Genomic DNA, 57,671 nt, shown 5'->3' with positions numbered 1-57,671 from the left:
CATATTCCCTTTGCAAAATCAAGAGTATTTTTAAATTCAAGTGTTCCGATCTTATACCTTTGTAATACTTCAATACTTATTGGTATTTTCTTATAGGATAAAAGAGGAATTTCAAAAATTTGATCTTCATATTCACCTATTGCATTACCCCAAATTCCGTCTCTATTATAATCTTTTAGTAATTTTGTATAGCTTTGTCCGTCAATATTCACGCTAAGATAATAATCTACAGGTTCAATATATAATTTTTCATTTTTTGGAGCATATGGAGTAATTCCATAAATTTTATCAATTTTTAGCCATAATCTATGGTCTTTTTCTGCATAAATTTTTTTGTTTATAATTTTATTGAACATTGCAGAGCTTGGAATTCTTAATCCATCAAAACTATAAAACTCTATCTCAAATTTTTTTGAGCCTATTAGATAATCAATTTCTCCCCATACATATAAATTTCCTGATAGAAGTGTCATATCATTTGTCCCATTAACAGAAAACAAAAAATATGAGTAGTTTTCTGCTTTTGATGATTGCATAAACTTTAATTCAGCACTTAAATCTAAGATATCCCTAATGAGAATAATTTCTCCGCCGATACCAGCTGAAACTATTTCATAACTTGCTCCCAATTCTCCGTATGTTTTTAGTTCAACAAATGGAGTGATTCCAATTTTAGTCTCTGGTGGGCTCAAATTAAGAAGACCATAAGCATCAATCTTTGCTATTCCTTTAAAACCTATTTCTCCTTTTATGTTAATGGGACCAACTGGAAATTCAAACTCTGTATTCCATCCAATATTTCTCTTAAAAAGTTCTTTTTCATAAAACTGATTTAAATTGTATTCTACATTTTTCCATTCTGGAAAAGGTGTTAAAGTTAAATAGGTTACTTTAATTTTGGTTCTATCTATTTTATCAATTTTTAAAATATCTTCAATTTTTTCACCAAAAAGCATTATATTAGCACGGAAAAAAGGATTAATATTTAAATCATTTTGTTGTCCCGAAATATTTAAGAATGAAACAAGTTTCACCCCAAAGTCTTCATTACCAAAGGATTCATCACATTTCCATTCCCAGTTAAAGGGTACAGAGTCCTTTGGTCTACCAGATAATTCTGATTTACCCTCTGAATAACCCTCACAAGTAACCTGAGAAGGTAAGGGAATTGTAACTTTCTTTAAAAAATCCTTTGATATCATTTCCTTTTGCAGTTTAAAATGTTCTCTTGGATATATATATTTGATTTTTATAGGTTTGTTATCTCTCAGACTGTAACCTAATTTGTTCAGACCCTCTTCTATCTCATTTACTTCCTTCAAAAATTTTTGAAAATCTACTGTTTTAGTTTTTCTTGTAATTAAAGGCTTGTCATTAAACCATATTGTCTTTTCCTTTAAAATAATCACTTCTTTACCATCTTTATCTTTTGTGACAAATCTGGCGAATTCATCAGGCTGAAAACCAATAAATTTTATCGGAGGAAGTTTTTCCATTAAAAATTTTTCTTGAGGTATTCGCAGAACCCTACCCTTTTTTAATATACCTTCAGGAATCTTCGATACTTCAAGGCATTTAGGATGAAAACTCTTTTTGAAATCAGGATGTGGATGACATTCATTCTGTTGTTTATAGTGTTGATTATTGTAGATAGAAAAAGATGCATAAATTGCAGAATCCCTACACTGTAGAGGCTCTTTTGAAACCCATCCCCACACATCAATATATCCTTTTTGTAAATCTTTTTCAGTTACTACAAATCCAATAACTGGAAATCCACTATAATGATAGACAGGAAAAGCTGGGGTTGGTCCGTAATACTCTAAAAGATTAGTCTCATTTTCAGAATATTTGATTCCAATAAGCCTCAAAGACATAGTTTTTGACCATGATTTGACAGCCAAGCCTGATGGTCCTTCAAATGCACAATCATATATTTTTTGGTATTGAATTCCGGGAATTGTTTTTTTCTGTGTAAATCTGATCCTGACTCCAACAGATAATTTTTGTCCCTGATCAGGTTCTTTAGAAAATAAAATATCTTCTATCTCAGCACACCAATATGTTTTTCCTATATCTACCGATTTTATTGTCGGAGGTGTTGTTGTTTTCATCTGGGCATCTAAAAAAGAAGGAAAAACTAAAATAAACATTAGAAATAAATATAAAAATTTTGTTCTCATTGCCTTACTCTCCGTATATATCAATTTTTAAAACATCTTCGACATTAAAAATTTTTCCAATTTTATCAAAATTTTATTGACTTTTCAACAGTAATTTCAATTAGTATGAAAATCCTTAAACTTTAAAATCAAAAATATTTGACTTGATATATAAATTTTTTATATACTTTTTTGGCTGGATTCAAGGGAAGTGAGGTGAGAATCCTCCGCTGCCCCGCAGCCGTGTTGGGAACGAAAGCCCATTAAGCCACTGTCATGGGTAATACCATGATGGGAAGGCGGGCAAGTAGGTGCATTAGCCCTAAGCCGGAAGACCTGTCCAGCTGGAGGCTCTTTGAGCTTCCAATTTCCTCGCGGGAGGGTGAACTTTATGTTTATAGTTTTACTATCTTTAATTTTTTTATTTTCCTTTCAATCAGTTTATGCATCAGAAAATCAGTTCGAAGATATTATAGTTACAGCAACGAGATATGATGAAGAAATTTCCAAAATTCCCTCATTCATCACAGTAATATCAGAAGAAGATATTAAAAATTCAACTGCCCAAACAATCCCTGATATCTTAAAAAAATTTGGTATCCATGTAAGTGATATTACAGGAAATAAAAGATCTTACAATATAGATATTCGAGGCTTTGGAGAAACCTCTCCTTCCAACTTACTCGTTCTTATTGATGGAATGAAAATTAATCAACCAGACCTTAGTGGAACGGACTGGTTATTAATTCCTTTAGAGCGAGTAGAAAAAATAGAGATAATAAGAAGTTCAGCGGGAAGTGTTTTATACGGAGATAATGCAACTGGTGGAGTTATAAACATTATAACAAAAAAAACAGAAAAACTTAATGCAGGAATAACAATTTCAGCTGGTGGTTACGAGACATTCAAGCAGTATGCATACGCAACTGCGGAGTTAAATGCCTTTTCTCTTTATCTTTCAGGTAGTTATTTAAATTCCAATGGATACCGAAGAAACAGCGATATAGAATCTAAAGATTTCGGCTTAAAATTAAATTACTCTATTAACGGTAATATCAATATAAAATTTAATAGTGGATATCACAAGGATAACACAGGTCTTCCAGGTGCATTAAAGGAAAGTGATATTTCTGCTGGTATTTCAAGGAAAGAGTCAACTCATCCAAATGATTTTTCAGAAACAGAAGATTACTATTTAAAGTTAACTCCAGAGATTTATTTTCTGGGAGACAATATATTTAAAATTGACCTTTCTTACAGAAAAAGAGCATGGATATCTTTTGCTTCAGGTGATTGGGGAGATTTTTTAGGTGATAGTGAGATGAAAACTTTTGGAATTCTTCCTCAGTTTATTTTTAAACAAAAGTTTTACTGGGGGAAAAACTCTTTAACAGCAGGCTTTGATTATCAAAAGACAACTAATAAAATCATTAATAATGGAGTATTTTTTGGTTTTCTATTTACCAGTGAATATAAGCTAAGAAAGAAAAATTATGGTTACTATATATATGATGAATTAAATGTTTTAGATAATATATCTATTTCTGCGGGATATAGACATGATAGAGCAGATTTTTACTTTTATCCTTCAAATACTGAAACTGTATCTATGCAAGAAGATATCTATACTGTAGGTGTAAACTATAAATTTTATAAAGAATCTTACGCCTATATCAGCTTTACAAAAAGCTTTAGGTATCCTCTTTTAGATGAACTTTACAGTTTCTATACCAATACTGTCAATACAAAATTAAACCCTCAAAAATCTTATGACTACGAAATGGGCTTGAGATATTACTTTAATGACAATATATACTCTAATATTAACTTCTTCAGAATTTACACCTATGATGAAATATTCTTAAATCCTGTCACTTATAACAATGAAAATCTTGATGGAAAAACAAAAAGAGATGGTATAGAGATTTCTTTAAATGCAAAAATTTTTAGCTGGCTCACAGTATTTACTAACTACTCTTATATTAATGCAAAAATAAAAGGTGGACAATATGAAGGTAAAAATATCCCAAATGTTCCAAAACATAAAGCATCTTTTGGATTAAAATCTGATATTACTAAAGAATTCAGCTTCTATCTTGATTGCATCTATATTGGCAGTCGTCCTTTCATCAGTGATTTTTCAAACAGTTTTGATAAGCAGAAAGGTTATTTAGTTTTTAATACAAAAATAACATATAAAAATAAAAATATAAGAGCATTTTTAGACATAAACAACTTATTTAATAAAAGATATTCAGAATATGGCGTTTTGGGAGGCTTTCCAATTGAAAAAACATATTATCCATCTCCAGGGAGAAACTTTCTTATAGGATTATCGGTTAATTTGTAAAATGTTTGTTTTACAACTTATCTTTCTGTTTATTTTTTTTACAAACTCTGTCTTGGCTGAAGAGCCTCAGCGAATAGTTTCTTTAGCGCCTAATGTGACAGAAACTTTGTATTATCTTGAAGCTAATGATAAACTTATTGGTGTTACAAACTATTGTAACTGGCCTGAGGAAGTTAAAAATAAACCTAAAATAGGAGGGATGATAAATCCCTCCTTTGAAAAAATTTTATCTTTAAAACCTGACCTTGTAATAATTTCAAGAGATGGTACCCCAAAAGAAGTTTATAAAAGACTTATAGATTTAGGACTTAATGTTTATGTTTTTGCACCGAAAAATCTAAAAGAACTCCCACAGGAAATAATCAAACTTGGCAATATAATCGGCAGGACAAAAAAAGCTAAAGAGGTTGCTCAGAATTTTCAAAGAGAAATCAATAAAATAAAAAAGGTTTTTCATGGAGAAAAAGCTCTTTTTATTATATGGCATGAACCAATTATAGTTGCGGGAGAGTCATCCCATATTGATGAAATCATGAAAATTTTAGGATTAAATAATATTGCAAAATTTTCTTCGATGAATGTTGAAGAAATAATTAAAAAGAATCCTGAGGTAATATTTTTAGGTACAGGACATGAAGTAACTGTAAAACATTTACTTTTTCAACTTAAAGATACAACTGCTTTAAAAAAGGGAAATATTTTTTATGTTAGTGATAAGGTATATCGTTTAAGTCCTCGAATCATAGAAGGAATAAAGGAAATGGTAGATATAAAAATTAAGAAGTAAGCTTTGCTCCTAATTTTATCATCTTTTCTTTTATTTTAAATATTTTATCCCTTATTGTAGCTGCTTTTTCAAATTCAAGATTTTCTGCTGCATGTCTCATCTCAGATTCAAGTTTTTTAATAGTTTCTTCATTTAGCTCATATTCTTGAACTTCTTCTTCTACAACATCAACAGTAAAGTAATCTCTTTCATAAATTGACGAAAGTATATCTTTAATCTTACTTTTTACTGTTTCAGGGACAATTCCCATTTTTTTGTTGTATTCAAGCTGAATTTTTCTACGTCTTTCAGTCTCTTCAATTGCTTTTTTCATTGACTCTGTAACGGTATCTGCATAAAGAATTACAGTGCCATTTACATTTCTTGATGCTCTTCCTGCTGTCTGTATAAGAGACCTTTCTGAGCGAAGAAATCCTTCTTTGTCTGCATCAAATATTGCAACAAGGGAGACTTCAGGAAGGTCAAGCCCTTCTCTTAAGAGATTTACGCCTATCAAGACATCAAACTTTCCGAGTCTGAGATCTCTTAAAATTTCAATTCTTTCAAGGGTGTCAATATCTGAATGTAAATATTTTGCTTTAATTCCTAAGCTTGTATAATAATCAGTTAAATCCTCTGCCATTTTTTTTGTAAGGGTTGTTACAAGAACTCTTTCTCCCTTTTCAACTCTTTTCTGGATTTCATCAAGAAGGTCTTCAACTTGATTTTTTGCTGGATGCACTTCCATTTTTGGGTCAACAAGACCTGTTGGCCTTATAATTTGCTCAATTATTCTTCCATTTGATTTTTCAATTTCATAATCCCCTGGCGTTGCAGAAACATAAATTACATAATTCATTCTATGTTCAAACTCTTCAAATTTCAATGGTCGGTTATCAAGTGCCGATGGAAGTCTAAATCCATAATCAACAAGAGTTTGTTTTCTTGAACGGTCACCCTCATACATTCCGCCAATCTGAGGCACCGTTACATGACTTTCATCAATAACTGTTAAAAAATCTCCCTTTGATGGTCCTGCATATATGTAATCAATCAAAGTGAATGGAGGCTCACCAGGAAGTCTTCCACTAAGATGTCTTGAGTAGTTTTCTATTCCATGACAGTGTCCAAACTGGCTTAAAAGTTCCATATCAAAACGGGTTCTTTTTTCGATTCGCTCTGCAAATTGATCTTCTCCTCGCTCTTTGAAATATCTTATTCTTTCCTCCAATTCTTCCTCAATTGTTTTTAATGCTTCTATGAGTCTCGGCTCTGGAGTTACCCAATGACTACCTGGTGGAATAAAAATTCTATGAATTCTTCTAATCCTTGTTCCTGAAAGGGGGTCTATTTCATAGATTGCATCAATTTCATTATCAAAAAATTCTACCCTGTATGCTTTATCTAAACAATGGGATGCGTAAATATCCACCACATCTCCACGAACACGAAAGGTTCCTCTTCTGAACTCATCTTCTGCTCTTGTATAAAGAATTTCAACGAGTTTTCTCAGTAAAGCCTCCCTTTCAGTAATCATTCCTTCTTCAAGATTAATATGCATTGCCATGTAGTCATCAGGAGAGCCAATTCCATAGATGCAGGATACAGAGGCTACAACAATAACATCTCTTCTGGTAAGAACACTTAAAGTAGCAGAGTGTCTCATTCTGTCAATGTCATCGTTTATTAAAGCATCCTTTTCAATGTAAGTGTCTGACTCAGGTATATATGCCTCAGGTTGATAATAATCGTAATAGCTTACATAGTATTCAACAGCATTATATGGGAAAAGTTCCTTTAATTCACCGTAAAGTTGTGCTGCAAGGGTTTTATTATGGGCAATAACCAATGTGGGTTTGTTAATTTTTGCAATTACATTTGCAATTGTAAAAGTTTTTCCAGAACCTGTAACACCAAGTAAAACTTGATGCTTGTATCCCCTTCTTATGCCTAAGGCAAGCTCTTTTATTGCCTTTGGCTGGTCTCCCTTTGGTTTAAAGGATGTGGATAATATAAATTTATCCATTAATTATTTTTGAAGAAGTTTTGCAGCTTTCTTGGCAAAGTATGTAAGAATTATGTCTGCTCCTGCTCTTTTTATTGCTGTAAGTATTTCTATCATTACAGCTTCTTCATTAAGCCAGCCAAGCTGGGTTGCTGCCTTTACCATTGAATACTCTCCACTTACATTGTAAGCTGCAACAGGAACATGGAATTTTTGCTTTACATCTGAAATTATATCAAGATAGGCAAGTGCTGGCTTAACCATTACTATATCTGCACCTTCTTCAACATCAAGGGCTACTTCTTTAATAGCTTCTCTTCTATTTGCTGGATCCATCTGATAACTGCGTCTATCACCAAAGGCTGGTGCACTCTGTGCAGCTTCTCTAAAAGGTCCGTAAAAGGCAGAGGCATATTTTACTGCATAGGATAGTATTGCTACATCTGTAAATCCTTCATCATCAAGTACTTTCCGAATCCTTCCAACTCTTCCATCCATCATATCTGAAGGAGCAACAATATCTGCACCTGCACGGGCGTGTGATAGTGCTTCAAGAGCCAACACTTCAAGTGTAGAGTCATTGTCAACTTTACCATTTTTTATAATTCCACAATGTCCGTGCGATGTATATTCGCAAAGGCAAACATCAGTTATAACTATTAAATCTGGTAAAGCATCTTTTATTGCTTTTACTGCTTGCTGAATCACACCTTTTTCATCATAGGCAGAGGTTGCTTTTTCATCTTTATGTTCCGGAATTCCAAAAAGAATAATTGCAGGAATACCAAGAGAGAATACTTCTCGGGCTGTTTTTACTGCTTCATCAACACTTTCCTGAAAACATTCAGGCATTGAGGAAATGGGGTTTTTAATGCCCTTCCCAGAAACAACAAACATTGGATAAATAAAATCCTGAGGAGTGAGAGTTGTCTCTCTCACCATTTTCCTCAGGATATCTGTTTTCCTTAGTCTTCTTGGGCGATGGATTGGAAACATCGCTTATACGCCGCAGCTACCTCCGCTACTTCCGCAACCCGGTCCACAGGAAGGCATTGGACCTTTAAGAATAAATCCTTCCTGTTCTTCATCCTCGTAGTAATCAAGTTCAATTTCACTTAATAGATCAAAGGTCTGTTTATCCATAAAGACCCTTAATCCGTCTTTTTCTACTACTTCATCTCCTTCTTGAGGATTTTCATCAATATCAAGACCAAATGATGGACTACAATATCCTTCTGCTGAGAATATTCTCAAACCCCAACCTTCTTTACCCTCGTTTTTGAGGATCAATTTTGCCTTTTCGGCTGCCTTTGAACTGATACTAAACACATCTACCTCCTAAAAATTTTTTCTAACTTCAGAATAGCAGTTTTTGACTATAATTTGCAAGAAAAAAATTATAAAGTTTAAAATAACATATGAATCCATTAGAAATTAAAAAAATCATCATTTTTAAATCAGATTCAAAACAACAAATTGATGATTTTTTAGCTATTGAGAAAAAAATAAAAATTTTTATCAATGATCAAGAAATAGTTTCTCTATCCGCTTCTCCAATATACATAAAAGAATTAATAACTGGTTTTTTACAAACCGAAGAAATATTAAAAGGAGATTGGTGTCCTGAAAAAATATCTATATATGACAATGGAAAAGAAATAGAAGTTAAAGTTTTGCTTGAAGGATTTGTATCCCTTGAGAATAGAACAATTACATCTGGTTGCATGGCGTCTGTTAGTTTTATAACAGATTTAAAAAACAAAATAGAAGATGATTTAAAAATAAATCCGGAAAAATTATTTACACTCTTCAAAGATTTTCAGACCAATTCATTACTATTTAAAAAGACTGGATGTATTCATGCTGCGGGGTTAGCAGATGAAAATAATATTTTATTTATTGCTGAGGATGTTGGAAGGCATAATGCAGTCGATAAAGTTATAGGATGGGCTTTGTTGAACAAGATATCCTTTAAAAGAAAAATTATGCTTGTAAGTGGTAGAATATCTTCAGAAATGGTTTTAAAAACTGCTAAATGGAAAATACCTATGATTGTAAGTAGAACTGCTCCAACATCTCTTGCAGTTGAATTGGCTGATAAAGTAAATTTGACTATAATAGGATTTTTGAGAGGAAATAGATTTAATATATATACAAGTCCAGAAAGGATAAAAATGTGAAAATAAGTAAAAGTGAAATTTTATTTTTAATTCAAAACACAGCAGATTTATCTGGCAAAGATTTAACAGGCATTAAACTTTCAGAAATAGACCTCATAGGAGTTAATTTTAGCAAATGTATTTTAAAAAATGCAGATTTAAGCAAATCAAACTTATCTCTCTGTAATTTTGAAGAAGCTGACTTAACAAATTGTAAAATTGACAGTTCTAATGTATCAGGTGCATCCTTTAAAAATGCCATTCTTAATGAGGCAGACTTTAATTTTTCATTTCTACCAGGAGCAAACTTTTTTAATGCCCAGATGAATAAAGTCAATTTTTTGAATGCAAAAATAACTCTTTGTAATTTTGAAAATGCAAATCTTCAGGAAGCAATTCTTCAAATGGCAGAGGCTTTTCTTGCTAATTTTAAGAATGCAAATTTAAAATCAGCCAATCTAAAACAGGGATCTTTTACAGGAGCAGATTTTTCCAATGCCCAGATGAATAATGTAGAATTTTTTATGTCTGATCTTTCAGGTGCTAAATTTATCGGAACAAATCTTGAAAAAGCTGAATTTATAAGATGTTTTCTGATAGCAACAAACTTTTCAAAGGCTAATCTAAAAGATACACTCTTTGAAAATAACAACGAATCAAGAGTACAAAGATAAGGTAAAAATTTTTAAAGCCACATTAATTTGTCAAATTCAGGATTTGGGACATGTATTTTAATAAATCCCACAGAAGGAGCTCTTTCAATCGTATGATTATTCATAAGAATTTCAACAAATAAATATATATTTTCTTCCTCTTTTATTCCGATTGTTTCTAAAGGAATTTCTATTTCGAATATAGAATCTAATGCAACATTTTCAATTTCATAATTTTTTATCCATTCTTCATTTTCTTGTTTTATAATTTGAGCAAACTCTTCAGGATATCTCCATAATATTTTCATTCTTACTGGCTCGATGATTTGAATTTGAATGCTGAAATCCTTAAAATCTTCTATTGGACATGAAGGATCGAGTCTGATATAAAGAAACTTTTTGTTAAATCCATAATAAAGCTCTGAAAGTAATCCTTCTGATTTATGCATACTTCCACCAAACCTCTTAAGTACATACTTTCCAGCCTCAAGCCATTCAAAATATCCTGTAACTTTTCCATCAATTTTAGGATAAATAAAGCCTTTAGGCTCAATATCAGGTTTTATCTCTCTCATTTTCTTACTTATTGGAGCATACAAGTATGAGGGAGGTTCTTTCCCTATTTCACGATAAACATTGATTAAGTGGTGTCTGTATATTTCATCGAAAACATCCTTAGTTTCTGTATAATGTTCATCTCCGTACCACCAGTTCCAGTCACTTCCTTCAGCAATATATATTTCCTCCCAGGCATTTGATAAATCTTTAGAAGGATTCTCATTTTGATATTTAATTAGATCCTGTCTTGTCTGATATAAATAATCCCAAGATAAATTATCCTCCTCATGTCCAATCCAGATAGAAAAATTTGCATTAATCCATGAACCAGGAAAAACTCTTCTTAAGCTTTTTACTGGAGGATTTTCGGATAAATATTCAGAAAAAGTTACTGTTCTTATCTCTTTATCTTCTGATAGAGATTTATATAAAGTTCTTAAAAAATCTAAACCATCTTTTTCATAGTATTCCCAAGCATTTTCTCCGTCAAGAATAACTGGAATGATGATGTTGTCTTTATAACTTATTTTTTTTAACCTTCCTATAAAATCATTCACTGCATAGTTATGTTGCCATCCTGAATATACAAATCCAATAAGATCAGAAAGTATTTTATCTCTAAAGAAAATCTTTACTCCTTTGAATTCATATACACTGTAAAGTTTTTCTGGAGCTAAAACCCTATCTCCTTCCCTTAATTTTTCTCCTAAAGATTTAGATAAAATTTCTTCATCAGTAGCTATCCATGATATTTTTGAATCTCTTATTAATTCTATAACTTCCTCACTTACAGAGCCTTCGGAGGGCCACATTCCGTGTGGTTTGAATCCAAATGTTTTTTCAAAATATTCTATTGCTCTGTTAATTTGTTTTTTTGCATCTTCAGGTGCAATAAATCTATATTTTGGCAACACAACATTTGGCATAGGCTCCTTAGCCTTAAAATTATCATAAATTAATGGTAATATTGGATGGTAAAAGGGAGATACAGAAAGTTCAATTTGTTTAGACAAAGTCATTTTCTTATAAAGAGGTATAATTTTTTTTAAAATTTCAATTTGTTTATTTATTAATAAATTTTTTTCCTCTTCTGTATATTCTCTACCCTTCCTTTCTAATTCCTTTAAAAATTTGTCATTTTCTCTGTGTAATGGGTCTATCCAGACAAGATTAAATAAAACTTGAAGATCTCTAAATTCTTGAGTTGTGAATTTTTTAATTGTCTTTGACAAATCTCCATAACTTTTACCTCTCTTTTCAAGAAGCTCTCTATATCTGGGAAAGGGATATATCATAGTTTGCCAGTTAGCAAGGAAAAAATTTTCAAGAATAAAAATTTTTTGCTCATCTTTAAGTTCTTCTGCTGGAATTAATGTAATTTCCATAAATAAATCTGTTGCGCCATTTTCATATTCTCTTATTTGTTTAAGAAGAGATGGAACCACATTAAAGGTTACTTTAACATCTTGAAACTCCTCCAATATCAAAAGCATATCAAGATAATCTTTAGTAGCATGAAGCCTTACCCAAGGCAATATAAATTTATTTTTTAATGGATCAAAATAATAAGGTTGATGCATATGCCAAAGTATGGCTAAATTAATGCTCATTTCTCACTGTCTTGAAACTGGAAAATCATTTCTCCAGGTTTTATGAGTCCAAATTGTTCTTTGGCATATTTTTCTAAATATTTAGGATCTTTTTTTAAAAGATTTATTTCATGTTTTATTGAATCATTAGTTTTTTTAATTTGATTTATTTCAGTCAAAATTTTTTGTTCATTTTTTTTAAGTTCTCTATATTTTAAATAACCCATTTCACCAAAGAAAAAGTTGTATGCCAGTATCATAAACAATAAAAGAAAGAAGATAAGGTATAATCTTGACCTTATCTTCTTTTCTTTTTTAAGTTGTTCTTTTAGCACATACCTGCTCATTTAAAAACCAAGATTATAAAACGCTGAAATACCCTTAAATTGAGCTATATCTCCTAATTCCTCTTCTATCTGAAGAAGTCTATTGTATTTTGCTATTCTTTCCCCCCTTGAAAGAGAACCTGTTTTTATAAATCCTGTATTAAAAGCTACAGAAAGGTCTGCTATCATAGTATCTTCTGTTTCACCAGATCGGTGAGATATTACTGCTGTATATTTATTGTTTTTTGAAAGCTCAATTGCTTCAATGGTTTCAGATACTGTTCCAATTTGATTCAGTTTAATAAGTATAGAGTTAGCAATTCCTTTTTTTATCGCCTCTTTTATTATTTTTGGATTTGTAACTACAAGATCATCGGCTACAAGCTGAATTTTTTTACCAAGTCTATTTGTAATAATCTGCCAGCCCTCCCAATCTGTCTCGCTCATTCCATCTTCTATTGAAATAATAGGATATTTATCTACTAAAGCTTCATAGTAAGATACAATATCCTCTGAACTAAGTTTTTTACCATCAACATGGTAAAATCCTTCTTTATAAAATTCCGATGCTGCTGGGTCTAATGCTATATATATCTCTTTTCCAGGTTCATAGCCAGTTTGTTTTATAGCTTCTAAAATTAATTTTATTGCCTCTTCATTATTTTCAAGCATTGGTGCGAATCCACCTTCATCCCCAACAGCAGTGCTAAGTCCTCTTTTTTTAAGTATTCCTTTTAAAGTATGGAAGACCTCAACAGCAGATCTTAAAGCACTGGAAAATTTTGTAAAACCAATTGGAACAATCATAAACTCTTGAATGTCTAAATTATTGTCAGCATGAACTCCACCATTAATTATATTCATCATAGGAAGTGGTAGCACCTTAGCATGAGTTCCACCTAAATACCTATAGAGAGGAAGACCAAGTTCTTGGGCTGTAGCTTTACAAACTGCCATAGATACTGCCAAAATAGCATTTGCACCAAGTTTACTTTTATTTTCTGTCCCATCAAGTTCAATTAAAAATTCATCAATTCCTTCTTGGTCAAGGGATTCCATGCCAATTATATTAGGAGCTATTTCATTGGTAATATTTTCTACAGCTTTCAAAACTCCTTTTCCCATATATCTCTTTGAATCTCCATCTCTTAACTCAAGGGCTTCTCGTGTACCAGTTGAAGCACCAGATGGAACGGTTGCAATACCCCATGCTCCTGAATCAAGTAAAACTTCAACTTGCACTGTTGGATTGCCTCTTGAATCAAGAACCTCCCTTGCGATTATATCAATAATTTCTCCCATAAAATTGCTCCTCCTTTCAATTTAGATTAATTATAATATCTCAAAAAGATATATTCAATCAATGCAACAACAAATATTATTAAAGTTGCAGGCACAATTTTTTTATAAATTCCCAAAATGTCTGCTTTAAAATAATCCTTTGTTAGAATCAAACAAAGATGTAATGGAGACAGAAGAACTCCAGCATAACCAGATACAAAGGCAATTGATATTTCATATGGCAAAGTTTCTTTTAAGTGAAGTAAAATAGGAAAAGTGCTTCCAACAAATCCAACGCTTACTCCGGTAATTAAACCTATAAAAAAGGGAAGCGTGATAAAAATTATCAAATAGGGAATTTGAGCATAGGTTATTGCTTTTGCAATACCCTCAACAGCACCTGATACTTGAAGCATTTCCTTAAAAATCATAACTCCAAAAACCAAAACAACAACATCCCATGTAAAACCGTATTTTAATATGGAAAAAGTTTCCTTAAAGTTTTTTTTGAAATAAAAGCATAAAAATAAGATGTTTAAAAATAAAGTAATGGAAAGGTCAATTTTAAAGATTATTACAGGTAAAAGCACAAGTAAAATTGGAATAAAACTTAATAATGAATTGTAAATATCTCGACTGTTAATTGATTTTTTTTCATTTTTTAGATTTTCCATACTCAATAAAAAGCCTATTGTGAAAAAAATAACTGCAATAGGAAAATTCAAAAGAATCAAATCTCTTAGTGAAACTCCTGAAACTGCTGAAGCAAGCACTATACCAGGATAAAGTGGTAAAATAAGTTCCCAGGGATGTCTGTACCAGTAATTTATAAATGCTTTCTCCTCCTTTGAAATTGAAGTATTCTTTGTTGCTGAATCAACCATCGGAGCTGAAAGATAGGCTCCTCCAAGAGAAGGTAACATTCCAATTATTAATGGCATAGATATTATTGAAAACTTTTTATTATTAACAAGTGTTTGTGTGGCAGAAGTCATTTTCTGCATTAATCCTGTTTGCCTTAAAGAATATTCAAAGGATTTTATTAATGTAAGAGAAAAAAGTAAATTTAAAGTCGTGTGCGAAATTAAGCTATTAAAGAGAGCATGAAAAGTTTTATTAAAATTAAAGGGATATAAAATAATAAACAATGATGCACCAGCAAGTAAAGCATATCCGATATTTATTTTCTTGCGAAGTAAAAAGAGAATAAAAATAAAGATAAAAAAAATCTTTATTATATCTATCATCTATCTATCTTATGAATTGCTTCTCCATATATATCTCTTACAGCTTCACCAATACATTCAGAAAGTGTTGGATGGGAGTAAATTAAATCTTTAAATTCCTTGCCTTTTAATTTAAATTTTATGGCAATACAAAGTGCATGGATTAATTCAGAAGCTTTCGGACCAATTATATGGGCACCTATAATTCTGTCACTTTCTTCGTCTAATATAATTTTTGCAAATCCATCAATCTCTCCAATAGCATGAGCCTTACCAACAGATCTAAAAGCGAATACTCCTTTTTTAATTTTAAATCCTCTTTCAATGGCTTCGGTTTCTTTTAATCCCACAGAGGCGACTTCAGAAACAGTAAAAATTGTTGAAGGTATTACGCTATAATCCATTTTTTCATTGAATCCCATAGCATTCTTAGCAGAAATTTCACCTTCGGTATAAGCTACATGAGCAAGAAGCCATTTACCATTGACATCACCTGCTGCATAGATACCTTCAATGTTGGTTTGCATAGATTCATCTACAAGGATTTCATTTTTCTTGCCAAGTTTTATTTCAGTATCTTTTATGCATTCAGTATTGTATTTTCTACCTACAGATACAAGAATAATATCTGATATAACCTTTTTACCATTTGATATTGTTAACTCAATAGAATTTTCCAAAAGTTTTAAATCTTCAATCTTAACACCTGTGTAAAACTCTATTTTTCTCTTTTTAAGTAGTCTTTCAAGAGCCTTAGAAATATCCTCATCCTCCATAGGTAAAACTCTTGGCATAAGCTCTATAATGGTTACTTTACTTCCTAATAAATGGAAAATCCACGCAAACTCACAGCCTATTGCACCAGCACCAATAATTGTTATTGATTCTGGTATAGATTTCAGATTCCATAGATCATCACTTGAAAGAATCCTTTCTCCATCGAAATTAAGCATAGGAATCTGAGCAGGTCTTGAACCTGTGGCTATAATAATTCTGTCAGATTGTATTTTCTCATTATTTTGCTTGAGAAAAACTTTTTTAGGATTTATCAATTCTGCTTCGGAATGAATAATTTTTACTCCTCTTTCTTTTAAAAGAATGGTTAAACCCTTTTTTTGAGTCTCAACGACACTATTTTTTCTTTCCATTAAACTCGATAAATCAACTGATAAATCCTTAAAGGATTGTTGAGAAGAATACTTTTGTTGCTTAATTTTATCTAATTGTTCAAGAGAGGCTATAATAGTTTTTGTAGGAATGCAACCTCTGTTTAGGCATGTTCCACCAAGTTCATCTTTTTCAATTAATAGAACCTCCGCACCTAACCTTTTTGCAGTAATAGCAGAAACATAACCTGCAGGTCCTCCCCCAATTACTGTTAATTTCATTCCTTTTCTTCTTCAAGATAGCTTTCATATTCTTCATAATCCATCAAGTCATCGACTTCTTGTAGATTATCCATCTCTATAACAGCAATCCAACCTTTTCCGTAGGGATCTTCATTAATAATTTCTGGATGATCAATTAATTCTTCATTAACCTGGACAACTACACCACTTACAGGTGCAATAACTGGGGATGAAGTTTTTGTAGATTCAATCTCTGCCATTTCAGAATCAGCATCAACATGACTGTCAACTTCTGGTAATTCAATGTAAATAATATCACCTAAGGATTCTTGCGCATAATCCGTAATTCCTACTTTAACCTTTTTACTTTTTCCAGATAATTTAATCCAGGTATGTTCTTTGTGAAACTTATAATTCTCTAAATTCATTTCCCCTCCAATAAAGTTTTTTTATTTTGATTTTTTAATTAGATAAACAGAAATTTGTCAAGCAAAAAATAAAACTACTGTTTTTTTTCGAGTAATTCTTTGATTTTATCTCGAATATCAATAAGCAAATAAACAACATAAGAAAAGATAATTATAATACCTGTTCCAATTACAAAAACTAATAGAAAACTCAAAACAGCATGTAATATATTATTTGATTTCAAAAAATTGACATATCCTGCATTAAAGGCTAATACAGTACTACCTACTATTCCTAAAATTAAATATAACGAAAGAATTAGTTCTCCATATTTTAAAATAAGCTTTTTCATCACAAACCTCGAAATTTTTTCATAATAGCATTGATAAACATAAAATGGCAATATTAAAAAATAATTAAATTAATCGTCCAATCATTTTTATAAATATTTCAAGGAAATTTTTATCATAAGATCCTTTGTCTTGAACTAAAATTTGTAATGCATTAAAGGGTGTTAAACTATACCTTAATGGTTGTGGAGTTGTCAATACATCATATGCATCTACGATAGAAATAATCTTACCAAAAATTGATATTTGCTCTCCCTTTAGTTTAAAAGGATAACCTTTTCCATTTAATTTTTCATGATGTTGAGCTATACCTTCAATCACTTTCTTTGGTAAGTCTAATTCTTTAGCAATGTTTATAGATTCAATAACATGGTTTTTATATATATTAAATTCTAAATCAGACATTCTGCCAATCTTTGATAAAATTATAGGGGATATCTTTATTTTACCTATATCATGTAAAGCTCCTGCCATAGCAAGTAATCTCAATTCCTCATGAGTGATGTTTATTTTTAAACCTAACGAAATACTTAATGTCATAACATTTATCGAATGAATGTAACTGTAGTTATCATGTTTTTTCATTATGAAAAATTTTTCTAAAATGTCAGGGTTTAAAGTACTATAATTAATAATTTCTTCAATTTTGTCTGCTAAAATTAATAACTTATCTCTATTAGTTGGTTCATTGTATACCTGTCGTATTATTAACTTTGTAGTTTCTTTAATAATTGAAGGTTCATTGATTTTTTTCTTTGCTAAATTTAGCAGATAATCTTCATAAAGATGTAAATCTTCCTTAGCTATTAAAATATCACCATCGGGAATTTCATTTTTTATAGAAAATGATTCCTTTTCGTTGCACTGATAAATAAGTTTTAAATTTTTTCCATCATAAACATATAAATTTAAATTTAATGGTAACTCAGGATCAAGGCATTCTTTTTCAATCTTAAAATAAAATTCATTTTTAATCGTATATCTATCTAACAATCTGTCTATATATTCCTTTGGATTAACTTCAAATATTAAATCTTGAAAATATTTTTTATCTTTGGTTTTTATGTAAACTTTATCAATATTTTTCTCTTTTAGAGTTTCCTTTGTAATAAATGAAAAAATTTCTCCTTTCTTTAAAAATTGTTTTATTTCGCCTTCCTCAAAAATAAAAATATCGAATGGAATCTTTATTCCTGCTGGTAGGAGTTCTAATTCTACATCAATGTAATCTGTTATTTCTTTAATTCGTGTAGGCATAAAATTTTCGGAATACAGACATGCGATTTTATTTTATAATAAAAATTTATTTTTTTAATTAAAATGCCATAAAATATTGTAATTTAAACATTAAAAAAATAAAAGAAATATTTTTTGATTTTTAAATTAAAATTTGATAAAATAAAATAAATCTCAAACTACTATGAACTATTCTGCTTGTTGAACATCTGAAATTACATTATTCAAAGGTTGTTGATTTTAAGCTTCTTAAGAAATTGCCTTTTAAATTTTATAACAGAGGAAATCCGCCTGCTGGGTCATCCTCTGTTCTTTAAAAAGGCGGCAAAAAAATAACCCAGCCATGTCAGGCTTTAGCCTGAGAAAGGAGGTCTTTTAATGAATGAAAGACCGACTTTATCGGTTGATGTTCGGGTGCTAACCACATATTTCCCCGAGATTGTTCAGTGCCTCAATGCTCCCAATCTTGATAGAAAATGCACAGGCTGCGAATTTAAACAAGAATGCAAAGTTATATCAATTGTTGGATTTATGATGGAAAAAATATTATTTGATGTAGTTGTTAAAAATTCTAATAATGATTTGATTAACTAAGTATTATATGGAGAGCCTCTGAAAGAGGCTCTCCTCTCTTTTCAAACATTCTGAAACAAAGCCCTCCTTATTAAAGATAAATTGACATAAAGCAACTTTTTTGATATTATCTAAGATAATTAAAAAGAGATACACTATTAAAAATGAGGCTTAAACTAATTTTTAGTCATTCTGAAAAATCTTTTATTACCCTACCCTGCCATTACAATGAAATTATTCAGGGATTTATTTATCGGCATCTTGACAGCTGGCTTTCAGAAAAAGTCCATGAACAGGGATTTAAAGATCCAAAGACAGAACGAAAACTTAAATTTTTTACCTTTTCAAGGCTTATTCCAAAGGAAAAAGCATACGTCAGAGATGGTAAGATTAATCTCTACGGAAATGTAAAACTTATTGTATCATCGCCTATTCAAGATTTTATACAATCCTTTGCAATGAACTTAATGAAGGCTTGCTTAACTGTATTTCTTTTATTCATAATATTCTGTCATGAAGAATCTTCAAAGAAAAATTCTAAATCTTATATTTGCAAGGCTTGATGGTGATAAAATTAATGATAAAATATATGTTAAATACATTGAAAAATTAGTAAAAGATGGTATAGGAGGTTTTGTTCTTTTTGGTGGAAAATATGAAGAGATAAAAAACTTTATCTCCTATATTCAGAGTTTATCTTCAAGAAGACTAATTATATCTTCCGACATAGAAAGAGGAGTAGGACAACAAATAAAGGATGCAACAATTATTCCCTCACAAATGGGAATTACTGCAGGTTTTGATATTTCGCAAAATAAGATAGAGCTTGAAACCATTTATTTAAATGTTATAAAAGAAGCAATAGATGTTGGAATAAATCTTGCTCTTTTACCTGTTTTAGATGTTAACACAGAACCTGAAAATCCTATAATCTGTACAAGAGCTTTTTCAGACAACTCAGAAATTGTCTCTGAATATGGCTGTTTTGTCATTGAAAAATTTGAAAGCTGCGGATTAAAAACATGCGGTAAGCATTTTCCAGGACATGGTTGTACTGTCTCTGATTCTCATCTTGAACTTCCAATATTCAATGGAGAATTAGAGTCCCACTTAAAACCTTTCAAGGCAGCTATTAAGAAAAATGTCTCATCAATTATGATTGGCCATTTGTTGATCCCTGAGTTAGATGAAATGCCATCTACTTTGTCGGAAAAAATAATTAATAAATTGCTTCGACAGGACCTTTCCTTTAATGGAGTTGTTATGACCGATGCTATGAATATGAAAGCATTAGAAAATTATAAAAATCCCTGTACCTTAGCATTTAAAGCTGGTGCTGATATAATTTTACATCCCGAAGACCCTTATAAATCAGCAGAAGAAATAAAAAATGCCTATGAAAAAGGATTTATTTCTGATAAAAGAATACAATCCGCTTTAATAAAAGTTGAAACCATAAGACATAAAATAAATAATCAGAACTTGAATACCTTAAAAGATCCTTTGCCTCAATCTTTAAATTTAGTGGAAGTTTTTAAAAAAACTGTAACAGTTATAAAAAATGAAATAAACCATATAAACAAATATAGAGTGGTTTCTTATCTTACTGGAAATTATAATGAAGAGATTAAAAAAATTTTTATGAAATATTTTACCACTGTCGATGACTTGGAAAATTTAAATAAAAAAGATGAAAATTTACCACTTATAGCCATCTTTACGGACATCGGATTTGGCAAGACGCATACTCTTAATAATTCAGATATAGTTATAATTAAAAATTTCATAAAAAAAAATGATGCCATAGTAGTATCCTTTGGAAATCCCTATGTTTTAAAGTTCTTCAATAATGCAAAAACAATTGTTGCTTTATATGATTCTAACGAATTTTCTGTGAGAGCCTTTTTAGAAAATTTTAAAGAGGGATTAAAGGAATCTGGAAGACTTCCAGTAAGGATTCCATGGAGTGATGAATAAAAGAACAAAGGATTTAGCAGTTGTAACAATTCTCGGATTTGCATCAGGATTGCCCTTTCCTCTTATTAGTGGAACTCTTCAAGCATGGCTTACCTATGAAGGAATTGATATAAAAATTATCGGATTTTTAACAATTCTAACTTTTCCTTACAGTTTTAAATTCTTATGGTCTGCTTTTTTTGACAGATATAGTATCAATAATTTAGGCAGAAGGAGAGGGTGGATTCTTATATGTCAGTTATCAATTATAGTAGGTATTGCATTGATGATTATATTGACGCCTCAACATCTTATACCTTTTATTATTATTGCTATATTTGTTGCTTTTTTTTCCGCATCCCAGGATATTTCAATTGATGCTTACAGAACAGAGATAATTAAACCAAAGGACAGAGGGCTTGCTGCATCCTTTGCAGTTACCGCTTACAGATTAGCTTTAATAATTGCTGGTGGATTATGTCTTCTAATGGCAGATCATATTGGATGGAAGATAGCATTAATGATTGTAACTTCTCTATTATTCTTCGGTATTATCTCTACTTTATTAGCAAATGAACCTGATACAGTCAAAACGCCCAATTCATTGAAAGAATCCTTTATAGAGCCCTTTAGAGATTTGCTAAAAAGAGATAAAAGTATACTTATTTTATTATTTATAGTACTTTACAAACTCGGAGATGCCTACGCAAGCTCACTTAGCACTGCATTTTTTATAAGAGGTGTAGGATTTTCTTTAACAGAAGTAGGCACAGTTAATAAAATAGGTGGATTAATATCAGCAATTTTTGGTTCCTTGATTGGTGGTATCCTTTTAACCAGAATTAGTCTTTATAAGGCATTAATTCTCTTTGGTATCTTTCAAGCATTGTCTAATCTTATGTTTATGGCAATAGCCATAGTTGGTAAAAGCTTACCTCTTTTTATCTCAACAGTGGTTATAGAAAATGTTACAGGTGGTATGGGAACTACAGCATTCCTGGCTCTCCTGATGGGACTTTGCAATCGTGGTTTTGCAGCGACTCAGTATGCTTTGCTTTCTTCATTGGCATCTTTGGGCAGAGTTATTATAGGTCCTACCTCGGGTTTTGTAGTTGAGAACATTGGATGGACAGCTTTTTATTTTATTACTTTCCTCGTCTCTATTCCAGGATTGTTTTTTATAATACCCTTAAAAAATTATATAAATTCCTTATCTAAAAATTAACTTTATTTTAACTCAACTATACTCAAATATGTTTTATTTTTTATTATATTTTAAATATGATATACAAGATTTTGGCAGATTTGACTGTCATAATTCATTTTTTATGGATTCTTTTTTTAATTGCGGGAGCTTGGATTGGAAGAAAATATAGATTAATAAAATATTTTCATATTGGTGGATTGGGATTTGCTCTTATAATTCAGATTTTTGGATGGTATTGTCCATTAACGCACCTTGAAGTATGGCTTAGAGCAAAACATGATCCTTTACTTACCTACAAAGGCTCTTTCATTGTTAATTATATAGAAAAACTAATTTATATTGAATTACCTGAGTGGTTAATATTTCTGCTTACTCTGACTATAATAACAATAAATTTTTTGATTTATAAAAAATGCAGAATGAAATAAAAAAATCATTCCTGCCCATTCAATTGAAGATTTTGTTTTACAAAAATTGTAGCTATGAGAAGTTGAGTGACTTCTTTCATAAATCTATAGTTGAGCTTATCTGGAGTGTCTTCTTTTGTATGATAATAGGGATTTCTAAACATCGCAGTATCAGTTACCATAACTGCCTTAAAACCTCCATTCCAAAAGCTGGCATGATCACTGAATCTTGTTTCTATTGCAAGCCAACCATTTAATGGAGCTATATAAGTAATCACATTAATCGACGGAATATAATATTTTGCTTTATCAAAAACTTCTACAAGGGATTTAGATTTCTTATTTCCAACTACTCCTATAAAATTTCCAGTATCAGGTCCTTTTACAAAGGCTGGTAAATGCTGTGAACCAGGTTTGTCTGAATAGTATCCAACTGATTCAAGGACAATAGCTTCATATTTGTAACCAAGCCTTTTCATCTTTTTAACAAAATTTTCACTTCCAATAAGAAAATTAATAGAAAATGGTTGAGGTTCTTCAAGGGTAAAGGCAACAAATTTTATTTGATCGGAAATAGATGAATCTTTTAAAATTCTTGCTACTTCAAGCATAACCGAAACAGCACTTGCATTGTCATCGGCTCCTGGAGAGTCAATTGCAGAGTCATAATGAGCACCTATTAGAAGCCAATTTTTACTTGATTCAATACCCTTTTTCGTTGCAATAATATTTCTGTAAGTTCTTTTATGATATGAAAATTCGTCAATCTCGATTATATACCCATATTCATTAAAAATCTCTTCGATGAAGTTTGCAATTCTGCAAAGCTCATTATAGTTGTACCATCCATGTCTTGGAACTGAAAGGGCTTTTACAATATATTTGAGATTTTCTTCATTGACTTCCTTTATCAGGTTATCGAATGATAATGGGTTCAACACAATAAATGTATTATAAAAGTTCAATTGATATAATTAAAATTCTATTGGAGAGGTGCAGTGGGAATCGAACCCACTACGGCTCTTATCAATTATTTCACCGTAACCATGGTTTTGCAGACCATGTAAGGCACCAGCCCCATGCACCTCCATGTTATATTATAATAGATTTTTTCAATGTTTCAAATAGGAAATTTATATCAATAAATGAATTAATATAGAACTTTTCTATTCGATATTTTGAAAAAAGTTTCAAAATAAATTTTGGTGGTAAATAGACCGATAATTTTCCTACTCATTAATTTTTTGCTTTTAATTAAAAATTATTTAGTATCTCTGTTTAGAATTTTTTGATAATGTATCACATTAAAATAACGACCAAATATTAATCCATAAGTAGATTTGACTGTTTTATTATGTTTTTGATATGCTAAAAAATTAATACAGGAGATAGCCAATGAGCGATAAATTAAGAAAAAAAAGAATAGAAGAAATCAAAAAAAGATTGATAAAACAAAAGGAACAAATTCTTATAGATGCAGGTATAATGATTGCAAATTTACCAAATGGAGAAAATTTATCTGAGATAGGAGATATAGCATCTCAGGAAATTGACAGAAGCTTTCTTTTAAGGCTCAGAGATAGAGAGAGAAAGCTTCTTAAAAAAATTGAAAAAACTCTTGAAAAGATAGAAAATGGTACCTATGGTATATGTGAATCCTGCGGTGTAGAAATACCCATTGAGAGACTTGAGGCAAGGCCTGTTACTGATTTATGTATTGAGTGCAAGACAGAACAAGAAGAGGCTGAAAAACTTAAAGAGAGTTAATTTTTAGAAGTCTTTTTGGATTTTTTTCTGCTGCGAGTTTTATTTTTTGTTCATCGATATTTAAATATTTTAATCTATCTACAATATTCTTAAGAGACATTGAGCCACCCAGAAGTATTTGTTTTTCTCTCCTCTGTTTAACCATATCAGATACCAAAATAATTCTTTCTGGATTTTTAACTTGGAATATCCATTGTAAAAGATTGTCATTTAGATGTTTACCATCTCCGATTAATTCTATATAAATTTCTTGATTTATGAGTCCAAAGCCTGCTATCCCTAATTCTCTATGATGAATTCCTCGCATTGCATTAAAAAGATGGGTTATAAGTTGAGCACCAGCTATGAAGCCTTCCTGAGCTTCTTTATATGTAGCATCAGAATGTCCCATACTTATAATAATTCCAGTTTCAGTACATTTTTCTATGATTTTCAATGCTCCCTTAAGTTCTGGAGCCACAGTAATTACTTTAACAATATCCTCAAATCCCTCTATTAATTTTTGTAAAGTATCAACATCAGGTTTTAAAAAATAAAAACTATCCAGTGCACCAGCTTTTTCAGGATTTAAAAAGGGACCTTCAAGATAGGCACCTAATATTTTTGCTCCTTCCTTTTGATAAAGCATTGCTTTTTTTATGTTTAGAAGAGTTTTTCTCATAAAATTAATATTGGACGGGTAAAGGGTAATAAGGAATCCTTCAACTCCTGTTAAGCCATATTCTTGAGCAATTAGTAGAATTTGTTCTGGACTTTCAGCATCTTTTATATCTATTTTGCTTGTTCCATGAAAGTGGATATCAATCAAAGACATGTTTTATCATAACATATGTATTTAAAAACAGGTAAAATTGAGATAAATAACATTTTAAACAATGTGAAGGGATTTTCTGTAGAATTAAAAATAGCTGAAATTTCTAAATATTTTCTTGGTATTCCCTATGAAAAAAACACTTTATTAGGTAGTCCTACAAAAGAGGAAGAACTTGTAATTAACTTTGAAGGCGTTGACTGCATGACTTTTATTGAGTATGTGGAGGCATTAAGGCTTTCTGATGATTTAAGTTCCTTTATTGAAAATTTGAAACATGTTAGATATTTTGATGGTATTGTGGATTTTAAAAAACGAAGACATTTTTTTATTGACTGGCAGAATTTAAAATCAATTAGAGATGTTACTGAAGAAATTACTGATAGAAAGTGCTACATCGTTATGAAAAATTTAAATTTTATTGAAGGTATAGAGCCTAAATTAAAAATTATTAATTATATTCCAGCAGAAGCGATAGAAAAAATAGCGTCAAAACTTAAAACAGGTGATTATTGTGGTTTTTATACATCCAAAGAGGGACTTGATGTTATCCATGTTGGAATAATTATTAGAGATGAAAACAATTTTAGACTCAGGCATGCTTCAAGTATCAAAGGATACGTAGTTGATGAAGATTTTTTTGAATATTCAAGACAAAAAGAAGGGATGATAATTTTCAGACCTCAGGAAATTTAAATGTTACATCTTCACGAAAGAAAGAAACAAATAAAAAAAGTTCTTTTGATTACCCTTTTTTTAAACCTCACAGTATCAACAGCAAAAATAATTTATGGGTGGTTAACAAACTCTGTTGCTATCTATTCCGATGGATTTCACTCTCTTTTTGACGGAATTTCTAATATGGGTGGTTTAATTGCCCTTTCAATAGCAAGTCATCCTCCTGACAGAGAGCATCCCTATGGTCATAGAAAATTTGAAACAGTTTTTGCAATTTTTATTGGTGTTTTAATGTCCCTTACTGCCTTAGAAATAATCAGAAATGTCTATCAGTCTTTTATTGAGGGGAAAAAACCCGAGACCGATGAAAAAGCCTTTATTGTTCTTGTATTTACTTTAATAGTTAATATTTTTGTTGCATTCTATGAAAAGAAAAAGGGTAAGGAACTTAAAAGCGAATTTTTAATAGCTGATTCAGCCCATACAAGAAGCGATATTTATATAACCTTAGGAGTCATAGGAAGTGTTACATTAACAACATTTACAGAGTTTTATTTTATTGATCCCTTAGCAGGTTTGATTGTTGGAGTATTTGTTGCAAGAGAGGCAATTTTAATAATAAAGGAATCTGCTAATATTCTTGCTGATAGAACTGCAATTGATGGTAATAAAATTGTAAGCCTTGTTGAAACCTGTAGTGATGTAGAAGCCTGCAGAGATGTTAGAACACGAGGCACAGCAGGACAGATATTTGTTGATTTAAAAATTTTAATAAATCCTTCAATATCAGTATCAGAAGCCCATGATATAGCAGAAAAGGTAGAAGAATTAATTAAAAAAGAATTTCCCGATGTTGTTGATGTAGTAGTTCATGTAGAACCCTTTGAAAAGAATTAAAGTATTTTTTCAGAATCGAGGGAATTCAATGAATTTAGATACTGTTCCCATTCAAGAGGAAGCATATATTTTTTTTTATTATTACATTCTTTGCAGGCTGGCACTATATTACTTTTAACTGATTTACCACCTCTTATAAGAGGTATCACATGATCCATTGTTAGTTCTTTTTCAGGGACTTCTTTGCCGCAGTAATAACATCTTCTTTTTGAAATTTTCTTACGCCACCAGGAACTGTTTTTAAGAATTCTTGCTTTTTGTTTTTCCTTCTTTATTTCTTCTTGAGTTACATAAGGGATAAATCTATCCATTAACGACCAAATCTCTTTTTTTCCTCTTCTTCAAAAAATTTGTTGTAAAGAATATTCCATTCAGAACTTCCTTCAACAATTTTCTTTGAAAATGATTGAAGTTTTCTTTTCACCACTTCATCAATTGCTTCACCAATTTTTAAAGCCTGAATAAAGCTTCTTTTAATTTCTCTTCTTACTTCTTGCTCTTCAACCTTTAACTTGATTAAACCTTTGTTTATTAAACCATTGAATAAAACATGTGAAGTATGTGTTATTTTTTCATCTGAAAGTATCATAGGACTAAATTTCTCTGTTTTACAAGTTTTTGTTTAGTCATTTCAAAAAGTTTTCTGTAATCAAGCTTACCCTTTTCAATTTCAGATTCATATTTTTTCAGAATTTCTCTTACTTCTTCATTAAGCCTGTCTTCTACCATTAATTCATCTAAAATCAGCTTTTCAGCTTCTTCAATAAGTTGTTCCTTTGGAACAATTGATTCAATCATATTTTTCTTTAAAAGATTTTCTATTATGGTGTTAGCTATATAAGGTATCCAGTTTTTTGGAATCCTCATTTTTAATTAAATCTCAATATATGGTAATAATGCTATTGACCTTGCTCTCTTAATTGCCTTAGTCAACTGCCTTTGATGTCTTGAGCATGTGCCAGTCATCTTTCTTGACAGAATTTTTCCCCTTTCAGTCATGTAGTTTCTTAGTAGTTTAGAATTTTTGTAATCAATAAATTCAATCTTCTCAGCACAAAATTTGCAGTATTTTTTTCTAAAAAACCTTCTTTGTGATCCTTGTTGCATAAAATTCCTCCTTTAAAATGGCTCTAAATCTGTATATTCTTCTGGTGGAATCTGATCTACTTCATGAGATTCTGTAGTTTCTCTTTTTGGTAAAAATCTTATATTACTTGCTATTATCTCAAATTTACTTCTTTTTTGTCCTTCGTATTCCCATCTTCTTTCTCTCAATCTACCTTCTACCAGAACCATTCTTCCTTTATTAAGATACTGCGTACATGTTTCTGCCTGTTTACCAAAAACTACTGCATCAATAAAGAGAGTTTCTTCCTTTAGTTCTTCACCTTGTCTATATCTTGAATTTACTGCGATTGGGACAGTTGCAACCGCAACACCTGTAGGAGTGTATCTGATTTCAGGATCTCTGGTTAAATTTCCTATCAGTATTATTCTGTTGTACATTTTATCCCTTTGATACTATTTCTGAAGGTTCTACTGGTATTCCCTTAATCTCAGGCGGTAATTGAGCAATTTGTTTTTTACTTAATTTAATAATCATATACTTAAATACAGGATCATAGACCTTATAAAATTCCTCCATGATTTTGATAGATGATGAAGGCGCTTTAAAAATGAATAAAATATAATATCCCATAGTTTGCTTATTAAGCTTATAAGTTAATTTTTTCTTCCCCCAGTTTTCTATTTTTAAAACTTCTCCACCATTATCTTTAATAATGGAAGAAATTTTCTTAATAGAATCTTGAACCTCTTCTTCTGAAAGAGTTGGCAGAAGAAGTACCATTTTCTCATAAAAATTTGTCATAATGTAACCTCCATATGGATTTTAAGCCCTCCTCCTAAAGAAGAGGGCATGGAGTATTAAAGTCACAATCATTTTTATAACATATTTAAATTAATTAAATCAAATTATAGTTTTTTAGTTTTTTACTTAAAGTGTTTCTGTTTATACCTAAAATTCTTGCTGCCTTAACTTGATTGTTACCTGTCTCATTTAATACTAGAATGAAAAGAGCCTTTTCAACTTCTTGAATTACTGTATCATATAAATTTGAATTATCTAAGTGACAGAGATCTCCTAAAATGTTTCCGAGTTTTGATTCAAGAAAGTTTTTTATTGAAAATTTATCATTATATTCACCAAATATATCCTTTGTTTTTAGTTTTTGATGTTTAGTCATAAGATAAGCTTTTGTCAGGCATTGTTTTAGTTGATAAAAATTTTCAGGCCAGGGATATTCTATGATAGCATCTTTTGCTTCCTTTGATAATTCTTTTAGAGGCATACACAAAAATTTGGCTATTTCATGTAATAACATATTTGCAAGAGGAATAATGTCTTGTTTTCTTTCTTTTAAAGGAGGCAAATAAAACTTTGTTGAATTTTTCAGAATTTCATATTTTTCATGACTTATTTTGTTAATTTTATACAACATTTCGTAATCAAAGTTGGATACAATAATGGCACATTTGAAGTTTATTTGTTTTTCTTTTAGAAAGGAGATATCGATTTTTTCTATATCTGTTATAATGAAAATAAAGTTTTCTTTCTTGAGAGATTTAATATCCAATCCTTGAGAGAAATTGATTATATTAGGATTAGATATTTTGTTAATTATAAAACTCACGACATGCTCTTTTTCAGTGCCTTTATCGCCATAAATGTAAAATATTGAATTTTCGTAAATAAATTTATTTAGAATCGCAAAAATTTCTTTCATTGAAGAACTCTTATATAGGTTATAAAGTTTTTGAATCTTTGAAAAATTACAATCGAAATCAAAATTTATATACATTTTTTACTCCCTGTAAAGTTTATTCTGTTCAATATAAATCCTTACCTCCTCAGGTAAAAAATAACGAATGCTTTTGTTTTTTCTTATCCTTTCTCTTAAAAAAGAAGAAGATATCGAAACTGGAAAAATTTCGATATAGTAAGCCTTTTTATCAGAATTTTTTAGTTTAAATATATTTTCAGCCTCTTTACCATTGACTAGATCCGAATACTCCAAACTTCTGTAACCTGGTCTTGACATAATTATAAAATCAATAATCCTTATCAATTCATCTGGTTTATGCCATTGTTTAATTTCATAAAAAGAGTCCACTCCAATTATAAAAAAAAGAGTATACCTCGGGTAAAGTTCCTTAAAGAATTTTAAAGTATTCACAGTATAGGAAGGTTCTTTTTGTCTTATTTCATAGTCTGAAATTTCAAAATAAGGATTTTCTTTTAATGCTAACTCTGTCATTTTAAATCTATGGGAAGCTTCTATGATGTCTGATTTTTTAAGAGGAGGCACTCCTGAGGGAACAAATATAATTTTGTCAAGCTGAAAATATTCTCTTACTTCCTCAGCACCAATCAGATGACCATAATGTATTGGGTTGAAAGTGCCTCCAAAAATACCGATTTTCATTGTCTAAGCTGTCCATTTCCGAATACGATAAATTTAGTACATGTAAGCTCTTCCAGCCCCATTGGTCCACGAGCATGAATTTTATCTGTTGAAATTCCTATCTCTGCTCCAAGTCCGAATTGATATCCATCATTTAATCTGGTTGAAGCATTAACAAAAACTGCTGAAGAATCTACTTCCCTTAAAAATCTCATAGCTTTTTCATAATTTGTAGTTACAATTGCATCGGAATGGGCTGAACCATATTTTGTTATGTGTTCGATAGCCTCATCCATGTCTTTTACAACTTTAACATTTAAAATTAAATCTAAATATTCTTTGTAGTAATCTTCTTCTTGAACTTCTTTAACATGAGAATAAATTTCTTTTGTTTTACTACATCCTCTAATTTCAACTCCTGCTTTCTCAAGTCTTTTTAACATTTTTGGTAAAAACTTTTTTGCAATTGTTTCATCTACAAGCATTGTTTCCATTGCATTACATGTAGCTGGTCTTTGAACTTTTGCATTGAAACATATTTCTTCTGCCATCTTTAAGTCTGCATCTCTGTCAACAAATACATGACATACACCTTTGTAATGTTTTAACACAGGGATCCTTGAATTTTCAGTTACTGTTCTAATGAGTCCTTCTCCGCCACGAGGAATTATGAGATCAATTATTCCTTCAAGTTTTATCATTTCAATTACAGCTTCTCTTTGAGGAATATCTATGTATGTAACAACACCATCGTGCATATCTTCATCTTTTAAAGCTTCCTTTAGAATTTTAACCAAAGCTACATTAGAGTTTATTGACTCTGAGCCACCTCTGAGAACAACAGAATTCCCAGCTTTTAGGCAAAGACCTGTCACATCAACTGTTACATTTGGTCTTGCTTCATAAATTACACCAATTACACCAATTGGAACTCTCATTCTACCTACAAGCATTCCATTGGGTCTTAACCACATCTTGGTGATTTCTCCGACTGGATCGGGTAGATTAACAACTTCCTCCAATCCCTTAATCATCTCATAAATTCTTTTTTCATTGAGGGTAAGCCTATCAATAAGAGCCTTTGTAAGCCCCTTTTTTTCTGCATTTTTTACATCTACATCATTAGCTTTAATAAGTTCATCTTTTTTCTTTTTTATATAGTCTGCCATTCTTAAAATTATTTTGTTTTTCTTGTCTGTTGATGCCCTTGCAATAAATCTTGAAGCATCCTTTGCTTGCATCGCTTTGTTTAAAATTGTTTCTTTCATAAGTCTTTCCCCCTTTAGAAAATTTTAATTTGCATATTTTAACTTTTTTTGGTATATTTTATAAAAATATATCATATTAAAAAAAGGAGGAGGTATTATGCCAACACCAGTAGTTGATTTTGACCTTTGTGTTAGTTGCGGAAGCTGTGCAGAAGTATGTCCAGAGGTATTTGAAATGAGAGATGACAAGGCATGGGTAATTGGTCCTGACAAATGTGACACCTGTGACTGCCAGCAAGCTGCTGATCTCTGCCCATCTCAAGCAATCAGATTTGAGTAATGCGTGAGGGTAGGGGGTATCCTCTACCCTAAATTATAAATTTTCGAGCAAGCTCTATAAATCCGTATATTTTTAAATCAATAAAATCGCCTTTTTCCCTTTGTTTGTCTAAAAAATCTAAAGTTTCTTTCTCGCTTACTTTTATTACCTCAATATTTTCTATTTCATCGGGAGGATAAAGTTTCTTTAAATGGTCTGGTGCCTCTTTAACATTTTTAGCAATAAATACTGTTATTACTTCCGTTGAAAGACCTGATGATACAGGTCCTTCAGCTAAGAAAATTATTTCTTCTGTCATTAATCCTGTTTCTTCTATAAGTTCTCTTTTTGCCACTTCCAATAGAGATTCCCTTTTATCATTCAGTCCTGCTGGAAATTCAATAACATATCCACCAAAGGCAGGTCTAAATTGACGGATAAAAACGAATTCTTTATTTGCTGTAATTGGAATAACTATTACAATACCTTGATTGTTTATTCTCTCTACAGCTTCCCATTTTCTTGTTTTACCTTCTTTATCTATGAAAGTAATAAGGACTATTCTTAAAAATCTACCCTGCCATAGAGTTTCTTTATTGATGATTTGCATAGTTGGTTATCCAGGAGGCCAGTGCATTTTTCTGCCTGCAAGCAGATGAAAATGAACATGAAAAACAGTTTGTCCACCATCACTGTTACAGTTAGTTACTATTCTAAATCCCCTTCCATCTATATCCTTTTGCTTGGCAATTTTTTTAGCTATGACAAATATGTGTCCTATTAATTCTTTTTCATTATCATTAATTTCAAGTAAAGTTGAATAATGTTTTTTGGGAATAATAAGAATATGAATAGGTGCCTGTGGTGCGATATCTTCAAAAGCTAAAACTAATTCATCTTCATAAACTATTTGAGATGGGATTTCTTTATTTACAATTTTACAGAATATGCAATTCATATTTTATCCTTCGGTTTTTTATATTTTTCTATAAAAACAAGTTCTATTACCTGTATGACAAGCACCACTGCCATGTTGTTTTACCATTACTAAAAGGCAGTCTTCATCACAGTCGTAATATATTGATTTTACTTCCTGAACATTACCTGAAGTTTCACCTTTTTTCCAGTATTTTTGTCTTGACCTTGACCAAAAATGGGTATATCCTGTTTCTATAGTTTTTCTTAGAGCTTCTTTGTCCATATAAGCTACCATTAAAACCTCCTTGGTGTCTATTTCTTGAATTACTGCTGGAATTAGTCCTTTATCATCAAATTTAAGTTCTGGTATCAATTTTTTTCTCCTTTTTACTTTTATAAAGCTTGTAATCTATACTATCTACAATTGCCTGCCAAGAAGCTTCAATTATATTCTCTGAAACTCCTACAGTACCCCAAACATTTTCATCGTCTCCTGATTCTATCAATACTCTTACTTTTGAAGCAGTACCTCTACCTGAATTAACAACTCTAACCTTGTAATCCTTTAATTTCACTTTTTTAAGTTCAGGATAAAATCTTTCTAACGCCTTTCTTAAGGCATTATCAAGGGCATTAACAGGACCATTTCCTGTTGCTGCTGTATGTTCAATACGTTTTCCAACTTTGACCATTATTGTAGCTTCACTTAAAGTTGGTTCATCTCCCTTTCTTTTTTCATCAATTACTCTGAAACCTATTAAATCAAAGAATTTTCTCTTTAATCCGAGAGTTTTATTAAAGAGTAATTCTAAGGAAGCCTCTGCTCCCTCAAATTGAAATCCCTCACTTTCTAAATTTTTAACTGCATCGACAATTGCTTGCACATCTGGCGAATTTGGGTCAAGAAGAATCCCAAACTCTTCTGCTTTTTTAAGAATATTGCTTTTACCAGCCAAATCAGAAACTAAAACTCTCTGTCTGTTTCCAACAAGTTCTGGTTTTATGTGTTCGTAGGTTGCGGAACATCTCATTACAGCGCTTACGTGAACACCGCCTTTGTGAGCAAATGCACTTTCTCCAACAAATGGTTGCCTTTTAAAGGGATTTATATTGGCTATTTCGTAAACAAATCTTGAAATTTCAGTTAATTTTTTTAAATTGTCATCATCAATACATTTAAATCCCAATTTTAATTGAAGATTAGGGATTATTGAGCATAAATTAGCATTACCACATCTTTCACCAAAACCATTCATGGTGCCTTGAACTTGAGTAACTCCATTTAAAACTGCTATTATGCTGTTGGCTACAGCGCAATCTGAATCATTATGTGCATGAATTCCCAAAGGTGATTTAATTTTTTGTTTAACTTCTTTTACAATTTTTTCCACTTCATAGGGAAGGGTACCACCGTTTGTATCACAAAGAACAATACAATCTGCTTTGGCTTGCTCGGCAACTTGTAAACATTTTATAGCATAGTTAGGATTACTTTTATATCCATCAAAGAAGTGTTCTGCATCGAAAAAAACTTTATCTACATGTTTTTTTAAGTATGTGATTGTGTTGTATATTAAGTCAAAATTTTCTTCAAAGGGAATTTTCAATGCCTCTTTAACATGAAAATCCCATGTTTTTCCAAAGATGGTTATAGTATCTACTTGTGCAGAAACTAATGACTTTATATTAGGGTCATCATCAACTTTTATTCTTGGTTTATGAGTGCTTCCAAAGGCAACTACTTTAGCTTGTTTTAATTTTAGTTTTTTTACTTTTTTGAAATATTCTGCATCCTTTGGATTAGAACCAGGCCAGCCTCCTTCGATATAATGAATACCAAGTTCATCAAGTCTTTCAGTAATTCTAAGTTTGTCATCTAATGAAAAGGAAATATCTTCTGCTTGAGAACCATCTCGCAAGGTTGTATCATATATTTCAACACTTTTTTGCATAATAGTAATATATTATATTTTTCAAATATTAAGCAATATATGTTATATTATATACTAAAATTCATAAAAAGGAGATTTCTATGAATAAAAAGTTAATGCTTGGTACTTCAGCAATTGCTCAGGGAGCAATAGAAGCAGGAATATCTTATGCTGCTTCCTATGCAGGAACGCCTGCAACGCAAATACTTGAATATGTAGCACAGAACTCTTCTGTAAAGGCTGAATGGTCTGTCAACGAGAAAATTGCCTATGAAGTTGCATATGGTGTATCTCTTGTTGGAAGAAGAGTTCTTTGTTCAATGAAACATGTTGGATTAAATGTTGCATCAGACCCTTTTATGACCTCTGCTTATCTTGGTGTAAAAGGTGGATTTGTACTTGCAATTGGAGATGATCCAAATGCTTATTCTTCTCAAAATGAGCAAGATAGCCGATTTTATGCCTCATTTGCTAAAATCCCTTGTTTTGAACCTTCTGATCATCAGGAAGCAAAAGACATGACTTTTTTAGCCTTTGATATATCCGAAGAATTAGGCTTGCCTGTAATGATTAGAAGCCATACAAGACTTCTGCACTGCTATGCTCCTGTTAAAATAGGCTCTGTAAAAGAAGAGAAACCATTAAAAATTGAAAAAGACCCAGAACATATGATTGCAGTTCCTAAGCATGTTATTAACCTTCACAAAGAATTAAATGCAAAACAGAAAAGAATTCATGAATTGATAAAAAAATACGAATTCAACAAAATTTACCCAGGAAAATCAAAGAAAGGCATAATAGCCTGTGGAATAACCTTTCAATATGCAATGGAATTGAATAAAAAATTTCCGATTTTAAAAATTTCTGGATATCCTGTTGACGAAATTTTATTAAAAGAATTCGTAAATGGATTAGATGAAGTATATGTTTTTGAAGAGGGCTATCCATTTATTGAGAAATTAGTAAGATATTTTCATCCTAATGTTAAAGGTAAAATTTCTGGAGACTTACCAATGGAGGGCGAACTTGGTATTAATTCTATAATTAAACTTTTTAATAAATCAAAAAATAAAAATAAAGATTACGATGTAGATAAATATCTTATCCCAAGACCTCCTTTTCTTTGTCCTGGATGTCCCCATCGGGAATTTTATAAAGCTCTAATTGAGGCAAAACCAAACTTTGTTACAGGAGATATTGGTTGTTATACTCTTGGAGCCAATCCACCATTAAATGCCCTTGATACCTGTCTTTGTATGGGAGCAAGTATAAGTAAAGCTTCAGGTATTAATTCACAGGGAGTAGATAGGGTTGTTGCTGTAATTGGAGATTCTACATTTATTCATACAGGAGTTCCCGCTTTAATTAACGCAGTATATAATAAATCTAATATTCTTGTATGTATTCTTGATAATTCATCGGTTGCAATGACAGGTAATCAGCCAACACCAGCAATAGGAATAACTGCCAAGGGTGATGAGACAAAGAAGCTTAACCTTGCAGAACTATGTAAAGCCTGTGGAGCAGACAGTGTAGAAATTGTAGACCCCTATGATAAAAAGGCAACCTTTGAAGCTCTACAAAGAGGATTAAACAACCCAGGCGTCAATGTAGTAATAGCAAAAAGAGCCTGTGTTTTAATTGCAAAAAAATTAAAGAGCTAAAACATCATCCCAGGTTAAAAGTTTAATATTGCTTTCCTGAAGAATTGATATTGTTTTATCAAGATTTTCAGTTCGAAGGACTACAACTGCCTTTTCTCCCGATTTTTCAACAAAGGCATAGATGTACTCAATATTTATATTAGCATCATAAAGATACTTCAATGCCTCTGCTAATCCTCCGGGTTTATCCTTTACAGCCATAGCAATTACATTTGTAAGCTTAACTGTAAATTCATTTTTTTCAAGAATTTCCTTTGCTTTTTCAGGATCTGTAACTATCATTCTTAAAATTCCAAACTCAGATGTATCAGCAATTGATAGAGCTCTAATGTTGATATTAGAATCTGCAAGTGCCTTTAAAGCTTCATAGAGTCTTCCTCTTTTGTTTTCTAAAAAAACTGAAAGCTGTTTTATTTTCATGATTACCTCCTAATCATGTAAACTTCTTTTATCAACTATTCTTTTTGCCTTTCCTTCACTTCTTGGCAGACTCTTGGGCTCAACCAAAGTAACCTTAACTCTTATTCCTGTTATATCTTCGATTCTTTTTTCAAGTTTTCTTCTAAGATTTTCAATATGTTTTACCTCGTCAGAAAAGGTTTCTTTGGACATCTCTACCATTACTTCAATTTCATCAAGATGTTGTGGTCTTGTAATTATTATCTGATAGTGTGGTTCAACTCCTTGAACTTCTAAGATTGCCTTTTCAATCTGATAAGGGAATATCATTACACCTCTTACTTTTATCATGTCATCTGTTCTTCCACGAATTCTTTCAATTCGAGCAAAAGTTCTACCACAGGCACACTTATCCCGAATTATTGATGTTATATCCCTTGTTCTAAATCTTAACATTGGCATTCCTTCGCGGGTTAGAGTTGTAAGAACAAGTTCACCTCTTTGTCCATCGGAAACAGGGTCTCCTGTATCAGGATCTATTACCTCAACAAAAAAATGGTCTTCAAAGACATGTAATCCCTTTTTTTCAGAACACTCATGGGCAACGCCTGGACCTATAATTTCTGTAAGTCCATATATGTTATAGGCATTCAGATTAAATCTTTTTTCAATCTCTGTTCTCATTGCTTCTGTCCACATTTCTGCACCAAAACATCCTGCCTTTAGTTTAAGTGTTGCTGGCTCAATTCCCATTTCCTGAGCAACTTCTGCCATGTAAAGAGCGTATGATGGAGTACAAGCAAGAATTGTTGTTCCAAAATCTCTCATAATTTCTATTTGTCTACGAGTATTTCCAGCTGAAGCAGGAACAATCATTGCTCCTATTTTCCTTGCTCCATAGTGAACTCCAAATCCACCCGTAAATAATCCGTATCCATAAGCTACTTGTACTATATCATTTTTTGTAGTCCCTGCCATTGTAAGGCATCTCGCCATTACTTCTCCCCAAATCTCTATATCTGATAGAGTATATCCTGCTACAATAGGCCTTCCTGTAGTTCCACTTGACATATGAATTTCAACAATTTCACTTAGGGGTGAAGCAAACATACCGAAGGGGTAAACCTCCCTTAAATCTGCTTTACTTGTAAAGGGTATTTTTCTTATATCTTCAAGTTTTTTAATATCATCAGGAGAGACTTGAGCTTCATCAAATTTCTTTCTGTAGTAGGGAATCTTTTCATAGGCTCTCTTTATTGTTGTTTTTAATCTTTCAAGTTGGATTTCCCTTAGTTTTTCTTCATCAATACATTCTATATCTTTATCCCAAAACATAGTTACACCTCATACAATTTCTTGGGGTTTTAAAAATTTTAGGTTTTCTTCTTTAAGAGACTCCATTGCCTTAGCAGTGTCTTCTACTTCCACTATTAAATAGGCTTTTTTTCTGGTCTCTGCAACATACACTGAAGCACTTTCTATATTAATTCCCTTTGAAGATAGAATTTTTACTACCTCATACAAACCACCAGGCTGGTCTTTCATCTCAATTCCAATTGCCTCATTAAGGGATACAGTGAATCCTTTCTCTTTTAATAATTTATATGCTTCCTGGCATCTATTAACCATAAACTTAATAACTCCAAAACCATTTGTACTTGTAATAGAGAAAGCTAAAATATTTATATTAGCCTCCGCTAAAACTTTAGTAACTCTTTCAAGTCTTCCTGGCTTATTTTCTGCAAATACTGATATAATGTAGACTTTATCCATAAAAGCCTCCTAAATTGTTCTGTTGTCAATAACTCTTTTTGCTTTTCCTTCACTTACAGGTAGAGTTCCAGGCTCTAAAAGTTCCACTTTTGGCTTTACCATAGTAGCTGAACGAATTTTATCAATTATCTCTTCCTTCAATTTTACAAGTCTTTCAATTTTCCCATCGAAAAGTTCTCTATCAATTTCAACCTTTATTGTCATTTCATCATAAGATTCAAGAACAATCTGATAATTCTGGGCTACACCTTTAATGCTCATTAATATCTGCTCAATTTGTTGTGGGAAAATATTTACACCTTTTACAATAAACATATCATCGGAACGACCAAGAATTCTTGTAATTCTTCTGTGAGTTCTTCCGCAACTGCATGGTTCAGGAATAACTCTTGTTAAATCTCGGGTTCTGTATCTTATTAAGGGCATTGCTTCTCTGTTTAGTGTTGTAAGTACAAGTTCACCAATTTCTCCTTCAGGAACTGGCTCTCCTGTTTCTGGATTTATTATTTCCATCAGGAAGTTATCTTCCCATATGTGCAATCCAGATTTATAGGGACATTCAAACCCTACTCCTGGTCCGTTCATCTCTGTAAGCCCATAACAGTTATATATGTCTATTCCAAGCATATTTTCTATTTTTCTTCGAGTTTCTTCAGAATAAGGTTCTGCACCAAGATAGGCTCTCTTTAATTTAAAATCTCTTTTGGGATCAAATCCTTTATCATATATTACAGAGGCTAAATAGAGAGCATAACTTGGTGTGATATGTAACATATTTGTTCCAAAATCTCTCATTAGATTTATCTGTCTTTCTGTATTACCAGGACCTGCAGGAATAACAAGAATGCCTACTTTTTCAGCTCCATAATGCATAACAAAGGCTCCAGTAAAAAGTCCATAAGTCATGCTGTTTTGTAAGATTTCACCCCTTTGGGCTCCTGTCATAACAAGACATCTTGCAATAAGTTCAGCAGAATTGTTTATATCTTTCTTTGAAAAAAATATAGCCTTTGGTTTTCCTGTTGTTCCACTTGAAGTATGAAGCCTTATAAGTTTATCAATAGAAACAGTAAGAAGTCCAAAGGGATAATCTACATAGAGGTCTTCTTTTGTTGTAAAAGGGAGTTTATATATATCTTCAAGGTTTTTTATATCTGATGGTTTTATTTTTGCCTGATTAAATTTTGTTTTATAGTGGGGTACTTTTTGGTAAACCTTTCTTAAGGTTTTTTGAAGTCTTTCAAATTGAAGTTCTCGTAACTTTTTTCTTTCTAATGTTTCTATTTCCTTGTTCCAAAATGGCATTTTTCTCTGCTAACCTCCTGCCTTCTTTGAATGCATTTATATTCAAATCAATCGTTTTTGAAGGAACAGAATCTTTTATTACTTCAATCCATAAGTCTTCATTGAAAGGTAAAAAAATTGATAGAACCCCTAATATGACAGAATTTTCAACTTTTATATTACCCAATTCTTTTGCCTTTGATTCCGCATCTACACTAAAAACTCTAAATCCATTTTGTGTTAGGAAAGATTCAATATTTTCTGGATATGAACTTAGATCTGTGCCAGCAGGAGGTATTTTTTTCTTATTTAAAATTATTATACCTTCAGGTTTAAGAAAAGACAAATATCTAATAGCTTCAACTTCTTCAAGGGCAACCATTATATCTGCGCTTTGATAGGGAATATGAGGAGAAAACACTTTGTTTCCAAACCTTATATGACCAACAACACTTCCGCCTCTTTGAGCCATTCCGTGAATTTCGCTTTCCTTAACATCAAAGCCACTTCTAAAGGCTGTTTCAGCAATAATTCTACTTGCTAAAACAATGCCCTGTCCACCAGTTCCTGACATTATAATATTAGTAACTGACATAAGTGGAATTTTAACACATATTAATTTTAAATTGCAATATATAAAACTTATTTGATAAACTTTTTAAATAATATGGACATACATCACTTAAAAATTTTTGTCTCAGTGTATAAAAATAAAAGCTTTTCAAAGGCTGCTAATCAAAATTTTTTAACTCAACCTACAGTAAGTGAACATATAAAAAATCTTGAGACATATCTTAATTGCAAACTTTTTGACAGAGTCGGCAAAAAGATTATTCCTACAAAGGAGGCTGATATTCTTTATGAACATGCATTGGAAATTATTGATAAATTGCAAAATTTAAAAGAAAATATTGAAAAAATAAAAAAAATACCCTCAGGAAAAATTTTAATAGGAGCAAGTACTATCCCTGGTACATACATTCTTCCTTCATTTATTGCATCATTTAAAAAATTTTACCCTGACATAAATATTCAGATTAATATCTCTGATTCCCAGAATGTCATTAATAGTATATTTTCAGGTGACATTTTACTTGGATTTGTTGGGACAAAGATAAATAATTCTTTAATTGATTACATCCCCTTTGTAGAAGATGAATTAGTTGTTGCATCCCCTAATTTTTTTGATAAATCATTTATAGATGTTACAGAACTTTTAGAATATCCGTTTATTGTAAGAGAAGAAGGCTCTGGTACTCGAAAAGAAACAGAAAAATGGTTAAATCATCTTGGGATAAAACTTGAAAATCTTAATATTGTTTGCACTTTGGGTAGCACAGATGCAGTTAAGCAAGCTATCAAAAAGGGAATTGGAATTTCTATACTCTCTATTCATGCAATAAAAGATGAAATCGAGTGTGGTAAATTAAAGGCATTAAGAATTAAAGGAAATGAAATAAAAAGGACTTTTTATATAGCAAAACACCAAAAAAGAACATTACCCTTTATTTATCAACTCTTTTATAAATTTTTAAAGGAACAGTCCTTTACTGAATAATAGAGTCAAGCCCTTCTGGTGAAAATCCAACAAATCTTTTTCCATTATATGAAATAAAAGAAGGAGTTCCATTTATGCCAATTTTTTGCATTAACACAATAGAATCTTCTATTTTCTTTAAACCTTCATCACAAACTTTGCCAGACCAATTAGAATTTAAATAATCCTTAAATTGCATACCTGAACATATCCCTTTTACAGATTTTTCCTTTGCCTGTGGATGAATTCTCTCTAAGGGAAACAATATAACCTTGACCTCAACTTTTCTTGCATCTGCCCATTGTTTTACAAGTTCCTTTGATTTTTCGCAAAAGGGACAATCAGGGTCTGTTACCATGTAGATAAATTTTTGAGCGCCTTCAGGTTTGTAGGAAAAGGCAACTACTTTTTCAATATCATTTTTGTATTCTAAAAAATTTTTTTCTTGAATTTTGTTAAGTGTAGCTTTGCTTAAAAACACTCCATCTTTATAAATATCTCCGCCTATAAAAAATGTCTTTATATCTGAAGAAACATATAAAACACCAAAATTTCCTCCCATTTGAAGGACAACCTGACAAAGATTAGTTCCTTTTACATCATTTTTTTCTAAAATTTTATCAAATTCAACATTAAATGCCTTTTTTAATTGATTTTTTAAATCGTCCTCTTTTATCTTAGTACATGGATTTGAAGTTATATTGCATGATATAAGAAAAAATATTGATAAAATCAAGATAAATTTTTTCATTTTTTCACCTCATAAAGATATTATTTTTTAGCTTAAACTCAAATCAATTAAAAAGTCAAAAATTTTGAAAATATATTTTGTAGGAAATTTCCTACAAACTTGTAGGAATATTCTGATTTACAAACTTATTTATATTTTTCATAATTTCATTGTAAAAAAATTTTTTAAGGAGGAGGTTAAATTATGCCCTGGAAAATGGATATTAACCCACTGGGGAGTCTTGTCTTAAGTGCTCTTGTTGCAGCAGTGCCTATCCTTTATCTTTTCTGGGCTCTTGCTTACAAAAGAATGAAAGGGCACTGGGCAGCAATTTCAGCAGTTCTTATTGCAATGTTAATCTCAATTGTTGCTTATGGTATGCCTGTTAATCTCTCCGCTCTCTCAGTTTTTAATGGTTTTATTTTTGGTCTTTGGCCTGTTTGCTGGATTGTTGTTACTGCAGTTTATATTTATAATCTTTCCGTTGAAACAAAACAGTTTGAAATCATCAAAAACTCCCTCGCTACAATTACTGATGACAGAAGAGTTCAGGCAGTAATAATTGCTTTCTCCTTTGGCGCATTTCTTGAGGGTGCAGCAGGATTCGGAACTCCTGTGGCAATCTCAGCAGCAATGCTTGCAGGTTTAGGTTTTAATCCAATATATGCCTGTGGTATCTGTCTTATTGCAAATACAGCACCTGTTGCCTTTGGTGCAATAGGAATTCCCATTGTTGTTGGTGCAGCTGTCTCCGGTGTTGATATGATGGCATTAAGTAAAATGGTTGGTAGACAATTGCCCTTCTTTAGTATAATTGTTCCATTTTATATGGCTGTTGTTATGGCAGGATGGAAGAAAGCTATGGAAATTTGGCCTATTTTACTTGTAAGCGGTGGGTCCTTTGCATTGACTCAATTTTTGGTTTCCAATTATATCGGACCTTATCTTCCAGATATATTATCAGCAATAGTCTCAATTATTGCAACAGTAATATTCGTAAAAATATGGCATCCTAAAGAATCATGGACCTTTGAACATGAAGCAGCAGCCACAGGAAGAGCAAAACTACAGTACTCAGCTGGACAGGTATTCAGAGCATGGGCACCCTTTATTCTCCTTTCAATATTTGTTGCAGCTTGGGGAATTAAACCAGTAAAGGCTGCTTTGGATCAAATTGCAACATTTAAATTCCCAATTACAGGTCTTGACAAGGAAGTTATAGATCATCTTGGAAAACCAAAAGCAGCGGTATACTCCTTTAATTTACTTTCAGCAGCTGGAACCGCTATACTTTTTGCAGGAATTCTTTCAATACCTGTTATGGGTGCTTCTATTAGTACAGCTCTTAAAGTTGCAGGAAGAACTTTAAATCAGCTTAAATGGCCTATTGTAACAATTGGAACAATTCTGGGATTTGCATACCTTTATAACTTCTCTGGAATGGCTATTACACTTGGTTATGCCTTTGCTACAACAGGAATAGTTTTCCCATTCTTTGCAGCTTTTCTTGGCTGGCTTGGAGTTTTCATGACAGGTTCAGATACATCTTCAAATGCTCTCTTTGGAAAGCTTCAGGAAGTAACAGCCCGTCAGATTGGTGTAGACCCTGTGCTTACAGTGGCTACAAACTCCTCAGGCGGAGTTTTTGGAAAGATGATTTCACCACAGTCAATAGCAGTAGCAACAGCTGCAACTGGTTATGTTGGTCATGAAGGTGATATTTTCAGATTCACACTTAAACATTCCATAATTCTTACCATAATGATGGGTGTAATAGCAATGCTTCAGGCATATGTATTTACATGGATGATTCCTCAATGGGAACAGGCTGTTCAGGCAGCAGTAGCCGCAGCAAAACCTGCTGGACCTACAGGAATCCCTGCAGAGGGAATTAATTATCTTATTATCACATTTGCTGTTTCATTATTAATCGTAATACTTTCAAGAGTTGTTGGAAAAGGAGCTGTAAAATGATCGATAGCAACTTCATTAGTAAATGTAAGAATATCTTTGGTGCAGAAAATGTTCTTACAGAAAAAGCAGATTTAATAACATACAGCTATGATGCCACCCCAGGGATTCCTCGGGAGATTCCCGGGGTGGTTGTTTTTCCTGAAAATACCAAACAAGTTCAGGAAATGATATTTCTTGCAAGGCAAGCAAAGGTTCCAATATATCCAAGAGGTGCTGGAACATGCCTTAGTGGAGGGCCTGTTCCATTAAATAAAGGGGTTGTAATATCCTTTCAGAAGATGAATAAAATCATTGAAATTGATCCAGACAATCTCACTGCAACAGTTCAGCCAGGTGTTATTATCGCTGACTTAAACAATGCTGTATCAAAATATGGACTTCTTTATCCACCAGACCCAGGCTCAATGGCAACAGCAACAGTTGGTGGCTCTGTTGCTGAAAACTCAGGTGGATTAAGAGGATTAAAATACGGTGTTACAAAACATTACATAATGGGAATGGAAATTGTACTTCCTACAGGTGAGATTTTCCGTTATGGTGGAAAAACAGTAAAAAATGTTACAGCCTATGATTTTACAAGTCTTTTTGTTGGTTCTGAAGGAACTTTAGGAATAATTACAGAGATAATATGTAAACTCATTCCTACACCAAAATACCGTAAATCAATGATTGCCTTTTTTGATAAGCTTGAAGATGCAGGAAAAACAGTTACTGATATTGTAAGAGCCCATGTTATTCCAGCAACTCTTGAAATAATGGATAAAGTTACAATTCAGACTGTTGAAAACTACGCAAAAGCTGGACTTCCCACTGATGTGGAAGCTTTGTTGCTTATAGAAGTTGATGGTATGGGTAAGGACAGTGTGGAATGGGAAGCAGAAAATTGTATTGAAATAATAAAGAATAACAATGGAAAATTTAAAATTGCAGAAACAGATCAGGAAAGAGATTCCCTTTGGGCTGCCCGTAGAGCTGCGCTTCCAGCTTTGGCACAGGTAAAACCTGCAACAATACTTGAAGATGCCACTGTTCCAAGAACAAAACTTGTTGATATGCTTGTTTCAATTCAAAAAATTGCCAAAAAATATAATCTTCTCATTGGAACCTTTGGACACGCAGGTGATGGAAATCTTCATCCTACAATTTTAATTGATCCTCTTGACAAAGACGAAATGGAAAGGCTTCATAAAGCAGTGGATGAAATATTTGATGTAGCTTTATCCTTTGGTGGAACTTTATCAGGAGAGCACGGAATCGGTATAGCTAAACTTAAGTATCTTAAAGATGAAATTGGACGCTCTGGAGTTGAAACAATGAGAAGAATAAAGCAAGCATTAGACCCCGATAATATCTTAAATCCTGGAAAGCTCGTCCCGATGGAGGACTAAAGTGGCAAAAACAGTTTTTGATGATTTAGAAACTTTAAAGAGAGAACTTATCAGATGCATGAAATGCGGAAACTGCATGGCAGTTTGTCCTATTTACAATGTGGAAAAAAAAGAATCCTCTGTTGCCAGAGGTAAAATTGCTCTTGGAGAGGCTGTGCTGGAAGATAAAATTAACATAGATGATGAAACTCTTGTGAAACTTATATTTAACTGTCTTGTATGTAAATCATGTATGATGGCATGTCCAAGCGGAGTTCGCTTTGACAGAATTATACTTGGTTTAAGGTCAGCTATTGCAAAAAAGAAGGGAATTCCTTTTATTAAAAAGGCTCTTTTTGGACTTCTTAAAAATCCAGAACTTTTTGACAAGGGTATGAAAGCCTTTGCAACAATGCAGGGACTGTTTTTCAAAAAAGAAGATGAAAAAACAAGAACTCCTAAGGGATTTTTGAAACAGTTTGGGAAAAGATTTGATGACGATTTTGTTTTACCAGAGTTAACAAAAGAAAGTTTTAGAGATAAAGTTAATGAAGTAATGGATGTTCAAAATCCACAGGCTAATGTAATATTTTTCACAGGATGTTCAGTCAATTACTTTTATCCAGAGGTAGGACAAGATTTACTTTATGTTTTAAAAAGAAATAATATTAAAGTTATAACTCCCAGAAATCAGAACTGCTGTGGTATGCCTGTAATGGTTCACGGAGATATCGAAACTGCAAGAGAGCTTGCAAAGAAAAATCTTCAGGTTTTTGAAAGTTTCAATCCACAGTATATTGTTACAGTTTGCGGTTCATGTGGAAGTGCTTTGAAACATGAATATCCTATTATTCTTGAAGGAGATACAGTTTATGAAAAAAAGGCAAAAAAATGGGCTGAAAAAATTTATGATATCTCTACATTCCTTTTAAAAATTATAAAATTTGAACCACCGAAGGGAAAAGTGGAATTAAAAGTTACTTATCATGATTCCTGTCATCTTAAGAAATCAATGAAGGTATTTAATGAACCAAGACAACTTCTTAAAATGATTCCTGGCTTAACTTTAGTTGAGATGAAAAAACCCGATGCCTGCTGTGGAAGTGGTGGTAGTTATCATTTAACTCATGCTGACACTGCTTTAAAAATTACTCAAGCAAAGGCAGAGGATATAAAACAAACGCAGGCAGATGTAGTTTGCACAGGATGTCCTGCCTGTATGATGGAACTCTTTGAAGGGATTCATCGATGGGATGGTAAGTGTAAAGTTTTACATACTGTTAATTTGCTTGCTGAATCTTATAAAAAGGAGGCTTAGGTGTTTGAACTTTTCAAACAAAAAGCAGAGGCAATAAATGCAGAAGTGCACAAATTTAGCAGTAAAGCAGAGGCTCTTGATTTTATAAAGGATTTCATTAAACAGAATACTTCAACAAAGATTTCAAAGGAAGTAGTATGGTGTGAATCAGAATTTCTTGAAGGAGTTGATAAAGATACACTTCAAAAAGAACTCCCTCAGATTGAATTCAATATAGACCTTAACTCAGCATCATCGGCAAAGATAGGAATTAATCAGGTTGACTTTGGTATTGCAGAGACAGGGAGTCTTGTTGAAATATCTGATAAAATTTCAAAGAGACTTTGTTCTTCTTTAACAGAAATTCATATAGCAATTTTACCGCTTAACAAAATTTTACCTGATATGGAATCAGTGATTAAACAAATAAATTTAAAAAATATTCCATACATGACAGTAATAAGTGGTCCAAGTAGAACTGCTGATATAGAAAGAGTTCTTACAATAGGAGTACACGGTCCAGAAAGGGTTATCATCCTTTGTATTGATAATTTTTAGGGGGTATAGATGATTAAAGAAGAGATAAAAAAAGCTTTATCAAATGCCAATTTAAGCGGTGCATTAACAAGATTTTCAGAAGCCTATGCTGTAAGCAGGCGTAAAGCCTATGAGGGGCTTGATTTTGAGGGAATAAGAGAAAAAATTGCAAATATTAAATCCTATGTAGCAGATCACCTTCAAGAACTAATTCAAACTTTTATAAAATCTGCTACAGAAAATGGTGCAAAGGTTTTTTATACTAAAAGTCCAGAGGAAGTAAGAAATTATATAATTGAACTTGCAAAGAAAAACAATGTAAAAAGTATCGTCAAATCAAAATCAATGGCAACAGAGGAGATTCACTTAAATAAGTATCTAAAGGAACAGGGTATCGAGGTAAACGAAACAGACCTTGGTGAATGGATTATTCAACTTGCAGGGCAAAGACCTTCCCACATGGTGCTACCAGCAATTCATCTTACAAGGTATGATGTTTCAGATGTCTTCACAAAAAAAGTTGAACCTGTCCAGCCAGATATTGCTCAGATGGTTAAATTTGCCCGTAAGCACTTAAGAAGAAAATTCCTTTCTGCTGATATGGGTATAACAGGTGCCAATATAGCCATTGCAGAAACAGGAACACTGGTGCTCTTTACCAATGAGGGTAATGCACGTTTAACAATGTTACTTCCTAAAATTCATGTGGCTGTTGTTGGCGTTGAAAAACTTGTTGCAAAACTTGAAGATATATTTTCAATTATAAGGGCACTTCCAAGAAGTGCAACAGCACAACTTATAACAAGTTACATATCTTTCGTTAATAAACCTGAAATTCACATAGATGGTTCTCAAAAAGAGTTTCATATAATTCTTTTTGACAATAATCGCACTAATATAGCACGAGACCCTGTATTTAAACAGAGCCTTCAATGCATTCGTTGCGCCTCATGTCTTAATGTATGTCCTGTATTCAGGATTATTGGTGGCCATGTTTTTGGTAAAGTTTATACCGGTGGAATTGGAACCATACTTACTGCTTGGACCGAGGGACTTAAGGCATCTAAGGACATACAGGGACTCTGTATTCAATGCGGAAACTGTGTAAAAGTCTGCCCTGGTAAAATAAACATTCCTGAACTTATTCTTGAAATAAGAAAAAGACTTTCGAAAGAAGAAGGATTAGACTTTAAAACAAAGGCAATATATTCTGTAGTAAACAATAGAAAATTATTCCATTCAATTTTAAGAACTGCCTCAAAGCTTCAAAAACCCTTTGAAAAAGGCGGATTTATAAGGCATCTGCCATTCTTTCTCTCGGAATTAACAACTGAACGAAGTCTTCCTGCTATTGCTGATGTTCCATTCAGGGATAGATTTAAAAAAATTGAACAACCAAAGTCTCAAAAGAAAGCTATATTTTTTGCAGGATGTCTTATTGATTTTGCCTATCCTGAGATTGGAGAAGCTTTAGTTAAATTGCTTAATTCTGCTCAGATAGAAGTCCTTTTTCCTCAGGAACAAACATGTTGTGGAGCACCTGCAAGATACTCAGGAGTGATGGATGTAGCAGCCAATAATTCAAAACAAAACATAGAGGCACTGCTTAGCGTAGAAGCAGACTATGTGGTGTCTGCCTGTCCTACATGTACAGTTGCTCTTAAAAATCAGTTTATTAAGGACTTAAAAGAGCAAGATTATGATGAAAAAATAATAAAATCTGCAGAACATCTTTCAGAAAAAGTTATAGATGCTTCAGAATTAATTTATAGACTTGTAAAAGAGGGTAAAATTCAGTTTAAAAAACTATCAAAAATTGATTTTACCTATCATGACCCCTGTCATCTAATAAGAAGTCTTAATATATCTCAACAACCAAGGGAAAGTTTGATAAATGCAGGATTAAAACTTATTGAGATGTTTGAATCGGATACATGCTGTGGAATGGGTGGAAGCTATTCATTGAAATTCCCAGAAATATCAGGAACAATCTTAAGAAGAAAGCTTGAAAATATTCAGAAAACAGAAGCAAAACTTGTATGCACAGACTGTCCAGGCTGTGTAATGCAAATTCGTGGAGGAGTTGATAAAGAAGGGCTTCAAATTGAAGTAAAACATTCATTAGAAGTGTTAGCTGAAAGAATTAAATAGGGGGTAGAATAAATGATTAAAAATTTTAATGTTAAAAGAGTTTTACAGGGTAGACTTTATAAAGGAGAAGAGATTGTATCAAGCATTGTAAAATTTTTAAAAGAAAAATCAATAACTTCTGGATTAATAAGCGGAATAGGAGCTGTGACAAGAGTTAAAATCGGATATTATGAACAGAGGGAGAAAAAGTATATCTCTCATGAATTTAATGAACCAATGGAAATACTTTCTCTAAAGGGAAATGTTTCAATTAAAGATGGAGAGCCTTTTCCGCATATTCATATTGTTCTTTCAAAGGAAGATTTTTCATGTATTGGAGGGCATCTTTATGAAGCTGAGGTTTTTGCTTTTGAATTTGAAGTTATAGAACTTGATGGTATATCCTTTGAGAGAGACTTTGATGAAGATACAGGGTTATTTTTGTGGAAAAGTTAACCCAACATTTCTTCAAGAGTTACTTTAATACATTCTGACAGAGATTGAAGATTATAACCACCTTCGAGAACAAAAATTTTAGGGGCGTAAGAAGATCTAAGAATACTTCTTACTATACTTCTTACTCCTTCAGTGGTTACATTTATATAGCTCATTGGATCATCTTGATGCATATCATAACCAGCAGATACGAGTATAAGTTCAGGTTTAATTTCTCTTATTTTTTGTGGTAGTATATCTTGAAAAATCGTTAAATATTCCTTTGTTCCTGAACCAGACCTTAAAGGAATATTGTAAGTACATCCTTCTCCCGCACCTCTTCCCATCTCAAGTTCTCGTCCTGTTCCCGGATAAAAAGGAAATTGATGGGAACTGAAAAAAAACACTGAACAGTCATCTTCAAAAATATGTTGAGTGCCATTTCCGTGATGGACATCGAAGTCAATTATAAAAATCTTTTTAATTCCCTTTGTTTTTGCATAGGCTGCACCAACTGCAACATTATTAAAGATACAAAATCCCATTGCATGGTCCATTTCAGCATGATGACCTGGTGGTCTTATTGCACAAAAAGCACCATCAAAATTTTTGTTCAAAACACCATCAACAGCATCAAGCACAGCACCTACTGCATAACATGCAACTTCATAGGAATGTTCACTTAGATAAGTATCTGGATCTAAATAGCCAGGTGGAGAGTTCTTTATTTTTTTTATGTAGTGAGATTCATGAACCAAAGCTAATTCTTCTTCTGTTGCTTTTCTTGGTTTTATGTGGAGCAATTTATTCCATAGCTCTTCTTTTTTGAGACGGTTTACAATTGCAATAAGTCTATCCTTTGACTCAGGATGACCAGGAGGAGTTTCATGCTTAAGGAAAATATCATCATATATAAAAGCAATTTTCTTATCCATAAAAAATGATAGCTACTTATGATTATTAAAGTCAAGAAGATTAACAGGACTAAATCAAAAAAGGATGATATTATTTATTCCGGCTGACTTTTTAGGTTCAAAGCCAACAAAAATAAGAAAAATCCTGAAAGTACTGAAATAGGCACAGCCAGTATGGCTACTAATGTGAATTTTTCCAATTTCTCGATCAGCAATTTTAGTCTAATTATGTGTCTATTTGCAATTTTTGTATAAAATTTGTAATTTTTGCATTCTTGCTATGATATCTAATTGTTATAAAAAAATATTTTCCTTTGTAAATCTAATCTAATTTTAAATTGCTTATTTTGGTAAAAAATTTGTGGATATCGAAGTTTCTGTAAGAGATGGCAAAATGACTGATTTTTATTTTTCTATAGGAGATTATTACCGTATACCTATCCTATTTTTAATTGTCAAAGAGGCAAGAGTTGAGCCAAATTTAGTTATAAAATTAAGAAGAGATGGATACAGGTGGTATGAAATAATGTTAAAATTTGGCTCAAAACCTTAAAGAGTATTTGAAAAATATATAACTGACAAAGTTTAGCATAAATGACAAGGAATACTATTTAAAGAACAAAATGGACAAGACAGGGAAAGCATTATTTAAGGCATTGAAAGTATCCGAACCAGCCCATATAACAGCCAAGGAAGACTTCGTAACATAAAAAGATAATAAAAATAAGGGAGTTACAAGTCTGTTGTACAAAAATTTGCATTTTTAAAAAATAAAATTCAATTTTTTCAATGACTTACAAGGATTAAATTGATAAACTCAGGTTGAGCGTAACTACAAAGTAAATTCAGAATCTTTGAAATTGGAATAATTGCAACAGAGGATAAGAAGAAAGGAAAATAAAAATAAAGTTATAATGCCGAAGGCGGGATTTGAACCCGCACGGTGTAACCACCACCAGATCCTGAATCTGGCGCGTCTGCCAGTTCCGCCACTTCGGCATATAACTTTATTTTAAGCTGCTTTCTTAAATTTTTCCATTATCTTCCAGCTTTTAAGAATATCAATGGCTCTTTGAAGTTGATTGTCATCCTTTTCATCTACTTCTTGAGGTGCAGTCTCTTTAGGTTCAACTTTTTCTCCCTTTAAGTGCTGTTCTAAGTCTTTTTCTCTTATTACAGGAACTTCTTTCCCGTTTTTAGTCTCAAGCTTAACAACGATGTCTGGATTAATACCTACAGCATGAATGCTTCTACCCTTAGGTGTATAATATTTAGCCGTTGTAAGTTTTAAAGCAGAACCATCGCTTAGTGGTATAAGACTCTGAACTGAGCCTTTTCCGAAGGTTTGAACTCCGAGAATTAAAGCCCGTCCCCAATCCTGTAAAGCTCCTGCAACGATTTCCGAAGCTGAGGCAGACCCCTGATTTACAATAACTATCATTGGCACATCTGTGTACATAGGTCTTAATCCTTCTGTATAGTAATCCATTTTTTCTCCAGATTTTCCCTTTATAGATACAACTAAATATTTTGGTGGTAAGAACTGTTCTGCAACATCAACGGCAATGTTTAGGAGTCCTCCTGGATTATTTCTTAAATCCAAAATAAGTGATTTCATGCCTTTTTCTTTTAGTGTTTTAAGAGCATTAGCTAAATCCTGAGCTGTGGTCTCTTGAAATTGGGTGAGTTTTATATATCCTATTTCGTTTTCTATCATTTTGAATTTGACGCTCTTGATTTTGATTATATCCCTAACAATAGTTATATCTTTTGGTTCTTTCCATTCATCTCGCTGGATTGTAAGAGTTACAGGCTTTCCCTTTGGTCCACGCATCCGAGAGACAGCGTCATTGATATTCATGTCTTTAGTTGATTGTCCATCGATTTTTATTATTTTATCGCCTGCCTTAATACCAGCTTTCCATGCTGGTGTATCCTCAATGGGAGCTATTACTGTTAATGCACCATCTTTAATGCCTATTTGAATACCTATGCCTCCAAATTCACCCTTTGTTTCTGTTTGAAATTCCTTGTATTCTTGTGCAGTTAAATAGGCAGAGTGAGGATCAAGAGATTTTACCATACCTTTAATAGCTGAAAGTATTAGTTCTTTTGAATTTGCTTCATCAACATAGTGTTTTTTTATTGTAGTAAAAACTTCTGTAAAGGTTCTTAGATCTTCGTAGATTGAATCGTTTGTTTGAGCTACAGACCATCTACCAATAGTGATCCCAGATAAGGCAATAAATACAATTAAAACAGAGATAAATAATATTTTTTTAATTCTCATTTTTCCTCCTTTTTTATCTTCTTAACCATTGTTCAGGATTAAGAGGTTTCCCTCTGTATCTTATTTCAAAATAAAGGGCTGTTGTTTCTATATTTGATTTTTCTCCTAAGGTACCAATCACCTGCCCTCCTTTTACAAAACTACCTTCTTTTACATTCATTGATGCAAGATTTCCATAAACTGTATAATATCCTTCTCCATGGCTTATTATAACAAGGTTTTCATATCCTTTAAAATAGTTGGCATATACAACCTTTCCTTCTGCCGATGCTTTAACAGATGTGCCAGCTGGTGCTTGAATATAAATTCCGCTTCTAAACATAGGTACATTAAATAATGGATCCCTTTGATTTCCATAGGAAGCAACTACTTTTCCACTTACAGGCCAAAGAAGGGTTCCTTTTCTTTTTACAAATGTGCCTTCAGGTAAGTCTACCGCACCTGTTCTTTTTTCTTTTTTTTCAGTTTCCTGTAAAAGTTTTGTAAGTCTTCGAGCATTTTCTTCAAGTTCTTTTATTTTTCTTTCATACTGAGATTTTTCCTTTTGAACTTTAGCGAGTAATTTTTCTCTTTCTTTTTTCTTTATGACCTGTTCCTGTTCAGTTTCTTTAAGTTCTCTTTCTTCCTTTTTTAGGGATGCATATAATGTTTGAAGATCCTTTTGTCTTTTGACTAATTCTGTTAATTCTTCTCTATATTGTTTAATTAATTTTTTGTCAATATATATTATTTTCTGGGTATTTCGTATTATTCTTAACGCCCTAGTGGTATCTTCTTCGGTGAGTAAAAGTAGATAAGGGTCTGGTTGATAATGAAGTTTTTGAATTCCTCTAATTCTTATTGAAAGATATTTTTTTCTATTTTCTAACTGATTGCTATATATTTTTATGTCCTTTTCTGTTTGTCCAATTTTTAACTGGATAGATTTTATTTTTTCTTTATGAGCAGAGATTTTCTTTTCTATTTCATATAGTTCCTTTGTCACCTTTTGTAATTCCTCAATAAGATTTTTTTCTAATTTTTTTGTTTCTTGTAATTTCTTTTTATGAATATCAATTTCTTTTTTAATTTCCTTTAATTCTTCCTTTGGTTGGGCTGAATAAACAGTGCCTACTATGAAACTTAATAATATAAATACAGCTAATACAATATATATTTTTTTAAACATAGTGTTACTGATATTTTATTTTACCTAATGCTACAAATGACGAAGCTACTCCTAAGAGCAATCCTATACAGGGAAGTATATATAGAATCTCAAAAGGAAAAACTAACTGAGTAATAGCAGGTAAAAATTCAATTACATTTTTTGAATGCAAAAAGAAATAAATTATTACAATTGATATTGTAGCTAAAAGACTACCAAGGAGTCCTAAAATTCCGCCTTCAGTAATAAAGGGATATCTTATGTATGAAGGAGTTGCACCAAGAAGTTTTAAAATTTCGATTTCCTCTGTTTTTTTCCAGTAATGATTTTTAACAGTTGCATAGATTATAAATAAAATTGCCAAAGAGAGAAAACAAAATATTATTACTCCGAGATTCCACAATGTAATTTTTAAAGTTTTTAAAGCATATATTATTTTTGATGGATAATAAACATCTTCCACTAAATCAGATTTTTTAATATTCTGAGTTATCTCTTCTATCTTTTCTATTTTTTCATCTTTTATAAAGGCTTCGACAGTATTGGAAAGGGGATTATAACCAATTAATTCAATCATTGACGGCTCTATTATATTTTGCATTTCTTTTAATGCATCTTCCTTTGATATATATTGAATCTTTGTAAAAAACCCAGTTTCTTTAAGTTTATTAATAAATTGATATATTTCAGTTTCAGGGATTTCATTTTTTATATATATAACAATAGTTGCTTTACTTGACAGTTTTTTACTGAAAATATCCAGATTATAAAGCCCAATTAATACCGCAGTAACTATAAAAAAACAAACTCCAATACTTACAATTGCCATTAATGTTGACCACTTACTTAACCAAAGATTTTTAATTGCGGACTGAAGAGGAGATTTCATTGTAAAAATTTCCCCTCTTTCAAATGGATTACTCTATAAGGAGTACTTTGAAAAAGTTCGGGATTATGAGTAGCAATTACAACTGTGCAACCCATAGCATTTACATTTCTGAAAAGAGTCATTACTTCTTTTGATGTATCGGGATCAAGATTTCCAGTTGGTTCATCGGCAAGTATTATTCTGGGATTTGTAATAACTGCTCTTGCAATGGCAACTCTTTGTTGTTCTCCTCCAGAAAGAGTTCGAACAAGACTGTCTGCTCTGTGTCTAAGTCCGATATTTTTTAAAGTATCGTATACTTTTTGTTTTATGTCTTTTTCTTTTTGTCCTAATATGAAAAGTGGAAGGGCTACATTTTCATAAACTGTAAGGTCCTGTCTAAGTCTGAAATCCTGAAATACAAATGTAACAAATCTTCTTAAATAAGGAATTTCTGATTGTCTGATTTTTGAAAGTTCAAAATCTCCTACTCTAATTTCTCCTTCATCGGGTCTTTCACTACCAAAAATCAATCTAAGTAGTGTAGTTTTCCCCGCACCAGATGGACCAGTTATAAATATTAATTCTCCTTTTTCTATTTTAAAAGAAATATTCTGTAAAACTGGTGTTGAATCATAATATTTATAAACTCCCAAAAAACTTATCATTTCTTGAAAAATTCTTTTGCAACTTCGACAATATTTTGAGCGGTAAGTCCATAAATTTTTAATAATTCTTTCCAATCTCCAGAACAACCAAAAGTATCCTTAATGCCTATTCTTCTTAAAGGAATAGGATAGTTTTCAGCAAGAAATTCTGAAACAGCTCCTCCAAGTCCACCAATTATTGAGTGTTCTTCTACAGTTATAATTAATTTAGATTTTTTTGCAATTTCCAAAAGTGTTTCTTCGTCAAGGGGTTTTACAGTTGAAAAATTGGCCACTCCAGTATGAATTCCTTCTTTATTTAGTATTTCAGAAGCCTTTAATGCTTCAGATACCATTAACCCATTAGCTATTATATTTACATCTTTACCTATATTAAATACATGGGATTTTCCAATTCTAAATTTATATTCTAACGGCATAACAGCAGGCACTTTTGCTCTGCCAAGTCTAACATAAACAGGTCCATAATACTCTGAAATAGTTACTATACACTGACTTGTTTCATAGGCATCAGCGGGCACAATAACAGTCATACCGGGTATTACTCTCATTAATGCCACATCCTCCAATGCTTGATGAGTTGCACCATCTTCACCAACAGTAATTCCACCATGAGTTGCAACAATTTTCACATTAGCATTAGAATAACATACTGTTTGGCGAACCTGTTCCCATGCTCTACCAGTTGCGAAAATGGCAAATGTTGAAGCAAAAGGAATTTTTCCTGTTAAAGCTAATCCAGCAGCTGTGCCTATCATATCCTGCTCAGATACACCCATGTTAAAGAATCTTTCAGGGAAATTTTTCCTAAATAAAACTGTTTTAGTTGAACAGCTAAGGTCTGCATCGAGAACTACTATATTTGGATTTTTCTTGCCGAGTTCAACAAGAGTGATACCATAGGCATCTCTTGTTGCCATATCCTTTCCACATAATTCAGTTAATTCGATTAAGTCACAACTACACTCAATTTTTCCCATTGCTAAGCTCCTTAAGTGCAATTTCAAGCTCCTCTTTTGTTGGAGCAATTCCGTGATACTGAACTTTACCTTCAAAAATAGAGACACCTTTACCTTTTATTGTTTTTGCCACAATCATTGTAGGTTTTCCTTTAATCTTTTCAGCTTCATCTAAAGCTTCTACAATTTCTTCCATATTATGTCCATCTATGTTAAAAACATTCCATCCAAAGGCTTTAAATTTTTCATCAATAGGAGAAACATCCATTACTTCAGAACAACATCCGTCAATTTGGAGATTGTTGTGGTCAATTATTGCACAAAGATTATCTAATTTATAATGGGAAGCTGACATTGCGGCTTCCCATATTTGTCCTTCCTGAATTTCTCCATCCCCCAAAAGACAGTAAACTCTTGATGGAAGTCCATCAAGCCTTAATCCTAATGCCATACCATTGGCAACAGAAAGCCCCTGTCCTAAGGAACCTGTGGATACTTCTATGCCAGGAAGACTTTTACAACAAGGATGTCCTTGTAGGGGAGAGTTTATTTTTCTTAGAGTACCTAAAAGGGATTTATCAAAATATCCTGACATAGCTAATGCTGCATATAAAACTGGAGCAGCATGACCCTTTGAAAGAACAAATCTATCTCGAGCATGCCAATTGGGGTTTTTAGGATCATGTTTCATTTTATAAAAATAAAGAGCAGTTACTATGTCAGCAGAAGAAAGACTTCCACCTGTATGACCTGAACCAGCTAATGCAAGCATTTTTACAATTTCGATTCTCAAATTTTTTGCCATTTCTTTTAAAAATGCTATATCCGCCACTGTGCCTCCTAAAAATTCTATAGATTAATTTTTTAATTATAAATCAAAATAGCAAAAAAAGACATCTTTAATAAATTGTCCTAAAATTGTCGATAGAAAATTCAAAGAGTGATTTTTTGACTCTAAAAGTCCTCTTAAGAGGGGATTTTATCTAAAATTTTTCATCTACCTATCTTTTACATCCATTTTTTATCCCTTGTATCCACCTGTCTATCTTCTCCTTTGCCTCATCAAAGCTCGCAAATTCATTGCGCCAGTATAAAAACAAACAATAGTAGCTTTACTTTTGAATGAACTTATGAAGAAGGAAAG

General features: G+C 32.0%; 62 protein-coding genes, 2 tRNA genes and 1 riboswitch (1 of these 65 running past the window's edge). Of the genes, 22 read left to right on the top strand and 42 right to left on the bottom strand.

Annotated features, from left to right (window positions below):
* Positions 1–2,183: the 5' portion of a hypothetical protein gene (locus tag QI155_RS08025; protein ID WP_281321405.1), read on the bottom strand. It extends 181 nt beyond the left edge of the window; the window shows 2,183 of its 2,364 coding nt (coding positions 1–2,183); its start codon is at positions 2,181–2,183; its stop codon lies off the left edge, out of view.
* A gap of 127 nt (positions 2,184–2,310) precedes the next feature.
* Positions 2,311–2,521, top strand: a riboswitch (cobalamin riboswitch).
* Between the two features lie 32 nt (positions 2,522–2,553).
* Between QI155_RS08025 and QI155_RS08020 the strand changes: the two genes are divergently transcribed.
* The gene (locus QI155_RS08020; RefSeq protein ID WP_281321404.1) at positions 2,554–4,512 is read left to right on the top strand and encodes a TonB-dependent receptor; all 1,959 of its coding nucleotides are present in this window, start codon (positions 2,554–2,556) and stop codon (positions 4,510–4,512) included.
* Position 4,513: 1 nt separating this feature from the next.
* The gene (locus tag QI155_RS08015; RefSeq protein WP_281321403.1) at positions 4,514–5,299 is read left to right on the top strand and encodes a helical backbone metal receptor; all 786 of its coding nucleotides are present in this window, start codon (positions 4,514–4,516) and stop codon (positions 5,297–5,299) included.
* Here QI155_RS08015 and uvrB read toward each other — a convergent pair.
* The 3 genes from uvrB to QI155_RS08000 are packed head-to-tail and all read right to left on the bottom strand — an operon-like array spanning position 5,289 to position 8,612.
* Positions 5,289–7,304, bottom strand: a complete 2,016-nt coding sequence (gene uvrB, locus QI155_RS08010) for an excinuclease ABC subunit UvrB (protein WP_068861193.1) — start codon at positions 7,302–7,304, stop codon at positions 5,289–5,291. The two genes, QI155_RS08015 and uvrB, sit on opposite strands and share 11 nt — an antisense overlap.
* A 3-nt stretch (positions 7,305–7,307) precedes the next feature.
* On the bottom strand, positions 7,308–8,279 hold the full coding sequence (gene hemB, locus QI155_RS08005; RefSeq protein WP_281321402.1) for a porphobilinogen synthase: 972 nt from the start codon (positions 8,277–8,279) through the stop codon (positions 7,308–7,310).
* 3 nt (positions 8,280–8,282) lie between these two features.
* Positions 8,283–8,612 carry an iron-sulfur cluster assembly accessory protein gene (locus QI155_RS08000; RefSeq protein WP_068861191.1) on the bottom strand — a complete coding sequence of 110 codons (330 nt, stop codon included), beginning with the start codon at positions 8,610–8,612 and terminating at the stop codon, positions 8,283–8,285.
* An 89-nt stretch (positions 8,613–8,701) separates the two neighbouring features.
* Here QI155_RS08000 and fdhD point away from each other — a divergent pair, with 89 nt between their 5' ends.
* Both fdhD and QI155_RS07990 read left to right on the top strand, forming a co-directional pair.
* Positions 8,702–9,463 (top strand): formate dehydrogenase accessory sulfurtransferase FdhD, encoded by a 762-nt coding sequence (gene fdhD / locus QI155_RS07995; RefSeq protein WP_281321401.1) that lies wholly within the window; start codon positions 8,702–8,704, stop codon positions 9,461–9,463.
* Positions 9,460–10,116 carry a pentapeptide repeat-containing protein gene (locus QI155_RS07990; protein WP_068861632.1) on the top strand — a complete coding sequence of 219 codons (657 nt, stop codon included), beginning with the start codon at positions 9,460–9,462 and terminating at the stop codon, positions 10,114–10,116. Before fdhD ends, QI155_RS07990 begins: the two co-directional genes overlap by 4 nt.
* 11 nt (positions 10,117–10,127) lie before the next feature.
* Here QI155_RS07990 and QI155_RS07985 read toward each other — a convergent pair whose 3' ends face one another.
* The 8 genes from QI155_RS07985 to QI155_RS07950 form a co-directional block, all read right to left on the bottom strand.
* Positions 10,128–12,263, bottom strand: a complete 2,136-nt coding sequence (locus tag QI155_RS07985; RefSeq protein WP_281321400.1) for a glycoside hydrolase family 57 protein — start codon at positions 12,261–12,263, stop codon at positions 10,128–10,130.
* Positions 12,260–12,589, bottom strand: coding sequence for a septum formation initiator family protein (locus QI155_RS07980; RefSeq protein ID WP_068861634.1), 330 nt, complete (start codon positions 12,587–12,589; stop codon positions 12,260–12,262). Before QI155_RS07980 ends, QI155_RS07985 begins: the two co-directional genes overlap by 4 nt.
* Positions 12,590–13,870 (bottom strand): phosphopyruvate hydratase, encoded by a 1,281-nt coding sequence (eno, locus tag QI155_RS07975; RefSeq protein WP_068861635.1) that lies wholly within the window; start codon positions 13,868–13,870, stop codon positions 12,590–12,592.
* 26 nt (positions 13,871–13,896) lie between these two features.
* Complete coding sequence (locus QI155_RS07970; RefSeq protein WP_281321399.1) at positions 13,897–15,096, bottom strand: DUF401 family protein; 1,200 nt, start codon at positions 15,094–15,096, stop codon at positions 13,897–13,899.
* Entirely contained in the window at positions 15,093–16,463 is a 1,371-nt protein-coding gene (gene lpdA, locus QI155_RS07965) for a dihydrolipoyl dehydrogenase (protein ID WP_068861638.1), read from the bottom strand. The genes QI155_RS07970 and lpdA overlap by 4 nt, the downstream gene beginning before the upstream one ends.
* Entirely contained in the window at positions 16,460–16,852 is a 393-nt protein-coding gene (gene gcvH / locus QI155_RS07960; protein ID WP_068861639.1) for a glycine cleavage system protein GcvH, read from the bottom strand. Before gcvH ends, lpdA begins: the two co-directional genes overlap by 4 nt.
* Before the next feature lie 74 nt (positions 16,853–16,926).
* Entirely contained in the window at positions 16,927–17,184 is a 258-nt protein-coding gene (locus QI155_RS07955; RefSeq protein WP_068861640.1) for a hypothetical protein, read from the bottom strand.
* 64 nt (positions 17,185–17,248) lie between these two features.
* Complete coding sequence (locus QI155_RS07950; RefSeq protein ID WP_281321398.1) at positions 17,249–18,439, bottom strand: HD domain-containing phosphohydrolase; 1,191 nt, start codon at positions 18,437–18,439, stop codon at positions 17,249–17,251.
* 357 nt (positions 18,440–18,796) lie between these two features.
* Between QI155_RS07950 and QI155_RS07945 the strand changes: the two genes are divergently transcribed.
* The 5 genes from QI155_RS07945 (at position 18,797) to QI155_RS07925 (ending at position 22,582) form a co-directional block, all read left to right on the top strand.
* Positions 18,797–19,012 (top strand): hypothetical protein, encoded by a 216-nt coding sequence (locus QI155_RS07945; RefSeq protein ID WP_068861279.1) that lies wholly within the window; start codon positions 18,797–18,799, stop codon positions 19,010–19,012.
* Between the two features lie 143 nt (positions 19,013–19,155).
* Positions 19,156–19,554, top strand: a complete 399-nt coding sequence (locus tag QI155_RS07940; RefSeq protein WP_281321397.1) for a hypothetical protein — start codon at positions 19,156–19,158, stop codon at positions 19,552–19,554.
* Entirely contained in the window at positions 19,505–20,968 is a 1,464-nt protein-coding gene (locus tag QI155_RS07935) for a glycoside hydrolase family 3 N-terminal domain-containing protein (RefSeq protein WP_281321396.1), read from the top strand. Before QI155_RS07940 ends, QI155_RS07935 begins: the two co-directional genes overlap by 50 nt.
* A complete protein-coding gene (locus QI155_RS07930; RefSeq protein WP_281321395.1) occupies positions 20,961–22,172 on the top strand; it encodes an MFS transporter in 1,212 nt (403 codons plus the stop codon). The genes QI155_RS07935 and QI155_RS07930 overlap by 8 nt, the downstream gene beginning before the upstream one ends.
* 56 nt (positions 22,173–22,228) lie before the next feature.
* Positions 22,229–22,582, top strand: coding sequence for a DUF2784 domain-containing protein (locus QI155_RS07925; RefSeq protein ID WP_281321394.1), 354 nt, complete (start codon positions 22,229–22,231; stop codon positions 22,580–22,582).
* Between the two features lie 5 nt (positions 22,583–22,587).
* On the opposite strand, the gene QI155_RS07920 is transcribed toward QI155_RS07925, so the two are convergent.
* Positions 22,588–23,502, bottom strand: a complete 915-nt coding sequence (locus QI155_RS07920) for a M28 family peptidase (RefSeq protein ID WP_281321393.1) — start codon at positions 23,500–23,502, stop codon at positions 22,588–22,590.
* A gap of 45 nt (positions 23,503–23,547) precedes the next feature.
* Positions 23,548–23,649 (bottom strand) — tRNA-OTHER (locus tag QI155_RS07915).
* A 307-nt stretch (positions 23,650–23,956) separates the two neighbouring features.
* Between QI155_RS07915 and dksA the strand changes: the two genes are divergently transcribed.
* The gene (dksA, locus tag QI155_RS07910; protein ID WP_068861273.1) at positions 23,957–24,328 is read left to right on the top strand and encodes an RNA polymerase-binding protein DksA; all 372 of its coding nucleotides are present in this window, start codon (positions 23,957–23,959) and stop codon (positions 24,326–24,328) included.
* Here dksA and QI155_RS07905 read toward each other — a convergent pair.
* Positions 24,315–25,142, bottom strand: a complete 828-nt coding sequence (locus QI155_RS07905) for an amidohydrolase family protein (RefSeq protein ID WP_068861272.1) — start codon at positions 25,140–25,142, stop codon at positions 24,315–24,317. The genes dksA and QI155_RS07905 overlap by 14 nt on opposite strands.
* A 15-nt stretch (positions 25,143–25,157) precedes the next feature.
* Here QI155_RS07905 and QI155_RS07900 point away from each other — a divergent pair, with 15 nt between their 5' ends.
* Together QI155_RS07900 and QI155_RS07895 are read left to right on the top strand one after the other, a co-directional pair.
* A complete protein-coding gene (locus QI155_RS07900; protein ID WP_281321392.1) occupies positions 25,158–25,835 on the top strand; it encodes an N-acetylmuramoyl-L-alanine amidase-like domain-containing protein in 678 nt (225 codons plus the stop codon).
* A complete protein-coding gene (locus QI155_RS07895; RefSeq protein WP_281321391.1) occupies positions 25,836–26,714 on the top strand; it encodes a cation diffusion facilitator family transporter in 879 nt (292 codons plus the stop codon).
* On the opposite strand, the gene QI155_RS07890 is transcribed toward QI155_RS07895, so the two are convergent.
* The 9 genes from QI155_RS07890 to QI155_RS07850 all read right to left on the bottom strand — a co-directional run bounded on the left by QI155_RS07890 (position 26,711) and on the right by QI155_RS07850 (position 31,446).
* A complete protein-coding gene (locus QI155_RS07890; RefSeq protein WP_068861269.1) occupies positions 26,711–27,025 on the bottom strand; it encodes an HNH endonuclease in 315 nt (104 codons plus the stop codon). The genes QI155_RS07895 and QI155_RS07890 overlap by 4 nt on opposite strands.
* The gene (locus QI155_RS07885; RefSeq protein WP_068861268.1) at positions 27,025–27,303 is read right to left on the bottom strand and encodes a DUF507 family protein; all 279 of its coding nucleotides are present in this window, start codon (positions 27,301–27,303) and stop codon (positions 27,025–27,027) included. Before QI155_RS07885 ends, QI155_RS07890 begins: the two co-directional genes overlap by 1 nt.
* Positions 27,300–27,581, bottom strand: a complete 282-nt coding sequence (locus QI155_RS07880) for a DUF507 family protein (protein WP_068861267.1) — start codon at positions 27,579–27,581, stop codon at positions 27,300–27,302. Before QI155_RS07880 ends, QI155_RS07885 begins: the two co-directional genes overlap by 4 nt.
* Before the next feature lie 6 nt (positions 27,582–27,587).
* Entirely contained in the window at positions 27,588–27,821 is a 234-nt protein-coding gene (rpsR, locus tag QI155_RS07875) for a 30S ribosomal protein S18 (protein WP_068861266.1), read from the bottom strand.
* 12 nt (positions 27,822–27,833) lie between these two features.
* Positions 27,834–28,220: a single-stranded DNA-binding protein gene (gene ssb / locus QI155_RS07870; RefSeq protein ID WP_068861265.1), complete on the bottom strand. Its 387-nt coding sequence runs from the start codon at positions 28,218–28,220 to the stop codon at positions 27,834–27,836.
* 1 nt (position 28,221) lies between these two features.
* On the bottom strand, positions 28,222–28,584 hold the full coding sequence (rpsF, locus tag QI155_RS07865) for a 30S ribosomal protein S6 (RefSeq protein ID WP_068861264.1): 363 nt from the start codon (positions 28,582–28,584) through the stop codon (positions 28,222–28,224).
* A 94-nt stretch (positions 28,585–28,678) separates the two neighbouring features.
* Positions 28,679–29,500 carry a helix-turn-helix domain-containing protein gene (locus QI155_RS07860; RefSeq protein ID WP_173894060.1) on the bottom strand — a complete coding sequence of 274 codons (822 nt, stop codon included), beginning with the start codon at positions 29,498–29,500 and terminating at the stop codon, positions 28,679–28,681.
* Between the two features lie 78 nt (positions 29,501–29,578).
* Entirely contained in the window at positions 29,579–30,199 is a 621-nt protein-coding gene (nadD, locus tag QI155_RS07855; protein WP_068861262.1) for a nicotinate-nucleotide adenylyltransferase, read from the bottom strand.
* Entirely contained in the window at positions 30,196–31,446 is a 1,251-nt protein-coding gene (locus tag QI155_RS07850; protein ID WP_281321390.1) for a glutamate-5-semialdehyde dehydrogenase, read from the bottom strand. Before QI155_RS07850 ends, nadD begins: the two co-directional genes overlap by 4 nt.
* A gap of 97 nt (positions 31,447–31,543) precedes the next feature.
* Here QI155_RS07850 and QI155_RS07845 point away from each other — a divergent pair, with 97 nt between their 5' ends.
* Positions 31,544–31,726, top strand: coding sequence for a ferredoxin (locus QI155_RS07845; protein ID WP_068861261.1), 183 nt, complete (start codon positions 31,544–31,546; stop codon positions 31,724–31,726).
* Positions 31,727–31,754: 28 nt separating this feature from the next.
* Here QI155_RS07845 and QI155_RS07840 read toward each other — a convergent pair whose 3' ends face one another.
* The 4 genes from QI155_RS07840 to cimA are packed head-to-tail and all read right to left on the bottom strand — an operon-like array spanning position 31,755 to position 34,575.
* Positions 31,755–32,315 (bottom strand): NUDIX hydrolase, encoded by a 561-nt coding sequence (locus QI155_RS07840; RefSeq protein WP_068861260.1) that lies wholly within the window; start codon positions 32,313–32,315, stop codon positions 31,755–31,757.
* Between the two features lie 6 nt (positions 32,316–32,321).
* The gene (locus tag QI155_RS07835) at positions 32,322–32,663 is read right to left on the bottom strand and encodes a histidine triad nucleotide-binding protein (protein WP_068861259.1); all 342 of its coding nucleotides are present in this window, start codon (positions 32,661–32,663) and stop codon (positions 32,322–32,324) included.
* A gap of 18 nt (positions 32,664–32,681) precedes the next feature.
* Positions 32,682–32,996 (bottom strand): phosphoribosyl-AMP cyclohydrolase, encoded by a 315-nt coding sequence (hisI, locus tag QI155_RS07830; RefSeq protein ID WP_281321389.1) that lies wholly within the window; start codon positions 32,994–32,996, stop codon positions 32,682–32,684.
* Positions 32,980–34,575: a citramalate synthase gene (cimA, locus tag QI155_RS07825; protein ID WP_281321388.1), complete on the bottom strand. Its 1,596-nt coding sequence runs from the start codon at positions 34,573–34,575 to the stop codon at positions 32,980–32,982. Before cimA ends, hisI begins: the two co-directional genes overlap by 17 nt.
* An 80-nt stretch (positions 34,576–34,655) precedes the next feature.
* Between cimA and QI155_RS07820 the strand changes: the two genes are divergently transcribed.
* Positions 34,656–36,218 (top strand): thiamine pyrophosphate-dependent enzyme, encoded by a 1,563-nt coding sequence (locus QI155_RS07820; protein ID WP_281321387.1) that lies wholly within the window; start codon positions 34,656–34,658, stop codon positions 36,216–36,218.
* Here QI155_RS07820 and QI155_RS07815 read toward each other — a convergent pair.
* The 5 genes from QI155_RS07815 to QI155_RS07795 are packed head-to-tail and all read right to left on the bottom strand — an operon-like array spanning position 36,207 to position 40,269.
* A complete protein-coding gene (locus QI155_RS07815) occupies positions 36,207–36,638 on the bottom strand; it encodes an ACT domain-containing protein (protein ID WP_068859821.1) in 432 nt (143 codons plus the stop codon). The two genes, QI155_RS07820 and QI155_RS07815, sit on opposite strands and share 12 nt — an antisense overlap.
* 9 nt (positions 36,639–36,647) lie before the next feature.
* Complete coding sequence (locus tag QI155_RS07810) at positions 36,648–37,952, bottom strand: phenylacetate--CoA ligase (RefSeq protein WP_281321386.1); 1,305 nt, start codon at positions 37,950–37,952, stop codon at positions 36,648–36,650.
* A gap of 9 nt (positions 37,953–37,961) precedes the next feature.
* Positions 37,962–38,390, bottom strand: coding sequence for an ACT domain-containing protein (locus tag QI155_RS07805; protein ID WP_068859817.1), 429 nt, complete (start codon positions 38,388–38,390; stop codon positions 37,962–37,964).
* A 9-nt stretch (positions 38,391–38,399) separates the two neighbouring features.
* Positions 38,400–39,695 (bottom strand): phenylacetate--CoA ligase, encoded by a 1,296-nt coding sequence (locus QI155_RS07800; protein WP_068859815.1) that lies wholly within the window; start codon positions 39,693–39,695, stop codon positions 38,400–38,402.
* Entirely contained in the window at positions 39,631–40,269 is a 639-nt protein-coding gene (locus tag QI155_RS07795; protein ID WP_068859813.1) for an indolepyruvate oxidoreductase subunit beta, read from the bottom strand. Before QI155_RS07795 ends, QI155_RS07800 begins: the two co-directional genes overlap by 65 nt.
* A gap of 72 nt (positions 40,270–40,341) precedes the next feature.
* Between QI155_RS07795 and QI155_RS07790 the strand changes: the two genes are divergently transcribed.
* Positions 40,342–41,232 carry a selenium metabolism-associated LysR family transcriptional regulator gene (locus QI155_RS07790; RefSeq protein WP_068859811.1) on the top strand — a complete coding sequence of 297 codons (891 nt, stop codon included), beginning with the start codon at positions 40,342–40,344 and terminating at the stop codon, positions 41,230–41,232.
* On the opposite strand, the gene QI155_RS07785 is transcribed toward QI155_RS07790, so the two are convergent.
* Positions 41,222–41,962 (bottom strand): thioredoxin fold domain-containing protein, encoded by a 741-nt coding sequence (locus tag QI155_RS07785; RefSeq protein ID WP_281321385.1) that lies wholly within the window; start codon positions 41,960–41,962, stop codon positions 41,222–41,224. The genes QI155_RS07790 and QI155_RS07785 overlap by 11 nt on opposite strands.
* A gap of 183 nt (positions 41,963–42,145) precedes the next feature.
* Between QI155_RS07785 and QI155_RS07780 the strand changes: the two genes are divergently transcribed.
* Genes QI155_RS07780 through QI155_RS07755 form a run of 6 tightly spaced genes read left to right on the top strand, consistent with a single transcriptional unit; the run spans position 42,146 to position 49,702 of the window.
* A complete protein-coding gene (locus QI155_RS07780; RefSeq protein ID WP_068859805.1) occupies positions 42,146–43,915 on the top strand; it encodes a lactate permease LctP family transporter in 1,770 nt (589 codons plus the stop codon).
* A complete protein-coding gene (locus QI155_RS07775) occupies positions 43,912–45,303 on the top strand; it encodes an FAD-linked oxidase C-terminal domain-containing protein (RefSeq protein ID WP_068859803.1) in 1,392 nt (463 codons plus the stop codon). Before QI155_RS07780 ends, QI155_RS07775 begins: the two co-directional genes overlap by 4 nt.
* Before the next feature lies 1 nt (position 45,304).
* Positions 45,305–46,600 (top strand): (Fe-S)-binding protein, encoded by a 1,296-nt coding sequence (locus QI155_RS07770; RefSeq protein WP_254045447.1) that lies wholly within the window; start codon positions 45,305–45,307, stop codon positions 46,598–46,600.
* Positions 46,601–47,137 carry a lactate utilization protein gene (locus QI155_RS07765; RefSeq protein WP_068859801.1) on the top strand — a complete coding sequence of 179 codons (537 nt, stop codon included), beginning with the start codon at positions 46,601–46,603 and terminating at the stop codon, positions 47,135–47,137.
* A gap of 9 nt (positions 47,138–47,146) precedes the next feature.
* On the top strand, positions 47,147–49,267 hold the full coding sequence (gene ldhH, locus QI155_RS07760) for an L-lactate dehydrogenase (quinone) large subunit LdhH (protein ID WP_281321384.1): 2,121 nt from the start codon (positions 47,147–47,149) through the stop codon (positions 49,265–49,267).
* A 12-nt stretch (positions 49,268–49,279) separates the two neighbouring features.
* Complete coding sequence (locus QI155_RS07755) at positions 49,280–49,702, top strand: PPC domain-containing DNA-binding protein (RefSeq protein WP_068859797.1); 423 nt, start codon at positions 49,280–49,282, stop codon at positions 49,700–49,702.
* Here QI155_RS07755 and QI155_RS07750 read toward each other — a convergent pair.
* Positions 49,699–50,616, bottom strand: a complete 918-nt coding sequence (locus tag QI155_RS07750; RefSeq protein ID WP_068859795.1) for a histone deacetylase — start codon at positions 50,614–50,616, stop codon at positions 49,699–49,701. The two genes, QI155_RS07755 and QI155_RS07750, sit on opposite strands and share 4 nt — an antisense overlap.
* Positions 50,617–50,956: 340 nt before the next feature.
* On the opposite strand from QI155_RS07750, the gene QI155_RS07745 reads away from it, so the two are divergent.
* On the top strand, positions 50,957–51,148 hold the full coding sequence (locus QI155_RS07745) for a hypothetical protein (protein WP_281321383.1): 192 nt from the start codon (positions 50,957–50,959) through the stop codon (positions 51,146–51,148).
* A gap of 362 nt (positions 51,149–51,510) precedes the next feature.
* On the opposite strand, the gene QI155_RS07740 is transcribed toward QI155_RS07745, so the two are convergent.
* The 7 genes from QI155_RS07740 to QI155_RS07710 all read right to left on the bottom strand — a co-directional run bounded on the left by QI155_RS07740 (position 51,511) and on the right by QI155_RS07710 (position 57,359).
* Positions 51,511–51,594: transfer RNA gene (locus tag QI155_RS07740), tRNA-Leu, on the bottom strand.
* A gap of 13 nt (positions 51,595–51,607) precedes the next feature.
* Complete coding sequence (locus QI155_RS07735; RefSeq protein ID WP_281321382.1) at positions 51,608–52,885, bottom strand: S41 family peptidase; 1,278 nt, start codon at positions 52,883–52,885, stop codon at positions 51,608–51,610.
* Between the two features lie 13 nt (positions 52,886–52,898).
* On the bottom strand, positions 52,899–54,053 hold the full coding sequence (locus QI155_RS07730) for a peptidoglycan DD-metalloendopeptidase family protein (protein WP_068859791.1): 1,155 nt from the start codon (positions 54,051–54,053) through the stop codon (positions 52,899–52,901).
* Between the two features lie 4 nt (positions 54,054–54,057).
* Positions 54,058–54,921, bottom strand: coding sequence for a permease-like cell division protein FtsX (locus QI155_RS07725; protein ID WP_281321381.1), 864 nt, complete (start codon positions 54,919–54,921; stop codon positions 54,058–54,060).
* Positions 54,918–55,568: a cell division ATP-binding protein FtsE gene (ftsE, locus tag QI155_RS07720; protein ID WP_068859787.1), complete on the bottom strand. Its 651-nt coding sequence runs from the start codon at positions 55,566–55,568 to the stop codon at positions 54,918–54,920. Before ftsE ends, QI155_RS07725 begins: the two co-directional genes overlap by 4 nt.
* Complete coding sequence (locus QI155_RS07715) at positions 55,565–56,548, bottom strand: transketolase family protein (RefSeq protein ID WP_083200060.1); 984 nt, start codon at positions 56,546–56,548, stop codon at positions 55,565–55,567. Before QI155_RS07715 ends, ftsE begins: the two co-directional genes overlap by 4 nt.
* Complete coding sequence (locus QI155_RS07710) at positions 56,535–57,359, bottom strand: transketolase (protein WP_143600683.1); 825 nt, start codon at positions 57,357–57,359, stop codon at positions 56,535–56,537. Before QI155_RS07710 ends, QI155_RS07715 begins: the two co-directional genes overlap by 14 nt.
* Positions 57,360–57,671 lie beyond the last annotated feature (312 nt).

Origin of the sequence: Thermodesulfovibrio sp. 1176, assembly GCF_029946585.1 — a bacterium.
GTDB lineage: Bacteria > Nitrospirota > Thermodesulfovibrionia > Thermodesulfovibrionales > Thermodesulfovibrionaceae > Thermodesulfovibrio.
The sequence above is the reverse complement of the archived record's forward strand: the minus strand, read 5'-3'. Positions and strand labels throughout refer to the sequence as shown.

Excerpts from the sequence above, each read along its gene's own strand:
- QI155_RS07785 (WP_281321385.1), bottom strand. The coding sequence starts at position 41,962 with ATGAAAAAATTTATCTTGATTTTATCAATATTTTTTCTTATATCATGC.
- QI155_RS07845 (WP_068861261.1), top strand. The coding sequence starts at position 31,544 with ATGCCAACACCAGTAGTTGATTTTGACCTTTGTGTTAGTTGCGGAAGC.
- QI155_RS07970 (WP_281321399.1), bottom strand. The coding sequence starts at position 15,096 with ATGATAGATATAATAAAGATTTTTTTTATCTTTATTTTTATTCTCTTT.
- QI155_RS07980 (WP_068861634.1), bottom strand. The coding sequence starts at position 12,589 with ATGAGCAGGTATGTGCTAAAAGAACAACTTAAAAAAGAAAAGAAGATA.
- QI155_RS07950 (WP_281321398.1), bottom strand. The coding sequence starts at position 18,439 with ATGCCTACACGAATTAAAGAAATAACAGATTACATTGATGTAGAATTA.
- rpsF (WP_068861264.1), bottom strand. The coding sequence starts at position 28,584 with ATGACAAATTTTTATGAGAAAATGGTACTTCTTCTGCCAACTCTTTCA.
- QI155_RS07755 (WP_068859797.1), top strand. The coding sequence starts at position 49,280 with ATGATTAAAAATTTTAATGTTAAAAGAGTTTTACAGGGTAGACTTTAT.
- QI155_RS07935 (WP_281321396.1), top strand. The coding sequence starts at position 19,505 with ATGAAGAATCTTCAAAGAAAAATTCTAAATCTTATATTTGCAAGGCTT.
- lpdA (WP_068861638.1), bottom strand. The coding sequence starts at position 16,463 with ATGAAATTAACAGTAATTGGGGGAGGACCTGCAGGTTATGTTTCTGCT.
- ldhH (WP_281321384.1), top strand. The coding sequence starts at position 47,147 with ATGATTAAAGAAGAGATAAAAAAAGCTTTATCAAATGCCAATTTAAGC.
- ssb (WP_068861265.1), bottom strand. The coding sequence starts at position 28,220 with ATGTACAACAGAATAATACTGATAGGAAATTTAACCAGAGATCCTGAA.
- QI155_RS07715 (WP_083200060.1), bottom strand. The coding sequence starts at position 56,548 with ATGGGAAAAATTGAGTGTAGTTGTGACTTAATCGAATTAACTGAATTA.
- QI155_RS07925 (WP_281321394.1), top strand. The coding sequence starts at position 22,229 with ATGATATACAAGATTTTGGCAGATTTGACTGTCATAATTCATTTTTTA.
- QI155_RS07800 (WP_068859815.1), bottom strand. The coding sequence starts at position 39,695 with ATGCCATTTTGGAACAAGGAAATAGAAACATTAGAAAGAAAAAAGTTA.
- QI155_RS07815 (WP_068859821.1), bottom strand. The coding sequence starts at position 36,638 with ATGAAAATAAAACAGCTTTCAGTTTTTTTAGAAAACAAAAGAGGAAGA.
- QI155_RS07985 (WP_281321400.1), bottom strand. The coding sequence starts at position 12,263 with ATGAGCATTAATTTAGCCATACTTTGGCATATGCATCAACCTTATTAT.
- QI155_RS07890 (WP_068861269.1), bottom strand. The coding sequence starts at position 27,025 with ATGGATAGATTTATCCCTTATGTAACTCAAGAAGAAATAAAGAAGGAA.
- QI155_RS07895 (WP_281321391.1), top strand. The coding sequence starts at position 25,836 with ATGTTACATCTTCACGAAAGAAAGAAACAAATAAAAAAAGTTCTTTTG.
- QI155_RS08015 (WP_281321403.1), top strand. The coding sequence starts at position 4,514 with ATGTTTGTTTTACAACTTATCTTTCTGTTTATTTTTTTTACAAACTCT.
- QI155_RS07850 (WP_281321390.1), bottom strand. The coding sequence starts at position 31,446 with ATGAAAGAAACAATTTTAAACAAAGCGATGCAAGCAAAGGATGCTTCA.
- nadD (WP_068861262.1), bottom strand. The coding sequence starts at position 30,199 with ATGAAAATCGGTATTTTTGGAGGCACTTTCAACCCAATACATTATGGT.
- QI155_RS07945 (WP_068861279.1), top strand. The coding sequence starts at position 18,797 with ATGAATGAAAGACCGACTTTATCGGTTGATGTTCGGGTGCTAACCACA.
- QI155_RS07940 (WP_281321397.1), top strand. The coding sequence starts at position 19,156 with ATGAGGCTTAAACTAATTTTTAGTCATTCTGAAAAATCTTTTATTACC.
- gcvH (WP_068861639.1), bottom strand. The coding sequence starts at position 16,852 with ATGAATTTAGAGAATTATAAGTTTCACAAAGAACATACCTGGATTAAA.
- QI155_RS07735 (WP_281321382.1), bottom strand. The coding sequence starts at position 52,885 with ATGAGAATTAAAAAAATATTATTTATCTCTGTTTTAATTGTATTTATT.
- QI155_RS07795 (WP_068859813.1), bottom strand. The coding sequence starts at position 40,269 with ATGTCAGTTACTAATATTATAATGTCAGGAACTGGTGGACAGGGCATT.
- QI155_RS07930 (WP_281321395.1), top strand. The coding sequence starts at position 20,961 with ATGAATAAAAGAACAAAGGATTTAGCAGTTGTAACAATTCTCGGATTT.
- rpsR (WP_068861266.1), bottom strand. The coding sequence starts at position 27,821 with ATGCAACAAGGATCACAAAGAAGGTTTTTTAGAAAAAAATACTGCAAA.
- QI155_RS07820 (WP_281321387.1), top strand. The coding sequence starts at position 34,656 with ATGAATAAAAAGTTAATGCTTGGTACTTCAGCAATTGCTCAGGGAGCA.
- fdhD (WP_281321401.1), top strand. The coding sequence starts at position 8,702 with ATGAATCCATTAGAAATTAAAAAAATCATCATTTTTAAATCAGATTCA.
- QI155_RS08020 (WP_281321404.1), top strand. The coding sequence starts at position 2,554 with ATGTTTATAGTTTTACTATCTTTAATTTTTTTATTTTCCTTTCAATCA.
- QI155_RS07835 (WP_068861259.1), bottom strand. The coding sequence starts at position 32,663 with ATGAATTGCATATTCTGTAAAATTGTAAATAAAGAAATCCCATCTCAA.
- cimA (WP_281321388.1), bottom strand. The coding sequence starts at position 34,575 with ATGCAAAAAAGTGTTGAAATATATGATACAACCTTGCGAGATGGTTCT.
- QI155_RS07750 (WP_068859795.1), bottom strand. The coding sequence starts at position 50,616 with ATGGATAAGAAAATTGCTTTTATATATGATGATATTTTCCTTAAGCAT.
- QI155_RS07790 (WP_068859811.1), top strand. The coding sequence starts at position 40,342 with ATGGACATACATCACTTAAAAATTTTTGTCTCAGTGTATAAAAATAAA.
- eno (WP_068861635.1), bottom strand. The coding sequence starts at position 13,870 with ATGGGAGAAATTATTGATATAATCGCAAGGGAGGTTCTTGATTCAAGA.
- QI155_RS07810 (WP_281321386.1), bottom strand. The coding sequence starts at position 37,952 with ATGTTTTGGGATAAAGATATAGAATGTATTGATGAAGAAAAACTAAGG.
- QI155_RS07900 (WP_281321392.1), top strand. The coding sequence starts at position 25,158 with ATGTATTTAAAAACAGGTAAAATTGAGATAAATAACATTTTAAACAAT.
- QI155_RS07730 (WP_068859791.1), bottom strand. The coding sequence starts at position 54,053 with ATGTTTAAAAAAATATATATTGTATTAGCTGTATTTATATTATTAAGT.
- dksA (WP_068861273.1), top strand. The coding sequence starts at position 23,957 with ATGAGCGATAAATTAAGAAAAAAAAGAATAGAAGAAATCAAAAAAAGA.
- QI155_RS07780 (WP_068859805.1), top strand. The coding sequence starts at position 42,146 with ATGCCCTGGAAAATGGATATTAACCCACTGGGGAGTCTTGTCTTAAGT.
- QI155_RS07775 (WP_068859803.1), top strand. The coding sequence starts at position 43,912 with ATGATCGATAGCAACTTCATTAGTAAATGTAAGAATATCTTTGGTGCA.
- QI155_RS07840 (WP_068861260.1), bottom strand. The coding sequence starts at position 32,315 with ATGCAAATCATCAATAAAGAAACTCTATGGCAGGGTAGATTTTTAAGA.
- QI155_RS07880 (WP_068861267.1), bottom strand. The coding sequence starts at position 27,581 with ATGAGGATTCCAAAAAACTGGATACCTTATATAGCTAACACCATAATA.
- QI155_RS07905 (WP_068861272.1), bottom strand. The coding sequence starts at position 25,142 with ATGTCTTTGATTGATATCCACTTTCATGGAACAAGCAAAATAGATATA.
- QI155_RS07955 (WP_068861640.1), bottom strand. The coding sequence starts at position 17,184 with ATGAAAAAGCTTATTTTAAAATATGGAGAACTAATTCTTTCGTTATAT.
- QI155_RS07860 (WP_173894060.1), bottom strand. The coding sequence starts at position 29,500 with ATGAAAGAAATTTTTGCGATTCTAAATAAATTTATTTACGAAAATTCA.
- ftsE (WP_068859787.1), bottom strand. The coding sequence starts at position 55,568 with ATGATAAGTTTTTTGGGAGTTTATAAATATTATGATTCAACACCAGTT.
- hemB (WP_281321402.1), bottom strand. The coding sequence starts at position 8,279 with ATGTTTCCAATCCATCGCCCAAGAAGACTAAGGAAAACAGATATCCTG.
- uvrB (WP_068861193.1), bottom strand. The coding sequence starts at position 7,304 with ATGGATAAATTTATATTATCCACATCCTTTAAACCAAAGGGAGACCAG.
- QI155_RS07805 (WP_068859817.1), bottom strand. The coding sequence starts at position 38,390 with ATGGATAAAGTCTACATTATATCAGTATTTGCAGAAAATAAGCCAGGA.
- QI155_RS07885 (WP_068861268.1), bottom strand. The coding sequence starts at position 27,303 with ATGATACTTTCAGATGAAAAAATAACACATACTTCACATGTTTTATTC.
- QI155_RS07725 (WP_281321381.1), bottom strand. The coding sequence starts at position 54,921 with ATGAAATCTCCTCTTCAGTCCGCAATTAAAAATCTTTGGTTAAGTAAG.